46 protein-coding genes and 3 pseudogenes (1 of these 49 running past the window's edge) are annotated in these 57,671 nt (G+C 72.4%); 22 read left to right on the top strand and 27 right to left on the bottom strand.

The genetic code is table 11. The annotated features are described in order from the left end of the window. The 4 genes from yjfF to ACFV4N_RS09890 all read right to left on the bottom strand — a co-directional run. Window positions 1-564: the 5' portion of a galactofuranose ABC transporter, permease protein YjfF gene (yjfF, locus tag ACFV4N_RS09905; RefSeq protein ID WP_499672102.1), read on the bottom strand. 450 nt of this gene lie to the left of the window's left edge; only the first 564 of its 1,014 coding nucleotides appear in the window; the start codon lies at window positions 562-564; its stop codon lies off the left edge, out of view. Continuing rightward, entirely contained in the window at window positions 561-1,526 is a 966-nt protein-coding gene (locus ACFV4N_RS09900; protein WP_499672101.1) for an ABC transporter permease, read from the bottom strand. Before ACFV4N_RS09900 ends, yjfF begins: the two co-directional genes overlap by 4 nt. Continuing rightward, window positions 1,523-3,049 (bottom strand): sugar ABC transporter ATP-binding protein, encoded by a 1,527-nt coding sequence (locus ACFV4N_RS09895; RefSeq protein ID WP_499672105.1) that lies wholly within the window; start codon window positions 3,047-3,049, stop codon window positions 1,523-1,525. The genes ACFV4N_RS09900 and ACFV4N_RS09895 overlap by 4 nt, the downstream gene beginning before the upstream one ends. Before the next feature lie 583 nt (window positions 3,050-3,632). Further along, the gene (locus ACFV4N_RS09890; RefSeq protein ID WP_499672100.1) at window positions 3,633-4,604 is read right to left on the bottom strand and encodes an ABC transporter substrate-binding protein; all 972 of its coding nucleotides are present in this window, start codon (window positions 4,602-4,604) and stop codon (window positions 3,633-3,635) included. 254 nt (window positions 4,605-4,858) lie between these two features. Here ACFV4N_RS09890 and ACFV4N_RS09885 point away from each other — a divergent pair, with 254 nt between their 5' ends. The 12 genes from ACFV4N_RS09885 to ACFV4N_RS09830 all read left to right on the top strand — a co-directional run bounded on the left by ACFV4N_RS09885 (window position 4,859) and on the right by ACFV4N_RS09830 (window position 23,441). After that, window positions 4,859-7,078 (top strand): immunoglobulin-like domain-containing protein, encoded by a 2,220-nt coding sequence (locus ACFV4N_RS09885; RefSeq protein ID WP_499672099.1) that lies wholly within the window; start codon window positions 4,859-4,861, stop codon window positions 7,076-7,078. A 961-nt stretch (window positions 7,079-8,039) separates the two neighbouring features. Beyond that, the gene (locus ACFV4N_RS09880; protein ID WP_499672098.1) at window positions 8,040-10,526 is read left to right on the top strand and encodes an alpha-L-arabinofuranosidase family protein; all 2,487 of its coding nucleotides are present in this window, start codon (window positions 8,040-8,042) and stop codon (window positions 10,524-10,526) included. Between the two features lie 127 nt (window positions 10,527-10,653). Further along, window positions 10,654-12,129, top strand: a complete 1,476-nt coding sequence (locus ACFV4N_RS09875; RefSeq protein ID WP_499672097.1) for a family 43 glycosylhydrolase — start codon at window positions 10,654-10,656, stop codon at window positions 12,127-12,129. A 99-nt stretch (window positions 12,130-12,228) separates the two neighbouring features. Continuing rightward, complete coding sequence (locus ACFV4N_RS09870; protein ID WP_499672096.1) at window positions 12,229-13,263, top strand: LacI family DNA-binding transcriptional regulator; 1,035 nt, start codon at window positions 12,229-12,231, stop codon at window positions 13,261-13,263. A 198-nt stretch (window positions 13,264-13,461) separates the two neighbouring features. Beyond that, window positions 13,462-15,120, top strand: a complete 1,659-nt coding sequence (araB, locus tag ACFV4N_RS09865; RefSeq protein ID WP_499672095.1) for a ribulokinase — start codon at window positions 13,462-13,464, stop codon at window positions 15,118-15,120. After that, window positions 15,120-15,773, top strand: a complete 654-nt coding sequence (locus ACFV4N_RS09860; RefSeq protein ID WP_499672094.1) for an L-ribulose-5-phosphate 4-epimerase — start codon at window positions 15,120-15,122, stop codon at window positions 15,771-15,773. The genes araB and ACFV4N_RS09860 overlap by 1 nt, the downstream gene beginning before the upstream one ends. 20 nt (window positions 15,774-15,793) lie before the next feature. After that, complete coding sequence (gene araA, locus ACFV4N_RS09855) at window positions 15,794-17,305, top strand: L-arabinose isomerase (protein WP_499672093.1); 1,512 nt, start codon at window positions 15,794-15,796, stop codon at window positions 17,303-17,305. A 29-nt stretch (window positions 17,306-17,334) separates the two neighbouring features. Next, entirely contained in the window at window positions 17,335-18,447 is a 1,113-nt protein-coding gene (chvE, locus tag ACFV4N_RS09850; protein ID WP_499672092.1) for a multiple monosaccharide ABC transporter substrate-binding protein, read from the top strand. Window positions 18,448-18,455: 8 nt separating this feature from the next. Further along, a complete protein-coding gene (mmsA, locus tag ACFV4N_RS09845; protein ID WP_499672091.1) occupies window positions 18,456-19,982 on the top strand; it encodes a multiple monosaccharide ABC transporter ATP-binding protein in 1,527 nt (508 codons plus the stop codon). Next, the gene (gene mmsB / locus ACFV4N_RS09840) at window positions 19,979-21,193 is read left to right on the top strand and encodes a multiple monosaccharide ABC transporter permease (protein ID WP_499672090.1); all 1,215 of its coding nucleotides are present in this window, start codon (window positions 19,979-19,981) and stop codon (window positions 21,191-21,193) included. Before mmsA ends, mmsB begins: the two co-directional genes overlap by 4 nt. A 233-nt stretch (window positions 21,194-21,426) precedes the next feature. Continuing rightward, window positions 21,427-22,548 carry a hypothetical protein gene (locus tag ACFV4N_RS09835; protein ID WP_499672089.1) on the top strand — a complete coding sequence of 374 codons (1,122 nt, stop codon included), beginning with the start codon at window positions 21,427-21,429 and terminating at the stop codon, window positions 22,546-22,548. Window positions 22,549-22,655: 107 nt separating this feature from the next. Beyond that, on the top strand, window positions 22,656-23,441 hold the full coding sequence (locus ACFV4N_RS09830; protein WP_499672088.1) for a DeoR/GlpR family DNA-binding transcription regulator: 786 nt from the start codon (window positions 22,656-22,658) through the stop codon (window positions 23,439-23,441). Window positions 23,442-23,778: 337 nt separating this feature from the next. Here ACFV4N_RS09830 and ACFV4N_RS09825 read toward each other — a convergent pair whose 3' ends face one another. From ACFV4N_RS09825 to ACFV4N_RS09810, 4 genes are all read right to left on the bottom strand, one after another. Continuing rightward, entirely contained in the window at window positions 23,779-24,735 is a 957-nt protein-coding gene (locus tag ACFV4N_RS09825) for a TolB family protein (RefSeq protein WP_499672087.1), read from the bottom strand. Beyond that, window positions 24,732-25,943, bottom strand: coding sequence for an MFS transporter (locus ACFV4N_RS09820; RefSeq protein WP_499672086.1), 1,212 nt, complete (start codon window positions 25,941-25,943; stop codon window positions 24,732-24,734). The genes ACFV4N_RS09825 and ACFV4N_RS09820 overlap by 4 nt, the downstream gene beginning before the upstream one ends. A gap of 60 nt (window positions 25,944-26,003) precedes the next feature. Next, a complete protein-coding gene (locus ACFV4N_RS09815) occupies window positions 26,004-27,392 on the bottom strand; it encodes a CBM96 family carbohydrate-binding protein (protein ID WP_499672085.1) in 1,389 nt (462 codons plus the stop codon). Window positions 27,393-27,548: 156 nt separating this feature from the next. Further along, a complete protein-coding gene (locus tag ACFV4N_RS09810) occupies window positions 27,549-28,403 on the bottom strand; it encodes a LysR family transcriptional regulator ArgP (RefSeq protein WP_499672104.1) in 855 nt (284 codons plus the stop codon). A gap of 71 nt (window positions 28,404-28,474) precedes the next feature. Between ACFV4N_RS09810 and ACFV4N_RS09805 the strand changes: the two genes are divergently transcribed. Next, the gene (locus tag ACFV4N_RS09805) at window positions 28,475-29,056 is read left to right on the top strand and encodes a LysE/ArgO family amino acid transporter (protein WP_499672103.1); all 582 of its coding nucleotides are present in this window, start codon (window positions 28,475-28,477) and stop codon (window positions 29,054-29,056) included. Here the strand turns inward: ACFV4N_RS09805 and ACFV4N_RS09800 are convergent. The 4 genes from ACFV4N_RS09800 to ACFV4N_RS09785 all read right to left on the bottom strand — a co-directional run bounded on the left by ACFV4N_RS09800 (window position 29,053) and on the right by ACFV4N_RS09785 (window position 34,076). Continuing rightward, complete coding sequence (locus ACFV4N_RS09800; RefSeq protein WP_499672084.1) at window positions 29,053-29,913, bottom strand: arabinan endo-1,5-alpha-L-arabinosidase; 861 nt, start codon at window positions 29,911-29,913, stop codon at window positions 29,053-29,055. The two genes, ACFV4N_RS09805 and ACFV4N_RS09800, sit on opposite strands and share 4 nt — an antisense overlap. 251 nt (window positions 29,914-30,164) lie before the next feature. Continuing rightward, entirely contained in the window at window positions 30,165-31,241 is a 1,077-nt protein-coding gene (locus ACFV4N_RS09795) for an epoxide hydrolase family protein (protein WP_499672083.1), read from the bottom strand. A 118-nt stretch (window positions 31,242-31,359) separates the two neighbouring features. After that, entirely contained in the window at window positions 31,360-32,568 is a 1,209-nt protein-coding gene (locus tag ACFV4N_RS09790; protein WP_499672082.1) for a hypothetical protein, read from the bottom strand. Then, window positions 32,565-34,076, bottom strand: a complete 1,512-nt coding sequence (locus ACFV4N_RS09785) for an alkaline phosphatase D family protein (protein ID WP_499672081.1) — start codon at window positions 34,074-34,076, stop codon at window positions 32,565-32,567. The genes ACFV4N_RS09790 and ACFV4N_RS09785 overlap by 4 nt, the downstream gene beginning before the upstream one ends. Window positions 34,077-34,347: 271 nt before the next feature. Here ACFV4N_RS09785 and ACFV4N_RS09780 point away from each other — a divergent pair. Together ACFV4N_RS09780 and ACFV4N_RS09775 are read left to right on the top strand one after the other, a co-directional pair. Further along, window positions 34,348-34,677, top strand: a pseudogene (locus ACFV4N_RS09780) (molybdopterin dinucleotide binding domain-containing protein); the annotation flags it as partial. 121 nt (window positions 34,678-34,798) lie between these two features. Continuing rightward, a complete protein-coding gene (locus ACFV4N_RS09775; protein WP_499672080.1) occupies window positions 34,799-34,975 on the top strand; it encodes a hypothetical protein in 177 nt (58 codons plus the stop codon). On the opposite strand, the gene ACFV4N_RS09770 is transcribed toward ACFV4N_RS09775, so the two are convergent. Then, window positions 34,972-35,943: a TetR/AcrR family transcriptional regulator C-terminal domain-containing protein gene (locus ACFV4N_RS09770; protein WP_499672079.1), complete on the bottom strand. Its 972-nt coding sequence runs from the start codon at window positions 35,941-35,943 to the stop codon at window positions 34,972-34,974. The genes ACFV4N_RS09775 and ACFV4N_RS09770 overlap by 4 nt on opposite strands. A 112-nt stretch (window positions 35,944-36,055) precedes the next feature. Between ACFV4N_RS09770 and ACFV4N_RS09765 the strand changes: the two genes are divergently transcribed. Continuing rightward, entirely contained in the window at window positions 36,056-37,189 is a 1,134-nt protein-coding gene (locus ACFV4N_RS09765) for an FAD-dependent monooxygenase (protein WP_499672078.1), read from the top strand. A 41-nt stretch (window positions 37,190-37,230) separates the two neighbouring features. Here the strand turns inward: ACFV4N_RS09765 and galK are convergent, their stop codons facing one another. Further along, window positions 37,231-38,328, bottom strand: a complete 1,098-nt coding sequence (gene galK / locus ACFV4N_RS09760; protein WP_499672077.1) for a galactokinase — start codon at window positions 38,326-38,328, stop codon at window positions 37,231-37,233. After that, complete coding sequence (locus ACFV4N_RS09755) at window positions 38,318-39,316, bottom strand: LacI family DNA-binding transcriptional regulator (RefSeq protein WP_499672076.1); 999 nt, start codon at window positions 39,314-39,316, stop codon at window positions 38,318-38,320. The genes galK and ACFV4N_RS09755 overlap by 11 nt, the downstream gene beginning before the upstream one ends. A gap of 522 nt (window positions 39,317-39,838) precedes the next feature. Between ACFV4N_RS09755 and ACFV4N_RS09750 the strand changes: the two genes are divergently transcribed. Beyond that, entirely contained in the window at window positions 39,839-40,714 is an 876-nt protein-coding gene (locus ACFV4N_RS09750; protein WP_499672075.1) for an SDR family oxidoreductase, read from the top strand. Between the two features lie 227 nt (window positions 40,715-40,941). Here the strand turns inward: ACFV4N_RS09750 and ACFV4N_RS09745 are convergent, their stop codons facing one another. The 5 genes from ACFV4N_RS09745 to ACFV4N_RS09725 all read right to left on the bottom strand — a co-directional run bounded on the left by ACFV4N_RS09745 (window position 40,942) and on the right by ACFV4N_RS09725 (window position 44,327). After that, the gene (locus ACFV4N_RS09745) at window positions 40,942-41,256 is read right to left on the bottom strand and encodes a dienelactone hydrolase family protein (RefSeq protein WP_499672074.1); all 315 of its coding nucleotides are present in this window, start codon (window positions 41,254-41,256) and stop codon (window positions 40,942-40,944) included. 21 nt (window positions 41,257-41,277) lie between these two features. Continuing rightward, window positions 41,278-41,508, bottom strand: a complete 231-nt coding sequence (locus ACFV4N_RS09740) for a hypothetical protein (RefSeq protein WP_499672073.1) — start codon at window positions 41,506-41,508, stop codon at window positions 41,278-41,280. A 203-nt stretch (window positions 41,509-41,711) separates the two neighbouring features. Next, a complete protein-coding gene (locus ACFV4N_RS09735; protein ID WP_499672072.1) occupies window positions 41,712-42,605 on the bottom strand; it encodes a hypothetical protein in 894 nt (297 codons plus the stop codon). A 3-nt stretch (window positions 42,606-42,608) separates the two neighbouring features. Further along, entirely contained in the window at window positions 42,609-43,163 is a 555-nt protein-coding gene (locus ACFV4N_RS09730; protein ID WP_499672071.1) for a hypothetical protein, read from the bottom strand. Between the two features lie 96 nt (window positions 43,164-43,259). After that, window positions 43,260-44,327: a hypothetical protein gene (locus ACFV4N_RS09725; protein WP_499672070.1), complete on the bottom strand. Its 1,068-nt coding sequence runs from the start codon at window positions 44,325-44,327 to the stop codon at window positions 43,260-43,262. Window positions 44,328-44,565: 238 nt separating this feature from the next. Between ACFV4N_RS09725 and ACFV4N_RS09720 the strand changes: the two are divergent. Together ACFV4N_RS09720 and ACFV4N_RS09715 are read left to right on the top strand one after the other, a co-directional pair. Beyond that, window positions 44,566-44,742, top strand: a pseudogene (locus ACFV4N_RS09720) (helix-turn-helix domain-containing protein); the annotation flags it as partial. Window positions 44,743-44,977: 235 nt separating this feature from the next. Continuing rightward, a pseudogene (locus ACFV4N_RS09715) lies at window positions 44,978-45,373 on the top strand (Scr1 family TA system antitoxin-like transcriptional regulator); the annotation flags it as partial. 45 nt (window positions 45,374-45,418) lie between these two features. Here the strand turns inward: ACFV4N_RS09715 and ACFV4N_RS09710 are convergent. The 4 genes from ACFV4N_RS09710 to ACFV4N_RS09695 all read right to left on the bottom strand — a co-directional run bounded on the left by ACFV4N_RS09710 (window position 45,419) and on the right by ACFV4N_RS09695 (window position 50,789). After that, the gene (locus ACFV4N_RS09710; RefSeq protein WP_499672069.1) at window positions 45,419-46,690 is read right to left on the bottom strand and encodes a glycosyltransferase 87 family protein; all 1,272 of its coding nucleotides are present in this window, start codon (window positions 46,688-46,690) and stop codon (window positions 45,419-45,421) included. Next, entirely contained in the window at window positions 46,680-47,939 is a 1,260-nt protein-coding gene (locus ACFV4N_RS09705; RefSeq protein ID WP_499672068.1) for a mannosyltransferase, read from the bottom strand. Before ACFV4N_RS09705 ends, ACFV4N_RS09710 begins: the two co-directional genes overlap by 11 nt. Continuing rightward, window positions 47,932-49,656 (bottom strand): polyprenol phosphomannose-dependent alpha 1,6 mannosyltransferase MptB, encoded by a 1,725-nt coding sequence (gene mptB, locus ACFV4N_RS09700; protein ID WP_499672067.1) that lies wholly within the window; start codon window positions 49,654-49,656, stop codon window positions 47,932-47,934. The genes ACFV4N_RS09705 and mptB overlap by 8 nt, the downstream gene beginning before the upstream one ends. 560 nt (window positions 49,657-50,216) lie before the next feature. Next, window positions 50,217-50,789 (bottom strand): hypothetical protein, encoded by a 573-nt coding sequence (locus ACFV4N_RS09695; RefSeq protein ID WP_499672066.1) that lies wholly within the window; start codon window positions 50,787-50,789, stop codon window positions 50,217-50,219. Window positions 50,790-50,912: 123 nt separating this feature from the next. On the opposite strand from ACFV4N_RS09695, the gene ACFV4N_RS09690 reads away from it, so the two are divergent. Then, window positions 50,913-51,917 carry a sensor histidine kinase gene (locus ACFV4N_RS09690; RefSeq protein ID WP_499672065.1) on the top strand — a complete coding sequence of 335 codons (1,005 nt, stop codon included), beginning with the start codon at window positions 50,913-50,915 and terminating at the stop codon, window positions 51,915-51,917. Further along, complete coding sequence (locus ACFV4N_RS09685) at window positions 51,914-52,549, top strand: response regulator (protein WP_499672064.1); 636 nt, start codon at window positions 51,914-51,916, stop codon at window positions 52,547-52,549. Before ACFV4N_RS09690 ends, ACFV4N_RS09685 begins: the two co-directional genes overlap by 4 nt. A 20-nt stretch (window positions 52,550-52,569) precedes the next feature. Here the strand turns inward: ACFV4N_RS09685 and ACFV4N_RS09680 are convergent, their stop codons facing one another. Next, window positions 52,570-53,748, bottom strand: a complete 1,179-nt coding sequence (locus tag ACFV4N_RS09680) for a S8 family peptidase (RefSeq protein WP_499672063.1) — start codon at window positions 53,746-53,748, stop codon at window positions 52,570-52,572. 236 nt (window positions 53,749-53,984) lie between these two features. On the opposite strand from ACFV4N_RS09680, the gene ACFV4N_RS09675 reads away from it, so the two are divergent. Further along, complete coding sequence (locus ACFV4N_RS09675) at window positions 53,985-55,814, top strand: DNA/RNA non-specific endonuclease (protein WP_499672062.1); 1,830 nt, start codon at window positions 53,985-53,987, stop codon at window positions 55,812-55,814. A 1-nt stretch (window position 55,815) separates the two neighbouring features. Here ACFV4N_RS09675 and ACFV4N_RS09670 read toward each other — a convergent pair whose 3' ends face one another. Together ACFV4N_RS09670 and ACFV4N_RS09665 are read right to left on the bottom strand one after the other, a co-directional pair. Beyond that, entirely contained in the window at window positions 55,816-56,337 is a 522-nt protein-coding gene (locus ACFV4N_RS09670) for a hypothetical protein (protein WP_499672061.1), read from the bottom strand. A gap of 138 nt (window positions 56,338-56,475) precedes the next feature. Next, window positions 56,476-57,671 (bottom strand): FAD-dependent monooxygenase (locus ACFV4N_RS09665; protein ID WP_499672060.1); only part of this gene is annotated, 1,196 nt, incomplete at its 5' end.

Genomic DNA, 57,671 nt, shown 5'->3' with positions numbered 1-57,671 from the left:
CACGCCATAGGTGATGTTCACGCCGCCGGGCAGCTCGATCGTGCCGGTGGCCAGCGAGCGGAACGTCTTGTCCTTGATCGAGACGGACTCGACGCTGATCACGAAGCACAGGCCGCGGGCCAGGAACATGCCCGCCAGGGTCACGATGAACGGCTGCACGCCGAACCGGTGGATCACCCAGCCCATCGCCAGCCCGAGGCCGGAGCCGACCGCCAGCACCGCGACCACCACCAGCAGCGGCGGCCACCCGGCGCGCAGGCCCGCCGCCGCGACCATCGTCGACAGCGCCACCACCGAGCCGACCGACAGGTCGATGCCGCCGGTCAGGATCACGAACGTCATGCCGACCGCGAGCACGATCAGGAACGCGTTGTCGATGAACAGGTTCGCCACCACCTGACCGGACGCGAACCCCTCGTACCGCACCGAGCCGACGCCGAACGTCGCCACGAACACCACGAACGTCGCGATCACCGGCAGGAACCGCGACGGCACCCGCCGCAGGCCGCCGGCCGGGGCCGCCTTCGGGGTCGACTTCTCCCCGGCCGTCGTCGTCGCCGTCATCGCAGAGCCACCCCTTGCCTCACCCGGATCCTGATCGGCGCCTGCACCAGGCACACCGCGATCACCACGACCGCCTTGAACACCAGCGTGATCTCCGGCGCGATGCCCGCGGTGTAGACCGTCGTGGTCAGCGTCTGGATGATCAGCGCGCCCAGCAGGGTGCCGGTCAGCGAGTACCGGCCGCCCGCTAGCGACGTGCCGCCGATGACCACCGCCAGGATCGCGTCCATCTCGATCCACAGGCCGGCGTTGTTGGCGTCCGCCGCGCTCACGTTCGAGCTGATCATCAACCCGGCGATGCCCGCGCACAGCGCCGCGAACACGTACACGGTCCAGATGATCGTGCGCGACCGCACGCCCGCGAGCCTGCTGGCCTCCGGGTTCACGCCGACCGACTCGATCAGCATCCCCAGCGCCGTCTTCCGGGTCGCCAGCGCGACCAGGCCCAGCACCGCGAGGCTGATCAGGATCGCGATCGGCAGCACCAGGAAGCCCGCGCCCACCTGCCGGTAGGTGGGGGAGTCCACGGTGATGATCTGGCCCTCGGTGATCAGCATCGCCACGCCGCGCCCGGCCGTCATCAGCACCAGGGTGGCGATGATCGGCTGGATGCCCAGCACCGAGACCAGGAACCCGTTCCACAGCCCCAGCACCGCGCACAGCGCCAGCGCCAGGCCCATGCCGACCCACGCGTTGCCGCCGGAGGCGATGTGCGTGCACGTCACCGCGCCCGCGATCGCCGCCACCGCGCCCACCGACAGGTCGATGCCCCGGGTGGCGATCACCAGCGTCATGCCCAGCGCGATCAGCAGCGTCGGCGCGCCGTTGCGCAGGATGTCCACCAGGCTGCCGAACAGCGCGCCGTCCTGGATCCGCAGCGAGAAGAACGAGGGCGTGACCACCACGTTCAGCAGCAGCAGGGCGACCAGGGCCAGGATCGGCCACAGCAGTCGGTTCTTCACGAGGCCACCGCCTTGTCGATCGGCGTCGCGAGGACCTCGGACCCGGCGGGCTCGTCGACGTGACCGGCGATCAGCCCCATCACGTCGTCCACGCCGGCGTCGCCGCCCAGCTCGGCCACCATCTTCCGGTCGCGCATCACCACCACCCGGTCGGAGATGCGGACCACCTCCTCCAACTCCGCGGAGATGAACAGCACCGCCATCCCCTCGGCGGCCAGCTCGGCCACCAGCTTCTGGATCTGCGCCTTCGCGCCCACGTCGATGCCGCGCGTGGGCTCGTCCAGGATCAGCAGCCGGGGCTTGGTCACCAGCCACCGCGCCAGCAGCACCTTCTGCTGGTTGCCGCCCGACAGGTTGCCGACCAGCTTCTCCGGGTCCGCCGGACGGATGTCCAGCACCTCGATGTACTTGGCCACCAGCTCGTCGGCCAGCTTGCGCGGCACGGGCCGGGCCCAGCCGCGGGCCGCCTGCATCGCCAGGATCAGGTTGTCGCGCACGCTCAGCTCGGCCACGATGCCCTCGGCCTTGCGGTCCTCCGAGGAGAACGCGATGCCCGCCGCGATCGCCGCCCGCGGCCCGGTCAGCCGCAGCGGCTCGCCGTCCACCAGCACGCGGCCCGAGTCGGCCTTGTCCGCGCCGTAGAGCAGCCGCGCCACCTCGGTGCGGCCCGAGCCCAGCAGCCCGGCCAGGCCCACGACCTCGCCCGCGCGGATGGTCAGGTCGAACGGCTCGACGCTGCCCTTGCGCCCCAGCCCCTCGGCCACCAGCAGCGGCTCGCCGGGGGTGCCCGAGCGGTGCTCGATCTCCTCCAGCAGGCCGACCTCGCGGCCCAGCATCGCCGAGACCAGGTCGAGCCTGCTCAGGGAGGCGGTCAGGTGCTCGCCGACCAGGCGGCCGTTGCGCAGCACGGTCATCCGGTCGGAGATCTCGTAGACCTGCTCCAGGAAGTGCGTCACGAACAGCACCGCGACGCCCTCGTCGCGCAGCACCCGGATGATCCGGAACAGCTCCGCGACCTCGTCGGCGTCCAGGCTGGAGGTCGGCTCGTCCAGCACCAGCACCCGCGCGTCGACGGCCACCGCCCGCGCGATGGCCACCAGCTGCTGCACCGCGATCGGGTGACTCTCCAGCACCGACCCCGGGTCGATGTCCAACCCGATGCGCGCCAGCAGCTCCGCCGAGCGCTTGCGCATGGCCTTGCCGTCGATGCGCCCGAACTTGCGCGGCTCACGGCCGAGCAGGATGTTCTCCGCCACGGTCAGGTTCGCGCACAGGTTGACCTCCTGGTACACCGTGCTGATCCCCGCCGCCTGCGCCTGCGCGGGCCCGCCGAACGACACCGCCTCGCCCGCGTACCGGACCTCGCCGGCCGCCAGGCGGTGCACGCCGGTCAGGGCCTTGATGAGCGTGGACTTGCCCGCTCCGTTCTCGCCCATGAGAGCGTGGACCTCACCGGGGAACAGCCGGAAATCCACCTCCTGGAGGGCCTTCACACCGGGGAACTCCACCGAGATGCCCCGCATGTCCACGACCGGCTCGGTCACCGGACAACTCCCCTCACAAAGCTGGCTGTCGCCTCCGCGCCACGCTCCGGGACGGCGGGAGGCCGGCCGCCCCGTCCGGGTGATCCGGGAGCGCGGCCGGGTGCGGCCCCCGCCACCACACCCGGAGGGTGGCGGGGACCGCGGTCTGGGATCGGTACCTGCGGATGGCTGCCCGCGGGTGTGCGCCCGCGGATCGCCACCGCGGACCAGTATCCGCGGGATCGCCGCCACGGATCAGTATCCGCGGACGACGGGCGCGGACGCTCGCCCGAAGGTCGCCACCCGCGTGCGGTTCTCCGCAGCACCTGCGGGCAGGTCTCCGCCGATCGCTCTCCACGGCTCGCTTTCCGCGGCTCGCGGCCTTCGGGTTGTCGCCCGTGGATCGCCGGCCGTGGATCGCCGGCCGTGGTCGCGTCCCGCGGGTTGCCGCCTGCGGTTCGCGACCTGCGGATCACTGCCCGCCGGTGGCGACCTGCGGATCGCTACCCGCCGATGGCGACCTGCGGGTTGCCGCCCGCAGATCGCCATCCGCGAATCGCCGCCCGCGGAAGCCGTCCGCGGATCAGTACTTGCGCTCGGGGAGCGCGGCCTTGGCCTGCTCGGGCGTGAACGTGGTCTCCTCGGTCACGACCCGCGGCGGCACCTCTTCGCCGGCCACGACCTTCTTGGCCAGGTCCATCAGCTGCTTGCCCAGCAGCGGGTTGCACTCGACGATGAAGTTGATCTCGCCGGCGGCCAGCGCGGTCATGCCGTCCTTCACCGCGTCCACGGTGATGATCTTGATGTCCTTGCCCGGCACCTTGCCCGCGGCCTTGATCGCCTCGATCGCGCCCAGGCCCATGTCGTCGTTGTGCGCGTACACCACGTCGATGTCCGGCACCGACTTCAGGAAGGCCTCCATGACCTGCTTGCCACCCGAGCGGGTGAAGTCACCGGTCTGCGAGGCCACGACCTTCAGGTTCGTGCCCGCGATGGCCTTCTCGAAGCCCTCCTTGCGGTCGATCGCCGGCGCGGCGCCCGTGGTGCCCTGCAGCTCCACGACGTTGGTCGCGTCCCCGGCGTTCTCCTTCAGCCACTCGCCGGCCTTCTTGCCCTCCTCCACGAAGTCGGAGCCCAGGAAGGTCTTGTAGAGCGAGGTGTCCTCTGAATCGATCGCGCGGTCGGTCAGGATCACCGGGATGTTGGCCCGCTGGGCCTCCAGCAGCACCGTGTCCCAGCCGGTCTCCACCACCGGGCTGAACGCGATCACGTCCACCTTCTGCTGGATGAACGACCGGATCGCCTTGATCTGGTTCTCCTGCTTCTGCTGCGCGTCGGAGAACTTCAGGTCGATGCCCGCCGCGGCGGCCTCGTCCTGGACCGACTTGGTGTTGGCGGTGCGCCACCCGCTCTCCGCGCCCACCTGGGCGAAACCCATGGTGATCTTCCCGTCGTCGGCGCCCGACGACCCCGCGTTCCCGGAATCTCCGGAGCCGCACGCGGTCAGCGCGGCCAACAGGACCGCGCTGGCGGCGGTCGCGATCTTCTTGAGCACTGGTCTTCCTCCGTGTGAACCCGGGACACTTGCGGGGACGGCGAACCGCGTGACGGTGGTCACCTGGGCCACAAGAGTGAACGTTCACAATCGCCACGTCAACCCCCTCGAAACGTCAACTTTGCACGCTTGACATGTTTGGAGAGGCGGACATATGTTAGCGCTCACTTTTGTGACTCAGCGCACGTCAACACCCGGACGTCCTGTTCACGCCGCGCGGTGAACGCCGCGCTCGACGACGAGAGCGACGCCCCATGTTCTCCCTTCGCCACCGTCCACGCACCACCGCGACGGTCGTCATCGCGGCCCTGGTCGCCGCGATGACGGGCGGCACCACCGCCACCGCCGCCGACGACGGCCCGACCGACGGGCTGGTCGCGCACTACCCGCTCACCGAGACCGCGGGCGCCGTCGCCCAGGACACCTCGGGCCACGACCGCGACGCCACCGTCCTCGGCGACGCCACCCCGGCCGGCGCGGACGGCCTCCAGCTCGGCGGCACCAACGGTCACGTGAAGCTGCCCGACCACCTCCTGCGCGACCTGACCGAGGTCAGCGTCTCGCTGGAGGTCCGCATCGCACCGGACCAGGCCACGCCGTACTTCATCTGGGGCCTCGGCAACTCCTCGGGCAGCTCCGGCAACGGTTACCTGTTCACCACCGGCAACGCCTACCGCACCTCCATCGCCACCGGCAACTGGTCCACCGAGCAGACCGCGACCGCGGGCCGCGACCTCGCCCGCGGCGTGTGGAAGACGCTGACCTACACCCTCGCCGACGGCACCGCCGTGCTCTACGAGGACGGCGTGGAGGTCGCCCGCAAGACCGGCGTCACCACCACCCCGGCGATGATCGGCAACGGCAGCACCACGGCCAACTACATCGGCCGCTCCGTCTACAGCGGCGACCGGCACCTCAAGGGCGCGGTCAGGGACTTCCGCCTGTACGACCGGGGCCTCACCGCCGCCGAAGCCCACGACCTCGGCTTCGTCCCGGTCGAGGAGAAGGCCCGCCGCGACCTGGCCGCCCTCGACCTCGGCGACCTGTCCGCGGTCACCGCGAACCTCACCCTGCCCACCACCGGCCCGTACGGCTCGGTGATCACGTGGCGGTCGAGCGACCCGCGGCACGTGACCGATCAAGGCGTGGTCACCCGCCCCGCACCGGGCGCACGCCCGGCCGCGGTCACCCTCACCGCGAGCGCCGCCGACCAGACCCGCGCGTTCCAGGTCACCGTGCGCCCCGAGCTGACCGACCGCCAGAAGGTCGACGAGGCCGCCGCCGCCCTGACCGTGTGGAACCCCCGGGACATCCGCGGCAACATCACCCTGCCCACCACCGGCCTCCACGGCACCCGGGTGACGTGGAAGACGACGAAGCAGCGGGTGATCACCGAGACCGGCGAGGTCACCCGCCCCGCCCACGGCGAGCGCCCGGAGCACGTGACCCTCCTGGCGGTGGTCCAGAGCGGCAAGCGGAAGGCCGTCCGCGCCTTCCCCGTCACCGTCACGCCGCTGCCGCAGGAGCAGCCGTACGAGGGCTACCTGTTCGGCTACTTCACCGGCGAGGGCACCGCCACCGGCGAGCAGGTGTACTTCGCCGCCAGCCGCGGCAACGACGCGCTCAAGTGGGACGAGCTCAACAACGGCAAGCCGGTGCTCACCTCCTCCCTCGGGGACAAGGGCGTGCGCGACCCGTTCATCATCAGGTCGCCGGAGGGCGACAAGTTCTACCTCATCGCCACCGACCTGAAGATCCACGGCAACGGCAACTGGGACTTGGTGCAGCGCAAGGGAAGCCGCTACATCGAGGTGTGGGAGTCCACGGACCTGGTCACCTGGTCGCAGCAGCGCCACGTGCTGGTGTCACCGGAGACGGCGGGCAACACCTGGGCGCCCGAGGCGTACTACGACGAGTCCATCGGTGCGTACGTCGTCTTCTGGGCCTCCAAGCTCTACGCCGCGGACGACCCCCAGCACACCGGCAACACCTACAACAAGATGCTCTACGCGACCACCCGCGACTTCCGCACCTTCTCCGAGCCGAAGGTCTGGGTGGACCCGGGCTACTCGGTCATCGACTCGACCGTGATCAAGCACGGCGCGGAGTACTACCGCTTCACCAAGGACGAGCGGAACAACACCTCCAGCACCCCGTGCAGCAAGTTCGTCCTGGCCGAGAAGTCCACGCAGCTGCGCGACACCTCCTACGACTTCGTCGCCGACTGCATCGGCAAGGGCTCGATCAACCAGGGCGAGGGCCCGACGGTGTTCAAGTCCAACACCGAGGACAAGTGGTACCTGTTCATCGACGAGTTCGGCGGTCGCGGCTACGTCCCCTTCGAGACCACCGACCTCGCCTCCGGGAAGTGGCAGCTCGCCACCGGTTACGAGCTGCCCAGCCGCCCGCGCCACGGCACCGTCCTGCCGGTGACCAAGGCCGAACTGGACCGGGTCCGCGCCGCCTACCCCTGACATCCCTCTGGCACCACCTCCAGCCCCACCACCACTTCCACCTCCGAGACCAGCGGCCGGCCGCACCGACATCCACGACGCGGCCGGCCGCACCCCAACTCCGATCCACGTCCCGACCCAGGCCCCGACCCGGGCCCCGACCTGGATCCCCAGACCTGACACCGAGGCCCACCGCCGCACCAGACGCGGTCGGAGGGCCGGGCGACGTCCGCGAGGTGCCACCGGCGCCCCGCACGACACGACCGACGCCTCACGGGACGCGGTCAGCGAGCCACGGGGGTCGGATCACGTTCCGCAGAGGCCTGGCGGGGTCCTCACGCGGAACACGACCGAAGCCCCACAGCCGCTGACCACGCCACCGGGAGGCGTGGCCGGTACTCCGCGGGGTGCTGCCGCGCCCTGCGGAGTACGGCTCGACCGATCAACTGCTCGACTGACTGCCCGCTCGACTGACTGACCGACTGCCTGAACGACTGCCTGCCTGGCGGACCGACTGCCTGGCCGCCTGCTTGATCAACCAGCCGACCGACAACACCAACCGCACCAGGCCAGGCTGGTGGGACTGGTCGTTTGGCCTAGCTGGTTGGCCCGACTGGTTGGCCTAGCTGGGGGACCCGGCTGGTTGGGCTGACTGGTTGGCCTGGAGGTTTGACCCGGCTGGTTAGGCCGGCCGGCGCGGCTGGTGGTTTGGCCCGGATGGTCGGGCCGGATGGACCGGCTGGTCGGTAGGCCCGATCGGTAGGCATGGCCGGTCCGGTCGACCGGACCGGCCTGGCTGGTCATCCCGGCCGGTGGGCCCCGGTCATCGCGCCCCTGTCCGCCTCACGTTCCCGTTCGCCTCACGTCCCTGTCCCCGCACCTCCCTGCTCACGCCCGACCCGGTACGGCCTCACCTGGACCGTGATCGGGGGCGGGCCCGACCGAGTACGCGTTGCTTTTCCCTGATCTCACTGGAGCACGCATGTCCCGCGTAGTGATGGCCGCGGCGCTCGTCGCCGGGTTGCTCGTCGCCGTGCCCGCGTCCGGCGTGGCGGCCGACACCGACTACACCCTCACCATCGACCCGACCGGCAAGGGCGCCTCGATCGACGACACCATGTACGGCGTCTTCTTCGAGGACATCAACCGCGCCGCGGACGGCGGTCTGTACGCCGAGTTGGTGCAGAACCGGTCGTTCGAGTACAGCACCGCCGACAACACCGCCTACACCCCGTTCACCGGGTGGGCCCCGACCGGCGGCGCCCTCGACGTGGTCAACGACGACGGTCGCCTGAACGAGCGCAACCGCAACTACCTCCGGGTCGGGCTGCCCGCCGGGCTCATCAACGCCGGGTACAACTCCGGCATCAACGTGGAGAAGGGCAAGCGGTACAACTTCTCCGTCTGGGCCCGCACGGACCAGGCCGCCGGCACCCCGCTGGAGGTCGGCCTGACCGACCCGGCGGGCAAGGAACTCGCACCGAAGCTGAAGCTCCAGGTGCGCGGCGACGGCTGGACCAAGTACACCGGCGTCCTGACGGCCCGGGAGTCCTCCACCACCGGACGCCTGCTGGTGACCGGCGGGGGCACGGGCACGCTCCGGCTGGACGAGATCTCGCTCTTCCCGCAGGACACCTTCAAGGGCCGCCCGAACGGCCTGCGCAAGGACCTCGCCGAGAAGATCGCCGCCCTCGAACCCGGGTTCGTGCGCTTCCCCGGCGGCTGCCTGGTGAACACCGGCAGCCACTACGGCTACGACGCCTCCTCCAACTGGGAGCGCAAGCGCTCCTACCAGTGGAAGGACACCATCGGCCCGGTCGAGCAGCGCGCCACCAACGCGAACTTCTGGGGCTACAACCAGTCCTACGGGCTCGGCTACTACGAGTACTTCCAGTTCTCCGAGGACATCGGCGCGATGCCGCTGCCCGTGGTGCCCGCCCTGGTGACCGGCTGCGGCCAGAACCGCGCCACCAACGACCCGGCGCTGCTCCAGCGCCACATCCAGGACACGCTCGACCTGATCGAGTTCGCCAACGGCCCGGCCGACTCGACCTGGGGCCGCAAGCGCGCCGAGATGGGCCACCCGGAGCCCTTCAACCTGACCCACGTCGGGGTCGGCAACGAGGAGAACCTGCCCGACGCGTTCTTCGAGCGGTTCACGCAGTTCCGCGCCGCGATCGAGGCGAAGTACCCGGACATCACCGTCATCAGCAACTCCGGCCCCGACGACACCGGCGGCACCTTCGACCGGCTCTGGCAGCTCAACCGCGACGCCGGCGTCGAGATGGTCGACGAGCACTACTACAACAGCCCGAGCTGGTTCCTGGAGAACAACAACCGCTACGACGCCTACGACCGCAACGGCCCCAAGGTCTTCCTCGGCGAGTACGCCTCCCAGGACAACCGCTTCCACAACGCCCTGGCCGAGGCCGCCTTCATGACCGGCCTGGAGCGCAACGCCGACGTGGTCAAGCTCGCCTCCTACGCGCCGCTGCTGTCCAACGAGGACTACGTGCAGTGGCGGCCCGACATGATCTGGTTCAACAACCACGCCTCTTGGGGCTCGGCCTCCTACGAGGTGCAGAAGCTGTTCATGACCAACGTGGGCGACCACGTGGTGCCCAGCACGGCCTCCGGCACGCCCTCCACCCTCGAACCCATCACCGGCGCCATCGGCCTCTCGACCTGGGCCACCGCCGCTGCCTACGACGACGTGAAGGTGACCTCGGCGGCGGGTGAGGAGCTGTTCCGCGACGACTTCTCCGCCGGCGCGAACAGGTGGACCGGCACCGGCAGCGGCAACTGGAGCGTGGTGAACGGCGCGTACGTGCAGTCCGACGCCGCCGCCGAGAACACCCTCGTGACCGCCGGCGACCACGGCTGGCGCGACTACACGCTCAACGTCAAGGCCACCAAGCAGTCCGGCCGCGAGGGCTTCCTGGTCGCCTTCGGCGTCCGGGACACCGGCAACTACTACTGGTGGAACCTCGGCGGCTGGAACAACACCCAGTCCGCGGTGGAGAAGGCCGAGGGCGGGGCGAAGAGCACCGTCCTCACCAACGGCACCACCATCGAGACCGGTCGCGCCTACGACCTCCGGATCGAGGTGCGCGGCCGCAACGTGAAGCTCTTCCTGGACGGGCAGAAGTGGGGCGAGTTCACCGACGATAAGCGCGCCGAGCCCTTCCGCCAGGTGGTCACCCGCGACCAGAAGACCGGCGACCTCATCGTCAAGGTGGTCAACGCCCAGGCGAACGCCGCCAAGACCAAGATCGACCTCGGCAGGGGCTCCTGGGTCCTGCCCACTGCCCAGGCCACCGTGCTGGAGGGCCTGCCGGACGACGTGAACACCGAGCACACGCAGCCGATCAAGGCGCGCAAGGCGCAGGTGCGGGTGTCCGGCTCGTTCACGCACACCTTCCCCCCGCACTCCGTGACCTTCCTGCGCCTCAAGGACAAGCGGCGATGACGACCGATGGGCGAACGTCGAATTCCTCATGCCGCAACGGTATCGAACACCTGTTCGAAAAGGGTGCGAAGGCACCGATGATCACCCGATCCGGCGACCTGCCGAGCCGTCCCCGATTGGAGCTCCCGTGACCCTCGACCGCAGATCCCTCTTCCGCGCCGGCGGCGCGCTGGCCGTGGTGGGCGGCCTGCCCGCCTCCGCGGCGCTCGCCTCGGCCGAACCGGGCGCGGAGCCCCGCGGCCAGGTCCGGGAGGAAGCCGGGCTGCCCACCCGCAACCCGCTGGTCGAACAGCGCGCCGACCCGTTCATCACCCACCCCGTGGACGGCATGTACTACCTCACCGGCTCCGTGCCGGAGTACGACCGCATCGTGGTGCGCGGCGCGTCCACCCTGGACGGCCTGGCCACGGCCCGGGAGCGCACCGTCTGGCGGCGGCCCGCGTCCGGGCCGATGGGCGGCTACATCTGGGCACCGGAGCTGCACCGCATCGGCGACAAGTGGTACATCTACTTCGCCGCCGGCGACTCCGACCAGCCGTTCCGCATCCGCACCTACGTGCTGGAGTCGGCCAACGCCGACCCGCGCGAGAGCGGCTGGGTGCTGCGCGGGCAGATGGTCACCGCCTGGGACACCTTCACCCTCGACGCCACCACCTTCGAGCACCGCGGCAAGCGGTACTTCCTGTGGGCGCAGAGCGAACCGGGCATCAACACCAACAGCAACCTCTACATCGCGGAGATGGCCTCGCCGCTGGCGCTCAAGACCGCGCCGGTGCGCATCGCCACGCCGACCCTGAGCTGGGAGGTCCAGGGCTTCCGGGTCAACGAGGGCCCGGCGGTGCTCGTCCGCAACGGCCGGGTGTTCGTCACCTTCTCGGCCAGCGCCACGGACGCCCGCTACTGCATGGGCCTGCTCACCGCCGACGAGAACGCCGACCTGCTCGACGCGCGGTCGTGGACCAAGACGCCCACGCCGGTCTTCACCACGAACGACGCCACCCGCCAGTACGGCCCGGGGCACAACTCGTTCACCACGGTCGGCGACCAGGACGTGCTGGTCTACCACGCCCGCGACTACCGGGACATCACCGGCGACCCGCTGTTCGACCCCAACCGGCACACCCGCGTGCAGCGGCTGTACTGGAACGACGACGGCACGCCCGGCTTCGGCGTGCCCGTGGGCGAGGGCGGCCCGGCGGTGCGCCTCGCGCCGGTGGACTCGCCGCACCTGCGCGTCCGGCACTACGACTACCGCCTGCGGGTCGACGGCAACGTGCGCGAGCTGGGCGACTCGCAGTTCCGGTTCGTGCCCGGCTTCCTGGGCGCGGGCACGACCGCGGTGCAGTCGGTCAACTTCCCCGACCGCTACGTCCGGGTCGACGGTGCCTCGCTGCGGGTGGACCCGTACGAGGACGCCGACGCCTACGGGCGGCTCGCCTCGTTCGAGCGGGTGGAGGGGCTGGCCGACCGCGGCGGCGTGTCGCTGAGGTTGGCCGGCGACCGGTCGGCCTACCTGGCGCACGACGGCTCCGGGCGGCTGGTGGTGGCCAAGCCGGGCGGCGACCGGCGGGCGCGGGAACGGGCGACTTTCCGGCTCGACTGATCAAACCCGCCGGTAGCGACGGTCCCTGGTGGACAATGGGCAGGAAGCACCTTCACGGCGAAGAACACGTGTTATCGCTAACATCGAGGGTGCACGGCAATGAGCAGAGATGGGGCGGTAGTGGAGCAGAAGACCTCGCGCGATCCCGCGATGACGGATGTCGCCCGGCTCGCCGGGGTCTCGCACCAAACGGTGTCGAGGGTGCTCAACGGGCATCCCAACGTGCGGGAGCAGACCCGGCTGCGGGTGCGCGCGGCCATCGCCGAGCTGGGCTACCGGCCCAACAAGGCGGCCCGCGCGCTGGTCACCGGCCGTTCGCAGCTCATCGGGGTGGTGGCGCAGAACTCGACCCTGTACGGGCCCGCGTCGCTGCTCGCGGCGTTCGAGCAGGCGGCGGCGGAGGCCGGGTTCGCGGTCAGCGTGGGCCGGGTCAACGTGCTGGACCGCGCGTCGATCTCCGCGGCCGTGGAGCGGCACCGGGACCAGCGGGTGGCGGGCATCGTGGTGATCGCGCCGACCGCGTCGGCCAACGACGCGGTCGGCGACGTCTCCGCCGGCATCCCGCTGGTCACCGTGGACGGCGACCCGGAGCGGTCGACGCCGCTGGTGACGGTGGACCAGGCGGCGGGCGCGTTCGAGGCGACCCGGCACCTGCTGGAGGCCGGACACCGCACGGTGTGGCACGTCTCGGGCCCGCCGGACTGGTTCGACAGCGCGGGCCGCGTGCGCGGCTGGCGGTCGGCGCTGGAGGGCGCGGGCGCGGAGGTGCCGCCGCTGGTGCCCGCGGACTGGAGCGCGGCCTCCGGCTACCGGGCGGGGCAGATGCTGGCGCGGATGCCCGAGGTGACCGCGATCTTCGCGGCCAACGACCACCTGGCGCTGGGCATCCTGCGGGCGATGAGCGAGCGCGGTCGCAACGTGCCGCGCGACGTGAGCGTGGTCGGCTTCGACGACGTGCCCGAGGCCGCCTACTTCATCCCGCCGCTGACCACCGTCCGGCCCGACTTCGACGCGGTCGCCCGCGAGACCCTGGGCCTGCTGCTGGCGCAGGTCGGCGACGGCGAGGTGGGCGCCTCGCAGCGCACCATCGCACCGACCCTGGTGAAGCGGGACAGCGTCGCGCCACCCGCCTGACCCACCGCACGCGGGGTTGCGCGCCCGGCACTCGCCGGGCGCGTAATTCTTTCGTGCTCCGCGAACGGTGCCCGGCACCCTAGGCTGGACCGTGACCGCGTATCCGGCCCGGCCTCGTTGTGCACGTTCACCAGGCTGTTAAGAGCACGTTGCGGGCGGGTCTTGACGTGATGAATGTTAGCGATAACACTGCCCTCCATGGCGAGTGAACCGTTGGTGGTGGGTGTCGACTTCGGCACGTTGTCCGGCCGCGCGGTCGTGGTGCGGGTGCGGGACGGCGCGGAGCTGGGCACAGCGGTGCACGAATACCGGCACGGGGTGCTGGACCGGGCGTTGCCCGACGGCCGCCCGCTGCCGCCCGACTGGGCGCTCCAGGTGCCCCAGGACTACGTGGACGTGCTCAAGAACGCGGTCCCGGCGGCTATCGCGGACGCGGGCGTCGACCCGGCCGACGTGGTCGGCATCGGCACGGACTTCACCGCGTGCACCATGGTCCCCACGACGGGTGACGGCACGCCGCTCAACGAGCTGCCCGAGTTCGCGGGCAACCCGCACGCCTACGTCAAGCTGTGGAAGCACCACGCCGCGCAGGGCCAGGCCGACCGGATCAACGCCCTGGCCGAGCGGCGCAAGGAGGCCTGGCTGCCCCGCTACGGCGGCCTGATCTCCTCGGAGTGGGAGTTCGCCAAGGGCCTCCAGCTGCTGGAAGAGGCGCCCGAGGTCTACGCGGCCATGGACCACTGGGTCGAGGCCGCCGACTGGATCGTGTGGCAGCTGTGCGGCACTTACGTCCGCAACGCCTGCACGGCCGGCTACAAGGGCATCTACCAGGACGGCTACCCCTCGACGGAGTTCCTCGAGGCGCTCAACCCCGATTTCGGCGGCTTCGTCGCCGACAAGCTCGACCACCCGCTGGGCCAGCTCGGTGACAAGGCGGGCGCGCTCACCGCCGAGGCCGCCGCGTGGACGGGCCTGCGCGAGGGCATCGCGGTCGCCGTGGGCAACGTCGACGCGCACGTCACCGCCCCCGCCGCGCGGGCCGTGGAGCCCGGCCAGATGGTCGCGATCATGGGCACGTCCACGTGCCACGTGATGAACGGCGACGTGCTGCGCGAGGTGCCCGGCATGTGCGGCGTGGTCGAGGGCGGCATCGTCCCCGGCCTGTGGGGCTACGAGTCGGGCCAGAGCGGCGTCGGCGACATCTTCGCCTGGTTCGTCGAGCACAACGTGCCGGCGTCCTACCACGAGCGGGCGCGCGAGCGCGGGATCTCGGTCCACGACCTGCTCACCGAGCTGGCGGCGGAGCAGCGCATCGGCGAGCACGGCCTCATCGCGCTGGACTGGCACAGCGGCAACCGCTCGGTGCTGGTCGACCACGAGCTGTCCGGCCTGATCCTCGGCCAGACCCTGGCCACCCGCGCCGAGGACACCTACCGCGCCCTGCTGGAGGCCACCGCCTACGGCACGCGCGTGATCGTCGACTCCTACACCGACGCGGGCATCCCGGTGACCGAGCTGGTCATCGCGGGCGGCCTGGTCAAGAACCGCCTGCTGATGCAGATCTACGCCGACGTGACCAACCTGCCGCTGTCGGTGATCGGCTCCGAGCAGGGCCCGGCGCTCGGCTCGGCCATGCACGCCGCGGTCGCGGCGGGCGCCCACGCGGACATCCGGGCGGCGGCCGACGCCATGGGCTCGGTCCAGCGCGGCGTCTACCGGCCGATCCCGGAGAACGTCGAGGCCTACGAGCGGCTGTTCGTGGAGTACCAGGAGCTGCACGACCACTTCGGGCGCGGCGCCAACGAGGTCATGCACCGGCTCAAGGCCATGCGCCGCGCCGCGAAGGGTGAGAGCTGATGTCCGTCCTGGAGGACCTGCGTCGCACGGTCTCCGACCTGCACCGGGAGCTGACCCGCTACGAGCTGGTGATCTGGACGGCGGGCAACGTCTCGGCCCGCGTGCCCGAGCGGGACCTGATGGTGATCAAGCCGTCGGGGGTGTCCTACGACGACCTCGGCCCCGAGGCGATGGTCGTCACCGACCTGCACGGCAACCTCGTCGAGGGCGACCTGGCGCCGTCCTCGGACACCGCCGCGCACGCCTACGTGTACCGGCACATGCCCGAGGTGGGCGGCGTGGTGCACACCCACTCGCCTTACGCCACCGCGTGGGCGGCGAGGGGCGAGCCGATCCCGTGCGTGCTCACCATGATCGCCGACGAGTTCGGCGGCGACATCCCGGTGGGCCCGTTCGCCCTCATCGGCGACGACTCGATCGGTCGCGGCATCGTGGAGACGCTGCGCACGAGCCGCTCCAAGGCGGTGCTCATGCGCAACCACGGCCCGTTCACCGTCGGCAAGGACGCCCGCTCGGCCGTCAAGGCCGCGGTGATGCTGGAGGACGTGGCGCGCACCGTCCACTTCGCGCACCAGCTGGGCAAGCCCGAGCCGATCGAGCAGCACCACGTCGACAGCCTTTACGCGCGCTACCAGAACGTCTACGGGCAATGAGCCCACGAGGGGAGCTCCGCATGTCCTCTGCTGCTGCGAAGCCGCAGGTCTGGTTCCTGACCGGGAGCCAGCACCTCTACGGCCCGGACACGCTCGAACAGGTCGCCCAGCAGTCGCAGCAGATCCAGCGGATGCTCACGGGGTCGGGCCGGATCTCCGCCGAGATCGTGTGGCAGCCGGTGCTGACCGACACCGCCGCGATCCGCGACGTGATGCTGGCCGCCAACAGCGACCCCACGTGCATCGGCGTGATCGCCTGGATGCACACGTTCTCGCCCGCCAAGATGTGGATCACCGGGCTGGACGTGCTGCGCAAGCCGCTGCTGCACCTGCACACGCAGCTGAACGAGGCGCTGCCGTGGGCGACCATCGACATGGACTTCATGAACCTCAACCAGGCCGCCCACGGCGACCGGGAGTTCGGGTTCATCCAGACCAGGCTCGGCGTGGCGCGCAAGACCGTCGCCGGTCACGCGAGCGACCCGCGGCTGGCCGAGCGCATCGACGGCTGGGTCCGCGCGGCCACCGGTCACCACCACCTGAACGGGCTGAAGCTGGCCCGCTTCGGGGACAACATGCGGGGCGTGGCGGTCACCGAGGGTGACAAGGTGGAGGCCGAGCTGCGCTTCGGCGTCAGCGTCAACACCTACGGCGTCAACGACCTGGTCGAGGTCGTGGACGCGGTGCCCGACGACGAGGTGGACCTGCTGGTGGCCGCCTACGCGGACACCTACCGGCTCGCGCCCGCGCTGGCCAAGGGCGGGGACCGGCACGACTCCCTGCGCTACGCCGCCCGCATCGAGGCCGGCCTGCGCCGGTTCCTCACCGAGGGCGGCTTCGGCGCGTTCACCACGAACTTCGAGGACCTGGGCGGGCTGCGGCAGCTCCCGGGCCTGGCCGTGCAGCGGCTGATGGCCGACGGCTACGGCTTCGGCGGCGAGGGCGACTGGAAGACCTCGGCGCTGCTGGCCGCGGTCAAGGCGATGGGTGCGGGCACCGGCCGCGGCACCTCGTTCATGGAGGACTACACCTACCACTTCGGCCCCGGCGAGCCGAAGATCCTCGGCGCGCACATGCTGGAGGTCTGCCCGACCATCGCCGCCGACCGGCCCAGCTGCGAGATCCACCCGCTGGGCATCGGCGGCCGGGAGGACCCGGTGCGGCTGGTGTTCGACGCGTCCGCGGGCCCCGCCGTCGTGGTGGGCCTGGCGGACCTGGGCGAGCGCTTCCGCCTGGTGGCCAACGAGGTCGAGGTCGTGCCGCCGGACGAGCCGCTGCCGAACCTGCCCGTGGCGCGCGCGGTGTGGAAGCCCGCGCCGTCGCTGTCCACCTCGGCCGAGTCGTGGCTGACCGCGGGCGGCCCCCACCACACCGTGATGACGCAGGCGGTGGGCGCGGAGACGTTGAACGACTTCGCGCAGATGGTGCACACGGAGCTGGTCGTCATCGACCGCGACACCACCACCGCCTCGTTCACCGACCGCCTGCGCTGGAACCAGGCGTACTACCGGCTCGCGCAGGGCCTGCGCTAGCAGCACCGCCAAAGGGAGAGAGAGAAACGATGAGGTTTCCGCGGATCGCCGCCATCGCCGCGGCCGGTTTGATGCTCGCCGCGTGCGGGTCGGCGGAGAAGACCGTCGACCAGCAGGGCGGGTCCACCGAGGGCGCGCTGGTCGGCGTGACCATGCCGACCCGCTCCTCGGAGCGCTGGATCCACGATGGCGACAACATCAAGAAGGCGCTGGAGGAGAAGGGCTACCAGGTCGACCTCCAGTACGCCGAGAACGACATCCCCACGCAGGCCAACCAGATCGAGAACCAGATCACCAAGGGCGCGAAGCTGCTCATCGTCGCCTCGATCGACGGCACCGCGCTGACCAGCCAGCTCCAGCAGGCCGCCGACTCGAAGATCCCGGTCATCTCCTACGACCGGCTGATCCGCAACAGCCCGAACGTGGACTACTACGCCACGTTCGACAACTTCGAGGTCGGCGTCCAGCAGGCCACCTCGCTGCTGACCGGCCTGAAGGTGGTCAACGCCGACGGCAGCCCCGGCACCGCCACCGGCCCGCTGAACATCGAGCTGTTCGCGGGCTCGCCCGACGACAACAACGCCACGTTCTTCTTCAACGGCGCGATGTCGGTGCTCCAGCCGCACATCGACAAGGGCACCCTGGTGGTCAAGAGCGGCCAGACCGACTTCCGCACCGTGTCCATCCTGCGGTGGGACCCGGCGACCGCCCAGCGGCGCATGGAGGACATCCTCACCTCCACCTACCAGGGCGGCCAGCAGGTCCAGGGCGTGCTCTCGCCCTACGACGGCCTGTCCATCGGCATCCTGTCCGCGCTCAAGAGCAACGGCTACGGCACCTCCGGCAACCCGTACCCGGTCGTGACCGGCCAGGACGCCGAGGTCGCCTCGGTGAAGTCGATCATCGCCGGTGAGCAGTACTCGACCATCCAGAAGGACACCCGCGAGCTGGCCAAGGTGACCGTGGACATGGCCGACGCGGTGCTCAAGGGCAACAAGCCCCAGGTCAACAACGAGAAGGACTACGACAACGGCGACAAGGTCGTCCCCTCGTACCTGCTGGAGCCGGTGATCGTCGACAAGAACAACTACAAGCAGGTCCTCGTCGACTCGGGCTACTACACCGAAGACCAGTTGAGGTAGTCGAGGGCATGTCCGACGACATTTTGGTGATGCGCGGCATCACCAAGCGGTTCGGCGGGGTCACCGCGCTGCGCGACGTCTCGCTCTCCGTGCGGCGCGGTGAGATCCACGCCATCTGCGGCGAGAACGGCGCGGGCAAGTCCACGCTGATGAAGGTGCTCTCCGGCGTGCACCCGCACGGGTCCTACGAGGGCGAGATCGCCTTCGAGGGGCAGCCGTGCGCGTTCGGCGGCGTGCGCGACAGCGAGCGGCGCGGCATCGTGATCATCCACCAGGAGCTGGCGCTGTGCGGCCAGCTCTCCATCGCGGAGAACCTGTTCCTGGGCAACGAGCGGGCCACGCGCGGCTTCATCGACTGGAACCGCACCAACCACGCGGCGGGCGAACTGCTCGCCCGCGTGGGCCTGCACGAGAACCCCACGACGCCGGTGCACGACCTGGGCGTCGGCAAGCAGCAGCTCGTGGAGATCGCCAAGGCGCTGGCCAAGGACGTGCGGCTGCTGATCCTGGACGAGCCGACCGCGGCGCTGAACGACGACGACTCGGCGCACCTGCTGGACCTGCTCGACGGCCTGCGCGAGCAGGGCGTCACCTCGGTGATCATCTCGCACAAGCTCAACGAGGTGAAGCGGATCGCCGACAGCATCACCATCCTGCGCGACGGCCGCACGATCGAGACGCTGCCCGCCCGCGAGGTGGACGAGGAGCGGATCATCTCGGGCATGGTCGGCCGCGACCTGGAGCACCGCTTCCCGCCCCGCACCCCGAAGGTGGGGGAGGAGGTGCTGCGGATCGAGGACTGGACCGTGCACAGCCCGTCGCAGCCGGACCGCGTGGTGGTGGACCGGGCCAACCTGGTGCTGCGGCGCGGCGAGATCGTCGGCCTGGCCGGCCTGATGGGCGCGGGCCGCACCGAGCTGGCGATGAGCGTGTTCGGCCGCTCCTACGGCGTCGGCGTCTCGGGCCGGGTGGTCAAGGACGGGCGCGAGATCGACACGCGCACCGTCCGCCGGGCCATCCGCAACGGCCTGGCCTACGTCAGCGAGGACCGCAAGCGCTACGGCCTCAACCTCATCGAGGACGTCAAGCGCAACGTGTCCGCGGCCGGGCTCAACCGGCTCGCGAGCCGGGGCTGGGTGGACGAGAACGAGGAGTTCTCGGTCGCCGAGCGGTTCCGCCGGTCGATGAACATCAAGACGTCGGGCGTCGGCACGCAGGTCGGCACGCTGTCCGGCGGGAACCAGCAGAAGGTCGTGCTGGCCAAGTGGATGTTCACCGAACCGGACGTGCTCATCCTCGACGAGCCGACGCGCGGCATCGACGTGGGCGCGAAGTACGAGATCTACTCGATCATCAACGAACTGGCCGACCAGGGTCGCGCGGTGCTGGTCATCTCCTCCGAGCTGCCGGAGCTGCTCGGCCTGTGCGACCGGGTGTACGCCCTGTCCGAGGGCCGGATCACCGGTGAGCTGACCCGTGCCGAAGCCACCCAGGAACGCCTGATGCACCACATGACCCAGGGGCAGACCTCATGACCACCAAGACCGCGGCGACGCCGGTCAAGGAGCAGGCGGGGCCGCAGCGGCGGTTCACGATCAACCTGCGGCAGTCCGGCATCTACGTGGCGTTCGCGCTGATCGTGGCGCTGTTCGCGGTGCTCACCGACGGCGCGCTGCTCCAGCCGCAGAACATCTCCAACATCATCGTCCAGAACTCCTACGTGCTGATCCTGGCCATCGGCATGATGCTGGTGATCATCGGCGGCCACATCGACCTGTCGGTGGGGTCGGTGGTGGCGCTGACGGGCGCGGTCTGCGCGGTGCTCACCGTGCAGATGGGCCTGCCGTGGTGGCTCGCGGTGCTGATCACGCTCCTCACGGGCGCGGTGATCGGCGCGGCGCAGGGGTACTGGGTGGCGTTCTTCGGCATCCCGGCGTTCATCGTGACGCTGGCGGGCATGCTGGTGTTCCGCGCGCTCACCCTGACCGTGCTGGGCAACCAGGGCATCGGCCCGTTCCCGGAGCAGATCCGCACCCTGGCCAACGGCTTCACCTCCGGCTACCTGGGCAACGTCGGCCTCGGGCCGCTGGGCGGCGCGGACCTGGTGAGCCTGCTGGTCGGCGTCGCCGTGGTGGCCGGGTTCGCGTTCACCCAGTGGCGCAAGCGCAAGGCGCGGCTGGGCTACGGGCAGGTCGTGGACCCGTTCCCGGTGTTCGTGCTGAAGATCGCGCTGGCGGCGGCGGTCGTGCTGGCCGTCGTGGTGCAGCTGGCCCGGTTCCGCAACCTGCCGTGGGTGCTGGTGGTGCTCGCGGTGCTGGTGATGGGCTACTCGGTGATGGCGGACCGGTCGGTGTTCGGCCGGCACATCTACGCCATCGGCGGCAACCTCCAGGCGGCCACGCTGTCCGGCGTGAAGGTCAAGCAGGTGACCTTCTGGGTGTTCGTGAACATGGGCGTGCTGGCGGCGCTGGCGGGCATCATCTTCGCGGGCCGGCTCAACCAGGCCGGGCCGACCGCGGGCACCTCGTTCGAGCTGGACGCGATCGCGGCGGCGTTCATCGGCGGCGCGGCGGTGCAGGGCGGCGTGGGCAAGGTGGTCGGCGCGATCACCGGTGGCCTGATCATGGGCGTCATCAACAACGGCATGTCGCTGATCGGCGCGCCGAGCGAGCGGGTCATGCTGGTCAAGGGCCTGGTGCTGCTCGTCGCGGTCGCCTACGACGTGTGGACCAAGCGGCGGTCGTGACCCGGGGCGCCGTCGAGGGCCCGGCCCCTTGACGGCGCTCCGCCCATCCGCTGTACTACCCCTCTGGGAACGCTCCCAGGCGCGACCGGCGCTCCTCGCCGCCGCGTCCGCGGTCTTGGGCGGCGGCCCGTCGTCCCCCGACGGGCCGCCGCCAACCCCTTTTGCCACCGGAAACCCGAGGACCTCCGCCGCCATGTAGGAAAGCGCTTACCAGCCCGATACAGGAGATCCAGATGAAAGCTCTGCTCGCCGTGTCAGCGTTGACCGCGGCGCTCCTCCAGGTCGCCGCACCCCAGGCGCAGGCCGCCTGCGGCGACGGCTCGTACAACGCCGAGGTGACCGGCTCCGGGAGCAGCTTCACCGCCCGGAACGGCAGCCGGACCGTCTACACCGGCTCCAGCCTGCGCGCCGCCCTGCAAGCCGCCAACGACAGCCTCACCGCGAACCGCACCTACAAGGAGCGGATCGTCGTCCGGGCCTCCGGCTCCATCCCGGCGGGCGAGCGCTACTCGATGCGCAGCTACACCGCGATCGACCTGTGCGGCACCATCGACGTCACCGGTTCCGGCTCGGGCGACTACGCCCCGGTGTACGCGCGCGGCGTGCGCGACATCGAGGTCCAGAACCTCACCGTCACCGGCACGCCGGTCTACGGCATCTTCATGCGCAACGTCACCAACGTGGTCATCGGCACGGTGAACATGCGCCTGTCCCGCGGCCTCGGCGTGCGCATCGACAACCGCGGCGACACCAGCCAGTGGACCCGCAACGTCCGCATCGACCACGCCTACGTGCAGGGCGCGAGCTCGCACGCGGTGGAGACCTACGGCGTGGACGGCCTCACCATCGGCACGGTCGTGGCCCGGGGCGTCGGCGAGTCGGGCCTGCTGCTCAACCAGACGATCAACGCCACCGTCGGCACCGTCGACGCCGAGAACGCGGGCACCGGCACCGGCTACGCCGCGTTCCGCACGGCCAACCGCAACGGCCGGATCGGCTCCGGCTACCCGATCAACGTCCGGGTCGGGCAGGTCATCGCCCGCGGCGGCGGCCGGGGCATCTTCTGCGTCTCGGAGAGCGGCGGCCTCCAGATCGACCGGATCGACATCGCCAACACCGGCAACAACGCGATCCTGATCGAGAACTGCTACAACGTGAACCTCGCCGCCCAGAGCGGCACGGTCTCCGGCCCCGGCGACATCCGGCTGGCGGCGCGCAGCGAGTTCCCGGTGACCAGCGACATCCTCATCCAGAACCTGCGGGTGTCGAATTCGGCCATTCGCGAGAGCCCGTGCGGCAACAACACCACCTTCCGCAACAACACGCTGGTCAACAGCAGCCAGAGCATCTGCTGACCCGGGCCTGACCGGGACGTCGGGCGGGGCGGTTACCGCCTTCTGAACCGTTCCGCCCGGCGTCCCGGAATCGGTAATGTGCGGTGCCCGGGGTCGGGAGGTGCCGCGTGAACCGCTATGACCGGCTGAACGCACTGCTGGAGCTCGTGGCCGAGCGCGGGCGGGTCGAGGTGGACGACATCGCCGTCGAGCTGGACGTCTCCGGCGCGACCATCCGCCGCGACCTGGACCACCTGGCGGAGCAGCAGCTGCTCACCCGGACGAGGGGCGGCGCGGTCGCCCACGCCGTCGCCTACGACCTGCCGCTGCGCTACCGGACGGTGCGGCGGGCGGGGGAGAAGCAGCGCATCGGGCGCGCGGCGGCCGGGCTGGTCACCAAGGGCGCCGTGGTCGGCATGAACGGCGGCACGACCACCACCGAGGTGGCCCGCGCGCTGGCGACCAGCGCGGAGTTCGGCGGCGCGGACGGCGACGGCCTGGTCACCGTGGTCACCAACGCGCTGAACATCGCCACCGAGCTGGCCGTGCGGCCGCAGGTGAAGCTGGTGGTGACCGGCGGGGTGGCCCGGCCGCAGACCTACCAGCTGATGAGCCCCCTCGCCGGGAAGATCATCAACGGGCTGAGCCTCGACGTGGCGTTCCTCGGGGTGGACGCGATCGACCCCGACTCGGGGGCCTACTCGCACCACGAGGGCGAGGCCGACGTGAACCGGATGCTCGCCACCCGTGCCCGGCGCGTGGTCGTGGTGGCCGACTCCGCCAAGATCGGGGCGAGGGCGTTCGCCGAGGCGTGCCCGATCAGCGACGTCCACGTGCTGGTGACGGACGTGGAGGCCGCCCCGGAGGACGTGCGCCGGTTCCGCGAGCGCGGGGTCGAGGTCAGGCTGGTCTGAGGCGCGGTCCACTGTGGTCCGCACGTGAGGTCCCCTCGGCGATCGGCCCCTCCGGTTGCGTTCCGGTCACGTCGTCGCGCGAAGTGCTTGACACCGGCCTGTGGCCCGGGACACAGTTGCCGCCGATTTCGGACGTCGGTAACGGGGGAGCGTTTTCCGGGACAAGGGGGACCTGGTCATGGCACGCTCGGCGTTCACGACTTGACCGCGGTGGGAGGAGAAGTGCCACGCGGTTCTCAGGGCCGGTCGTCACGTGTTGGGAGAGCCGTGGCGACCGGCCACAAACGGCGGGGGCGCGCCGCCCCGACGCGGCGCGCTCCCCCCTCCGGGGGCGGGGTCACCCGACGGCGGCGGGCGAGGCCGCGCCCGGGACCAGCAGGACCGGCTCGCCCGTGCCGTCCGCGGGGACCGACCACACGTCGTTGACGCCGTCGTCGCGTTGCAGCCCGTAGGCGATGGTGCGGTCGTCCAGCCAGGCCGGCTGGTCGTCCACGCTCCGGGTCTCCGCGAGCGGCGTCACCGCGCCGGTGGCCAGGTCGCGCACCGACAGCCGCCACCCGCGCCCCGGGTCGCCGCCCACCGCGGCCTTGTAGGCGACGCGCGTCCCGTCCGGCGACAGCGAGGGGCACTCCACGCCGTCCGCGACCGCCCGCAGCGTCCGCGCCGCGAGGTCGCCCTCCACGAGGTAGCGGTGCCCGCCGGTGGCCATCGTCGCGTAGAAGCGGTTGTCGTCGGCGGTGAACGTGACGCCCCAGAAGTTGCGGTCCGCCGCCGCGGTCACCACCCCGTCCACCGAGGAGGTGAACTCCTCCAGGTCGCGCACCAGCCCGCCGGTGCGGGTGTCGAGGATCCCGGTGCTGGTGGAGAAGGCGCCGCCCGCGTACGAGTGGCCGTCCACGAACAGCGTCCAGGCCACCACCCGCCCGCTCGGCGACACCCGGACCCGGTTCGGGAAGCCGGTCAGCGGCACCGCCCTCAGCTCCCGCCAGGAGCCGTCGAGCACGGCCAGCCCGCCGGCTTCGAACGCGCCGACCGGCCGCAGGCAGGCCGTGGTGCCGCCCGCGCTGTAGGCCCGGTCGCACCGCTGACCGGTCACCTCCCGCGGGCCGCCGGGGTCCGACCTCGCCACGGTCGACAGCACGCCGTTGCTCAGCACCACCAGGCGGGGCCCGCTCACCGCGCCGGCCGCGGCCGCGCCCGGTCGGTCGGCGGACCTCGCCGCGTAGCCGACCGCCACCCCGGCCAGCAGCAGCGCGGCCGCCGCGGTGGTCAGCAGCTTGGCTCGGACGTTCACGGGCGCCTCCTCAGCAGGGCGAACGTGGTGGCCAGGGCGAGCGCGACCGCGACCGCCGCCGCCCTGGTGGCGGCCTCCGGCCCCCAGGCCTCCCAGGCCAGGCCGAACAGCACGGAGGAGCCCAGGTACGCCACGGCCTGTCCACTCTGGACCAGGGCGATGCCGGTGGCGCGCAGCCGCTCCGGCAGCAGCGGACCGGCCAGCGCCACCAGCACGCCGTCCGTGGCCGCGTAGAACACGCCGTGGAGCAGCACCACCGCGACCACCAGCGGCCACCCGCGCAGGGGACCCGGCACGAGCAGGTAGACCGCGCCGAGCGCGACGTACCCGCCGAGCAGCACCGGCAGCCTGCCCACGCGGTCGGCCAGCGCCCCGAGCGGCGCGGCCAGCAGCAGGTAGGCGAGGCTGGTGCCGACCGCCAGCAGCGGGAACCAGCCGATCGCCAGGTCCTCGCGCCGCTGGAGCAGCAGGTAGACGAACCCGTCGCCGATCGTGGCCAGGCCCAGCAGGGACGCCGCGAGCACGACGCGCCGCACGCCGGCGTCGCGCAGCAGCCCGCCCACCGCGGCCGGCCGCACCGGCTCGGCGGGCAGCGCCGACCGGTGGTCGCGCACGAACAGCACCAGGACCACCACCCCCATGGCGGCGACGCACGCGCTGGTCACGAACACCGAGTCGAACGAGCCGCCGGTCGCGGCCAGCACCGCCAGGGCGACCAGGGGCCCGGCGAACGCGCCCGCGCCGTCCATCGCCCGGTGCACGCCGAACGCGCGGCCCAGGGCGTCCGCCGGCGTCGACAGGGTGATCAGCGCGTCGCGGGGCGCGGTCCGCAGGCCCTTGCCCGCGCGGTCGAGGGCGATCACCGCGCCCAGCGCGGCGGTGGACGTCCCGGCGAGCACGAGCGCCGGCTTGGCCACCGCGGACAGCGCGTAGCCGAGACCGGCCACGGCCTTGCGCCTGCTGGTCCGGTCGGCCAGGTAGCCGCCCGCGAGCCGCAGCAGGGTGGTGGCGCCGGTGTAGAGGCCGTCGACGACGCCGTAGGCGGCGGGGCTGAGCTGGAGCCCGACGACGAGGTAGAGGGGCAGGACCGCGGTGACCATCTCCGACGAGACGTCGGTGATCAGGCTGACCGCGCCGAGCGCGAAGACGTTGGCGTTCACGCCCCGCCGGCCCAACTCCCGGGGACGGGGGATCGTGGACAGGTACACGGCACACCTCCGGGCGGTGCGCCGCGCCCGGCTCGGTGGCCGGGCGCGGCGCGGGCGGGCTCAGTGGCAGGCGGTGGTGCCGCTGTCGGTGAAGGTCTTGCCCGCCTCCGGCACGAACTGCCAGGTGAAGGCGTCGCTGTGCAGGGTCAGCTTCAGCACGCCGTAGGTGGTGCTGTTGCGGACCTCGCTGTTGGGCCGGATGGTGCCGAAGGAGTAGTGGCTCGCGCCGCCCATGCCCGCGACGAACGTGCGGATGCCCCGTGCGGTGTCCAGGCCGCCGCTGGGGTTCTGCGGCGCGAACCGCTCGTACTGGTGGTTGTGCCCGAAGATCACCACGTCGGCGTCGTAGTCGTAAAGGGCTTGGAACAGGGGCCGCGTCGCGGTGGACGGCGAGTGGTTGGCGCCCGAGGTGAACAGCGGGTGGTGCCAGTACGCCGCCGTGCACGGCTTGGTGCTCGCCGCCAGGTCCGCGCGCAGCCACCGCTCCTGCGCCGAGCCCGCCGCCGTGCTGATGTTGCTGTTCAGCGAGACGACGTGCCAGTTGCCCAGGTCGTAGGAGTAGTAGCCCTGGCCGGCCGGTCCGGCGAGCGAGCCGAAGTAGTTGTAGTACCCGGTGGCGCCGCTGGTGTTGTAGTCGTGGTTGCCGGGCGACGGGCGGGTGCGCGCCTTGTGCCTGCCCCACGTCGGGTTGTAGTGGTTGTTGAACTCCGAGGTGGTGCCGCTGTCGTAGACGTTGTCGCCGGTGGTGAAGACCGTGCCGGGGATGCCGTCCAGCAGGGCGGCCGTGGCGCTGTCGCCGGAGCCGGAGTTCGAGATGTCGCCCGCGCCGACCAGGACCGGGTCGGCGTCCGGCGCGGGGGTGGTCGTGCCGGCGGTGGTGGTGACCAGCAGCTGCGGCGCGGTGGCGCCGGTCTCCCGCGAGTCGTAGTCGGCGCCGTCGGAGTTCGACGACGTCACCGCGAGGGCGAACGCGCCGTTGCCGGTGACGAGGGGTGTCACGTCGACCTCGTGCCAGGCGTTGCGCGACACCGACTGCAGACCGCCCAGGGTGGGGCCGTCGACGGTCGGCTGGTCGTTCCAGGTCACGGTGGTCTCGGACCAGGAGGTGTCGCTCACGGCCCGGAACGTGCCGCCCGCGGGGCTGTTGGCGCCGGACACGTCGTCGGTGTGCAGGCGCAGCCTGGCGCTCGTGACGGCGCCGGGGAGGCCGGAGACGGAGAACCTGAGGAAGATCCGCTTGACCGGCGAGCCGTCCACGCCGAGCTGGCCGGACGTGCCGTGGTTCGTGCCGGGGGCGGAGTCGTCGACGTAGGTGTCGGCGGTCGGGGTGAAGGTGGCGGTGGCCGCCGAGGCGGCCGGGAGGTGGTCGGACGAGGCGACGGCGGTCAAGGCGGCGGCGGTGAGGACGCCGGTGGCGAGCAGCGCCGGTAAAGCCCTGCGACCTGACATGCGGAACCCTCCGCTTCGGGTGTGCCCGGACGAGGCGTTCGCCCTCGAGGGCGGGTTGCCCCCGGAGGCGTTGCAGAGAGTAGGCACCGCGGAACACGTCGTGCCGATGGGCAGGCGGACGGCAGGTGAACGCGGGGCGAAAGGAGTCGGCCGCGATCAGTGCAGCTCGGCCGCCGCCGCCCGGAAGACCGCGTCCGCCACGCGGGCCAGCGGCGGGGAGTCGAGCTTCCACTGCTGCCAGTGCAGCGGCACGTCCACCGGGCGGTCGGGGGCCAGGTGCACCAGGCCCCGGTGCCGCCGGACCTGGTGCTCGGTCAGCAGCGCCCACCCCGCGCCCGCGGCCACGGCGTCCTCGAACACGTGGCCGTCCGGCAGGTGGTGGCGGCGGGTGGCGGCGTCCCGGCCGGTCAGCTCGCGGCAGAACGCGTCCTGGAGGTCGTCCTTCGCGTCGAACACGACGACCGGCGCCTCGTGCAGCGGCCGGTCCGCCCAGCGGCGCGCGAACCGCCCGGCGGCCACCGCGTGGTAGCGGATGCTCCCCAGCGGCCGCACCCGGCACCCCTGCACCGGCCGCGGCGACGACGTCACGGCCGCCACGACCAGGCCCTGGCGCAGCAGCTCGGCGGTGTGGTCCTGGTCCTCCCGCCGCACGGTCAGCACCAGGCCGTCGTCGCCCGCCAGCTCCTTGACCACGCGGCGGAACCAGGTGGACAGGGAGTCCGCGTTGACCGCCACCGGGATCGGCGTCGGGTCCTCGACCAGGCCCAGCGCCTCGCGCGCGTCCCGGTCCAGCAGCGCCTGCTGCCTGCCGTACCGGGCGATCACCGCGCCGGAGTCGGTCAGCCTGGCCGGCTTGGACCGCACCAGCAGCACCCGGCCGGTGCGCTGCTCGAGCTGCTTGACGCGCTGGCTGACCGCGGACGGCGTGACGTGCAGCGCCTTGGCCGCGGCGTCGAACGTGCCCTCGTCCACCACGGCCAGCAGGGTGCGCACGCACTCCGGATCCAGCATCACGAGCGCTAACGATACGTAAGTAAATGTAGCTGGCCTTATGGTGAGCCGGTTCCTACCGTCGTGGCGTGATGCACGCGCTGCTCGCCGGGCTCGGCACCGGCCTCTCCCTGATCGTCGTCATCGGCGCGCAGAACGCCCTGGTGCTGCGGCAGGGCGTGCTGCGCCAACGGGTGCCGGCGGTCGTGGCCATCTGCGCGGGCTCGGACGCGCTGCTCATCGCGCTCGGCGTGGGCGGGGTCGGCGCGGCGCTGACCGCGTGGCCGGCCGCGCTGGAGGTGGTGCGCTGGGTCGGCGCGGCGTTCCTGGTGGGCTACGGCGTGCTGGCCGCGCGGCGCGTGCTGCGGCCGGCCGCGCTGGAGCTCGGCGGCGCGGCGTCGGCGGCGATCGCCACGTGCCTGGCGCTGACCTGGCTCAACCCGCACGTGTACCTGGACACCGTGCTGCTGCTCGGCACCGCGTCCACCGGCTTCGGCGACGACCGGTGGTGGTTCGCGGCGGGCGCGATGGCGGCCAGCGCGCTGTGGTTCGGCGGCCTGGGCTTCGGCGCGCGGCGGCTGTCCGGCGTGTTCACCCGCCCCTCGGCGTGGCGGGTGCTGGACGCGGCGGTCGCCGTGGTGGTCACGGCGACCGGCGTCTCACTCGTCCTCTAGTACGCGTACGGCCAGCCCTGGCCGTCGTAGGCGAGCAGGTTGATGCCGAGCAGCGCGGCCCCGCTGCTGGTGTAGTAGTGGTAGGCCAGGACGTCGGCGTCCACGTCGGTGAACACGTCCTGGTGACCCGGGCCGATCACCGAGCCGTGCGTGGCCAGGATCTCGGTGCCGCCGCCGGAGTTCAGGTCCCGGCCGTTGCGGTCCAGGTACGGGCCGGTGACGCTGGTCGAGCGGCCCACCATGACCCGGTAGGTGCTCGACGCGCCCCGGCAGCAGTAGTCGAACGACACGTACAGGTAGTAGTAGTTGCCGCGCTTGACGATGGTCGGCGCCTCGATCGGCCCGCCGTTGCGGCTCGCGATCGACCGGATGGTGCTGTCGCTGCGCTTGCCGGTGGACGGGTTGAGCGCGACCATCTTGATGCCCGACCAGAACGAGCCGAAGCTCAGCCACCAGCGGCCCTGGTCGTCGATCACCAGGTTGGGGTCGATGGCGTTGAAGTTGTCGCTGGTGCGCGACTCCACCACCAGGCCCTGGTTGGTCCAGGAGCCGGCCGCGCCGGTGGTGCTGGTGGCCAGGAAGATCGCCGACCGGTTCGAGCCGAAGGACGACGCCGAGTAGTACAGGTAGTAGCGGCCGTTCTGGTAGGACAGGTCCGGCGCCCAGAGGTTGCGGCTGCCGTTGGTGTAGGTCGTGGTCCACGACGCGCCGTTGGGGAAGACCTGGCCCGCGTTGCGGAACGCGGTGCGGTCGGTGGAGGTCTTCAGCGCGATGTTGTCGCCGGTGTGGGCGACCAGGTAGCCGCCCTCGGGGCGCTTGACGAACGTCGGGTCGTGCACGTGGACGTCGCCGGTCACCCGTCCCGGGCCTGGATAGGCGGGTGCCGCGTTAGCGCTACCAGAAGCGGTCAGCGTTGCCGACACGGTGAGGGCGGCTAAGAACCCTGCGCTCCACGCGATCGCCTTTGACCTGCGTGTACCCATGCTTCGCCTCCTTGCGAGCAGGTTTGGGAACGCTCCCAACGCCTCGAACTATCGCGAGTCCGGCGTGGCGGAGTCAAGCCCTGCGGGCGATTTATGTGAGCGTTAACAGGTCCTGGTGCGCCGGGTCAGGCGCGACCGGCGAAGAACTCCCGCACGTCGTCGGCGAACAGCTCCGGCACCTCCAGCGCCGGGAAGTGCCCGCCGCGCGGGAACTCGCTCCAGCGCTCGACCCGGTGGGACCGCTCGGCCAGCGCGCGGACCGGCAGCACGATGTCGTGCGCGAACACCGCGACGCCCAGCGGCGCCGGGCACGGGAGCCGCGCGCCGAAGCCGCTCTCCCGGGACAGCCGCGCCGAGGAGCCGGCGGTGCCGGCGAACCAGTGCAGGGCCACGTTGGTCAGCACCCGGTCCACCGGGATCGCCGACGCCGGGTCCGCCCACTCGGTGAACTTCTCCGCGATCCACGCGAGCTGCCCCACCGGGGAGTCGGTCAGCGCGTAGGCGACGGTCTGCGGCCGCGTGGCCTGGAGGACCTGGTAGCCGGGGCGCTGCCGCATCACCCCCCGGATCCGGTCGAGCCTGGCCCGGTCCTCTTCGGACAGTTCGACGCCCTCGACCGGCGGCGTGGGCAGGTAGTTCACGTGCACGCCGACGACGTGCCCCGGTGCGACCGCGGCCATCGCCCGCGCGATCGACGAGCCCCAGTCGCCGCCCTGCGCGCCGTAGCGCCGGTAGCCCAGGCGCGCCATCAGCTCGGCGAACGCGCGGGCCACGCGCTCGACGTCCCAGCCGCGCGAGGTGGTCGGGCCGGACGGGCCGAAGCCGGGGATGGACGGGACGACCACGTGGAAGTCCCGCGACAGCGGCCCGACCACGTCCAGGAACTCGACCACCGAGCCGGGCCAGCCGTGGACCAGGACCAGCGGCAGCGCGTCGGCCCGCGCCGACCGCACGTGGAGGAAGTGCACCCGCTGGCCGTCCACCTCGGTGGTGAACTGCGGCAGCGCGTTCAGCTCGGCCTCGTGCCGCCGCCAGTCGTAGGCGTCGCGCCAGTGGTCGGCCAGCTCGCGGACGCGGGCGAGGGGGTAGCCGTAGTCGAAACCGGCGTCGGGCAGCTCGTCGGGCCACCGGGTGCGGGCCAGCCGGTCGGCCAGGTCGTCGAGGTCGGCTCGCGGCACGCGCAGCTCGAAGGGCTCGATCATCGCTCACTCCGTTGGTGTCACCAATGTTGGTGACACCAACGATAAGTGATGAACGTTGGTCGTGCCAACGTTTTGTGCCCGCGGGGTCCCGGGTGCGCCCACCCGGGATCCCGCGGGGTCACCAGGTGCTGTTGACCAGCCCGGTGCCCAGGTAGACCTGGTCGAACCCGTTGCCGTCGTTGTCGTCGGTGTAGGCCACGGTGATCCGACCCCACGCGTCCACGCCCAGCGCCGGCTCGTCCTGCCGCCCGGTGGCGGTCGAGACGGTCGCCTGCCTCGGCAGCCTGCCCTCGACCGTGCCGTCCGGGTTCAGGCCCTGCGTCACCACGTCCTGCGCCCGCACCCAGGTCACCACGACGTTGAGCTGGTCGTCGACGCCGACCCGGGGGTCCGCCCCGGCCTGCCCGGCGTCGGTCAGCACGGTGTCGGCGGTCGTCCGCGCGACCCCGGCGGCGGTGAACGACCGGGCGGCCACCGCGGCGACGCCCGGGTGGTCGGTCTCCCAGACCACCGCGAAGTCGCCGTTGAAGTTCGCCGCCACGGCCGGCCGCCGCTGCTGCCCGTCGCCGGCGGCGTTGGCCGTGCCCTGGGCCAGCTTCACGCCGCCGGACGGGGTGAGGACCTTCCGGCCGATGTTGAAGAACCCGTTGCCGTCGCCGTCCTCGTCCCACACCACGATCGCGTTGCCCGCCGCGCCCATAGCCACGTCCGGCCGCTGGTGCGCGCCGCCCGCGTTGTTGACCTGCACCTCGTAGGTCTTCGACGTCACCGACGCGAACCCGGCCGCCCGCACGGTCGGCTCCGCCCCGGTCTGCCGGTCCTCCCACACCACGGCGAACCCGGCGGTGTCGGGGTCGGCGGCGACCGCGGGGTCGAGCTGCTGGCCGTCCGCGCTCGCGTTGGCCCGCGCCGAACCGGTCACCGCGCCGGTGGTCGAGAGCGTCCGCACCTGGACGTTGTAGTAGCCGTTGCCGTCCGCGTCGTCGGCCCACACCACGACCGCGGTGCCGTCTTCGTGCAGGGCCACGTCCGGTCGCACGTGCCGCCAGTCGCCGCTGCCGCCCGCCGACAGCTTCTTCTCGTAGCGCGACGCGCCGTCCTGGAACAGCCGCACCCACACGTCGCTGTGCGCGTCGTCGGCGGGCGTCGCGGAGTCGCGGTCGTCCTCCCACACGACGGCGGTCCAGCCGTTGCGCACCGCGGCCACCGCGGCGTTGTCCTGGTCACCGGTCGCGGTGCTGTTGGCCGTGGTCCACGTGGCCGCCGCCGACGCGGTGCCCGCGCCCAGCAGGAGGAGTCCGCACACCAGGGTGATGATCTTCTTCATGGCGCCTGCAATCCCGGGTTGCCCGCTTCGACGACGTAGCTCTGGAGGGTCCTGACGGGGTAGTCGCGGGTGGTGACCCGGTCCACGAAGCGGAAGTCCACGTTCACCTGGGAGGGCGTGGTCCGGGTGCGGACGTAGCCCCGGAGGTTCTTGTAGAACTTGACGTGCGGGTTCAGGGAGGACAGGCCGTTGTCCGCCGCGTTGCCGTCGCCGCCCGAGGTGATCGAGGTGGTGACCAGCTCGGTGCCGATCACCCGGTCCTGGGCGTCGTAGTCGGACATCAGGTCCGCCGCCCACGACCGGTGCACGTCGCCGGTCAGCACGACGGTGTTGCGCAGGCCCGCCGAGTCCCAGCCGCGCTGGAGCCGGTCCCGGTTGGCGCTGTAGCCGTCCCAGGAGTCCATGGACTTCGCGCCGTCCGCCGAGGCGAGCTTCTGCGCGAAGAACACCTGCTGCCCCAGGAAGTCCCAGGTGCCCAGGCGCTGCCGCATCCCGTCGAGCAGCCACGCCTCCTGCGCCGCGCCGGTGAGCGTGCGCGCCGGGTCGTCGGCGTCCGCGCACACCTTGGTGCCGTCGCCGCACGCCTGGTCGTCGCGGTGCTGGCGGGTGTCGAGCATGTGGAACGTGGCCAGGCCGCCCCAGCGCACCCGGCGGTAGAGCTGCATGTCCTCCGCCACCGGCCGCTGCGCCGCACGCAGCGGCATGTGCTCGTAGTAGGCCTTGTACGCCGCCGCGCGGCGCGCCCGGAAGTCGCCGGCGGGGGAGGTGTTGGCGCGCACCAGGTCGGCGTAGTTGTTCTCCACCTCGTGGTCGTCCCACACGACCAGCCACGGCGCGGCGGCGTGCGCGGCCTGGAGGTCCACGTCGGTCTTGTACTGCGCGTGCCGCACCCGGTAGTCGGCCAGGCCCGCGATCTCCGCCGACGGCGCGAACCGGCGCACCCTGGTGGTGGTCGCGGCGCCCTCGTAGATGTAGTCGCCCAGGTGCAGCACCAGGTGCGGGTTCTCCTCGGCCATCCGCCGGTACGCGGTGAAGTACCCCTCCTCGTAGTGCGAGCAGGAGGCGAACACCATGGTCAGCTCGGGGCTGGTGCCGGGCGCGGGCGCGGTCACGCCGCGGCCGACCGGCGAGATGTGGCCGGCGGCGCGGAACCGGTAGTGGTACTCGCGGCCGGGTTGCAGGCCGGTCACCTCGACGTGGACGCTGTGCGCCCACTCGCGCACCGCGGTGTGCGAGCCGCTGCGCACGACCTGCGTGAACCGGTTGTCGGTGGCGACCTGCCACTCGACGGTCACCGGGTCGGCCGCCATGCCGCCCAGGCCGTCGGCGGCGAGCGGGGCGGGCGCGAGGCGCGTCCAGATCACGAAGCCGTCCGGCGCGGGCTCGCCGGAGGCGACGCCCAGGGTGAACGGGTAGGCCAGGGCGTTCGCGGGTGCGGGCGCGAGGATCGTCGCGCCCGCACCCACCACGCCACCGGCGATGAGCGTTCGTCGGGTCAGCGGGGACATCGGCACTCCTTCGGTGCAGGGCCGGGAAGCACGCTGCCGGAACTCTTGCGCCCCCCTGCCTACACCGGGGAGGTGATCGGCACGTGTACGCGCGGTGGATCCGGGTAGGCCGCAGGGCATGGCAAGACGGGATGCCGTAGCGGACCCGTGGGGCGAGCGCACGCCTTACGGTCCCGGCGAGCAGTGGCCGCAGCGGTGCGACGGGTTCGTCACGGAGGAACCGGACAGGTAGGTCCAAACCGCCTCGACCCTGCACTCCAACGGCGACGCCATGGACATCGGCGTCCGGGACGGGCGGATCGTCGGGGTCCGCGGCCGGGTCCGGGCCCGGGTGAACCGCGGCCGGCTCGGCCCGAAGGACCTCTACGGCCGGCAGGCCAACAACTCCGCCGACCGCTTCACCACCCCGCTGGTGCGGGAGGGAGGCGAGCTGGTGCCGTCCACGTGGGACGAGGCCATGGGCCGCGTCGTGGCCCGGTCGCCGTCGAGGCCGCCGCGCCCCTGCCCGTGGGTGGAGGTGCACCCCGACGACGCCGCCGGGTTGGGCCTGGCGAACGGCGACGTGGCCCGGGTGACGTCGCCGCGCGGCGAGGTCCGCGTGCCCGTGCGCGTCGGCGGGCCGCGGCGGGGCGTGGTGTTCATGCCGTTCCACTGCGGCTGCTGGGACCCGGGCTCCGCCGGGCCCGCGCCGGCGGCCTCGGCTGCTCCGCGACCTGTACCCGATGGCAACCGAGTGCGACCTGTGCTGGACGGTGGTCGGGCAGGCCGCGCGAGGCGCGCGGGACGCCGGGCTGCTGGACGTGGTGCGGCGGTGCGAGGCCGAGACGGCGGTCCAGGTGAAGTGGCTGCGCACCCGGATCGAGCAGGCCGCGCCGCAGGCGCTGGTGGTGGCCGACTAGCGACTGGTGGCCGACTGGCGACCGGTGGCCGACCGGCGGCCGGTGGACCGGCGGTGGCCCGCCTCCAGCCCGTCGAGGATCGACCGGAGCCCCAGCTCGAACAGCGCGTCCAGGTCCAGGTCGTAGCCGGTCTCCGCGAACGAGCCCACCACGCGGGCGAACGCGGGGTGGGCCGACGTGGCGGAGGTGAGGCGGTCCAGGGCGCGGGACTGGCCGGCCATCCACTGCTCGCTCGACAGCCCGGTCACGCCCTCGGCCTGCGCCTCCCGCTCCAGGTGGACCGCCAGCCCCAGGACGTGGCTGTAGATCAGCACGTGCAGGTCGAACGTGGCCTTCGGGCCGAGGCCCAGCTCTTCGAGCGCGCCGAGCACCCACTCCGAGTACGCCATCAGGTTGGGGGTCATCAGCGGCCTGGTCAGCGGCCCGAGCTGCGCCAGCCACGGGTGCGCGCGGTGCAGCCCCCACAGCGACCGGGCGCCCACCTCGACCCGGGTCCGCCAGTGGGCCGGCGGCCGCGCGGGCAGCACCGCCTCGCCGAAGACCGCGTCGGCCATCAGCAGCACCAGGTCTCCCTTGCCCGCCACGTGGCGGTAGGGCGACATGGCCGCGACCCCCAGCCGGGCCGCGACACCGCGCATCGACACCGCGGCCAGCCCTTCCGCGTCCGCGATCCCGATCGCCGCGCGCACCACCCGGTCCCGCGTCAGCTCGCCCTCGGGCGCGGGGGCGGCACGCCGGCGCCGACCGTCGCCCGGCACGGCGCCGGCCACCACCGTGCCGACCCGGGGCCGCGCCTCCACCAGCCCTTCCCGGCTCAGCGAGGTCAGGGCCTTGGTGGCGGTGGCCAGCGCGACGCCCCACTCGCGGGCGACCTGCCGGGCCGACGGCACGCGGTCGCCGGGCGCCAGCTCGCCGTCGGCGACGCGACGCCTGATCTCGGCGGCGATGCGTTGGTAGGGCGGGATCATGCCGTCCTCCTCCTGTACTAGTGCAGAACCTAGCAGCAGCTAGGCTCTGAACAGTGGTTATTGAGCTAGTACAGGCTTGGTCGCCCCTGCGTGTACGCCGTACGTTCAGCGCGTGGAACACAGCGGGAAGGACTCCTCCGTGAAGACCGTGCTGATCTCCGGCGCCGGTGTCGCCGGCCTCGCCACCGCCCACCGGCTGAGCCGCCTGGGCTGGGCGCCGACCGTCGTCGAGCGGGCGCCCGCGGTGCGCCCCGGCGGCCAGGCCGTCGACGTGCGGGGCGTGGCCCTCGACGTGCTCGACCGGATGGACCTGCTCGAACCGGCCCGGCGGCTGCGCACCCGGATGCGCGGCATGGTGATGCTCGACGCCGAGGGCGGCGAGCTGTGGCGCTCCACCGAGATGACCCTCAGCGCGGGCCGGCTCGACGGCGACGACGTCGAGGTGCTGCGCGACGACCTGGTGACCCTGCTGCACGACCGGGCCCGCGACGGCGTCGAGTACCTGTTCGGCGACGCGATCACCGCGCTGGACCAGGACGACCGCGGCGCGCACGTCACCTTCCGGCACGCCGAGCCGCGCGCGTTCGACCTGGTGGTCGGCGCGGACGGCCTGCACTCCGCCGTGCGCCGCCTGGTCTTCGGCCCCGAGGAGCGGTTCGTGCGCCACCTCGGTTCCTACGTCGGCGTCTTCAGCACCCGGAACTTCCTCGACCTGGACGACTGGCAGGTGTGGTTGCACGGCGACGGCGCGAGCTACTGCGTCTACCCGGTGCGCGGCAACACCGAGCTGCGCGCGACCCTCGGCTTCGCCGCCGACCGGCTCGACCACGACCGCCACGACGTCGAGGGGCAGAAGGCGCTGCTCGCGGAGCGCCTGGCCGGCCTGGGCTGGGAGACGCCGAGGCTGCTCGACGCCATGCGGGCCGCGCCGGACTTCTACTTCGACGCCATGGCCCAGGTCCACCTGGACCGCTGGTCGCACGGCCGGGTCGTGCTGGTCGGCGACGCCGCGCACTGCCCGTCGCCGCTGTCCGGCCAGGGCACCAGCCTCGCCCTGGTGGGCGCCCACGTGCTGGCCGACGAGCTCGCCGCGACCGACGACCACCGCGCCGCACTGGCCCGCTACGAGCGGCGCCTGCGGCCGTTCGCCGAGGCGAACCAGGCGCTGGCGACGGAGGACCCGGGCCGGGGCGCGTCCGAGGAGTCCCTGGCGCGGGCCAAGGACATGATCAGCCTGGACGCCTGACACCCGGGTCGGGAACCGGGCGACCGGCCCCGAACCCCGGGCTACCCGACCAGTTCCCCGACCCGGCGCGCGCCGGCCGCCGCCGCGGCGGTCCAGCTCTCCGGCTCGGTGTAGCCGTGGCCCGCGAAGGCCGCGCGCACGGCCGCCGCGCAGGCGTCGGCCGCCGACTCCTCGACCAGGGCGATGACGCAGCCGCCGAACCCGCCGCCGGTCATCCGGGCGCCCAGCGCGCCCTCGTGCAGCAGCACGTCCACCGCCACGTCCAGCTCGGGCACCGTCACCTCGTAGTCGTCGCGCAGCGACTCGTGCGACGCGGTCAGCAGCGGCCCGATCTCGTGGATCCGACCCGCCCGCAGCAGGTCCGCCACCTCCAGCACGCGCGCGTTCTCGCCCACCACGTGCCGCACCCTCGGCACCAGCTTCTCGGGCAGGTCGTGGGGCTCGCCGACCAGGTCGCGCAGCGCGGGCACGCCCAGCAGCCCGGCCGCGCGGTGGCAGTCGCGGCGGCGGGCCGCGTACTCGCCGTCCACCAGCCGGTGCGGTGCCCTGGTGTCCACGACCAGCAGCGCCAGCCCGGCGGCGGCCGGGTCGAACGGGATGTGCTCGACCGCCAGCGTCCGCGTGTCCAGCAGCAGCGCGTGCCGCTCCCACGCCAGCAGCGACGCCGACTGGTCCATGATCCCGCACGGCATCCCGACGAACTCGTTCTCCGCGCGCTGCGCGAGCCGCGCCAGTTCCCGGCGGTCCAGCTCCACCCCGGACAGCTCGGTCACCGCGAGCGCGGTCGCGCTCTCCAGCGCCGCCGACGAGGACAGGCCCGCGCCCAGCGGCACGTTGCCGTCCACCAGCAGGTCGAACCCGCCGATCGGGTGCCCCGCCTCGCGCAGCGCCCACACCACGCCCGCCACGTACCTGGCCCACCCGGTCACCGCGCCCGGCCGCAGGTCCGCCACGCTCAGCTCGGCGGTGCCGTTCGCCTGTCGGGAGACCATCCGCAGCACGTCGTCGTCGCGCCGGTGGGCCCGCACCCGCACCGAGTGGGACAGGGCGATGGGCAGCACGAACCCGTCGTTGTAATCGGTGTGCTCGCCGATGAGGTTGATCCTGCCCGGAGCCTCGAACACCCCGTCACGCGCCACCCGTGCTCTCCCTCACCCGCAACGTGAACGGCGTCCGCACGTGCTCCGTCGGCCGGTCGGTGTCCTCCACGCGCCGGCGCAGCAGGTCCACCGCGGCGTGCGCGATGGCGGCCTTGTCCGGGGCGATCGTGGTCAGCGAGGGGAGGCTGTAGGCGCCTTCCTCGGTGTTGTCGAAGCCTACGACAGCGAGGTCGTCCGGCACCCGCACACCCCGCTCGGCGGCGGACCGCACCGCGCCGACGGCGAGCAGGTCGTTGAAGCAGAACACGGCGTCCGGCGGCTCGGGCAGCGCCAGCAGCCGCGCCATGGCCTCCGCGCCGTCGCGGCGGTGGTAGTTGAGCGCGGTCGCCACCAGCTCGTCGCGCACCGGCAGGCCCGCCTCGGCGAGCGCGAGCCGGTAGCCGGCCAGGCGCTGCGCGGCGGTGCCGCGGCGGGGGTGCGCGCCGATGGCGGCGACCCGGGTGCGGCCGAGGGAGACCAGGTGCGCCACGGCCTCGCGCGCGGCGGCCACGTTGTCGATGCCGACGCGGTCGAACGGCACGTCCACGTGGTGCTCGCCCAGCAGCACCACCGGGACGCCGGGGTCCAGCTCGCCGAAGTCGTGCGTCTCCAGCGCCTCGGGGCTCACGATCGCGGCGTCGACCAGGTGCGGGCCGAGGGAGGCGAGCGTGTCGCGCTCGCCCTCGCGGGTGCCCTCGGTCTGCTCGATCAGCACGTTCCACTCGTGCTCGTGGGCCGCCCCGAGCACGAGGTCCGCCAGCTCGGCGAAGTAGGGCACCACCAGCTCCGGCAGCACCAGGGCCAGGAAACCGGTCCGGCCCCGGCGCAGGTTGCGCGCGCCCAGGTTGGGCCGGTAGCCCGTGACGAGCAGGGCCTCCTCGACCCGGCGGCGGTTCTCGGGCTTCACGAACGCGTAGCCGTTGACCACGTTCGACACCGTCTTCACCGACACGCCGGCCAGCGCGGCGACGTCCTTGAGCGTGGCCAACCGGCGCCTCCGCGAGCTGTCGATCCCGGTAACGACCGGGATCGTAGCCGGCCCCCGCATCCCCTACAACGTTGTAAGCGGCTGTTTCCGAGCTACTGGGGTTGGGTGGGTCGGCGGCTGGTGATGCGGATCATGGACCAGCGGGCCATGGCCTCGTGACAGTGGGGTGGGCGTTCGCGGTCGCGGACGCAGCGGCGGTGTCCGGTGATCCGGGCCAGGCTTCGACGGCCACCGGCAGCCCTGTGGTGTCCACCACGACAGGGCGCTTGCGGCCTCGGGCCTTCTTGCCGCCGTCCCAGCCTCGGGTGGCCCGGTCGACGGTCGCGGCAGCGCGCACCGACTGCGACCACGCACGCCGGATCGGGCAGCAGCGGGTCGAGTCGGACCCGCCGGCGGACTCCCCGCCTTGATCCGGCTACGGCCCTCGCGACTGCTTCCCATGCGGTGGCAATAGCGGTCAGGAAGTGACCTGGATTCGGTCTACCTTGGGTTGACCAGCACGAACAGCGAGGAGCGGAAGTCGTGACGATCTTGGTAACCGGTGCGACGGGTCTGGTCGGGCGGCACGTCGTCGACCGGCTCCTCCAGGCGGGCGCGTCGGTACGGGTGCTCACCCGCACGCCCGCGAAGGCCGTGTTTCCCGAGGACGTCGAGGTCTTCGAGGGCGACCTGCTCCAGCCCCCGTCGCTCGTGGCCGCGCTCGAGGGCGTGGAGAAGCTGTTGCTGTTCCCGCAACCGGAGACCGCGACCGAGGTGGTCGACCTGGCCAGGGAGGCGGGTGTGCGGCGCGTCGTCGTGCTCTCCGCCGCGGCCGTGACGCTCGGCTTCGACACCGCCTACCACGCCCGGGTCGAGCGTGCGGTCGAGGAGGCCGGGCTTGAGTGGACGCACGTGCGGCCCGGCGAGTTCATGACGAACATGCTGCCGATCTGGGGGCCGATGATCAAGGAGTCGCGAATGGTGCGTTATCCGTTCGGCGACGACCTCGGCGCCGCCCCGATCCACGAAGCGGACATCGCGGACGTCGCCGCGGTGGCACTGTTGGAGGACAGGCACATCGGCAAGGCGTACACGCTGAGCGGTCCCGAGCAGCTCTCCGTGCGCCGGCAGGTCGGGGCCGTCGCCGATGTGCTCGGTGAGGAGGTGCGCTACGAGGAGGTCTCCCGCGAGGAGGCGCGTGACATCCTCCGGGCGATGGGAGGCTTTGCCGCCCAGAGCGCCGACCTGCTGCTCGGGTTCGTCGACTACGAGGGCGGCGCGGGCGGCGGTGACAACGGCTATTCCGACCAGGACTACTCGGGTCTGATGAAGCCGCTGCCGGGCTATGGGGCGGCCACCGGCAAGGACGGTCGCACCTATGCGCAGTGGGCGCGCGATCACGTGGAAGACTTCCGTTGACCCTCGACCTGCCGTCGAGATCGCCGGTCCGGCCATTCCGCCGAACCCCCAGTGCCCGCTCGACACACTGGGCGTCGGTGACGTCGGTGGGACACCGGCTCGTCCGTCGGGCGGGCTGGTGAGAGGTCGCCGGACGGCAGCAGAGGGCACCCGCGGTGGAACCACCCGCGGGCATCGGACTCGAGCTCGGAAACGGGCACTGAGAACGGAGTGGCCCACGTCACCGGTCAGCTCAGGCGGGCGAGCAGGGAGAGGCTGCGCCCCATGACCAGGTCGGTGGCGGCGGCGTCGTGCGCGTCCAGGCTGCTGTCGGTGAACAGGTGACTCGAACCGCGATAGGTGAACAGCTCGGAGTCGGGGACCAGCCCGACCAGCTCCCGCATCACGTCGAGGTCGCCCCACGCGTCCTCGTCGTTGACGTGCGCCTGCACCGCCACGCCGTCGGGCCAGGAGGGCGCGAACGCCGTGGCGGGCACCGCGCCGTGGTACAGCAGGACGGCCAACGCGCCGGGCCGGGTCTGGGCGAGCCGCTGCGCCGGCACGGCCCCGAGGGAGAACCCCGCCTAGACGACCCGGTCCGGCAGCCCGGCCACCGCCTCGGCGCCGCGCCGGGCCACCGCGTCGAAGCCGACCTGCTCGACGTGGGCCGTGCCCTCCTCCAGGGTGGCGAACGTCCTGCCCCCGAAGAGGTCGGGGGAGGTGACCCGGTGACCGGCGGCGCGCAACCGGTCGGCGAAGGCGTGGACGCCCGGGGTGAGACCTTGGGCGTGGTGGAACAGGACGACATCGGTCATGGCGGTCCCCGGGAGCGGTCGGTGGTCGGTGGTGGGCGGTCGATGGTCGGCGGTGGTCGGTCGGCGGTCGGCGGCGTGGAACGGGGGTCCCCCTGCCGGAGGGGACCCCCGTTCTTGATCCTGCCGGCGGGGTACGACAATTCCGGGGCGCCGGATGCGGCTATCCACACCCCGGCACTCCAACACCCCGGTGCCTCGGTGCCTCAGCAGGAGCGGTCGAGTTCGGCGCCCGCCGGCGCGAACTCCAGCCGCACGTCGTTCGACCTCGGCAGCACCAGCGCGACCCCGTCGCGGCGGTTCCACCCCTTCGGCAGCAGGAAGCTCTGCCCGGCCGACTGCAGCACCAGCACGAGGCCGTCGTAGCGGAAGCGGTACATCGCGTCGGGAGCGGTGCACCGCGTCACGTGCACCCCGGGTCCCCGCACCTCGATGTCGTTGGTGCTGAACAGGACCGTCTCGGGCATGGTGGCGAGCTTCGTCTCGTACTCGTACGCCCGCGCCTGCCCGACCGCCGCCGAGTAGTCGTTGACGGCCCAGAACAGGCCGATGGTGGCGAGCACGAACGTGAACGTCCACTGCAGCACCGGCACGACCCCCGTGACACGCCCGCCCACGCGGTCCTGGTGCAGCCGATCGGCCACCGGGAACAGCACGACGCCCACCGCGACGCACAGGCCCGGCAACCCCGCCACCTCGTAGAGCAGCGAGGGCACCGCGACCCCGGTGAGGCCGAGCAGCACCAATCCCGACCCCAGTGCGACCAGCGTCGGGACGGCTCGCCGCACCAGCGCCCGCCACGTCCTCGGCGCGAGCAGGGACCGCAGCAGGCGGTACGCCCACAACGCGGTGAGCCCCGCGGCCGACACGGCCGTCAGCGGCACGAACATGCCGTCCGCGCTGCGGATCAGGAAGTCCGGCGCGGCCAGGCCCAGCACGGAGTAGTGCACGCCGAACCACTCGCAGAAGAACGTCGCGTGCCGGGTGCCGAAGTAGAACAGCAGCGCGGTCAGCACGGTGGTCGGCGCGAGCAGGGAACCGAAGACCTTCAGCGCCCGGGAGGGCGCGTCGTCCCGCGGTGCGGAGGTCGTGGCGCGCACGGCTCACACCTCGGGGCACCGGTCGTTGTTGACGACGAAGGTGATCGTGCCGCCCTCGCGCAGCGGGTCGGGGACGATGATGCCCTTGGGCGCGACGACGCAGTCCTGCTCGCTGACGAAGCTCTCGTCGACCTGCAGGTGGTACCCCACGCACAGCGTGCCGCCGGGGCACTCCGCGACCAAGAGGCTCTTCACGCCCGGCCAGACATCGGCGAACGGTTGACCGGTCCGTTGCTCGATCGACTTGCGCAGGTCGTCAGGCAGCACCCAGCGGTCCGGCGGCTTGGGCGGTGGTGGTGGCGGCTTGGGTGGCGGTGGCGGTGGCGGTGGAGGTGGGGGCGGTGCCGCGGTCGTCGTGGTGCGGTGCGGCTCCGGCGCGATCACGGTGGTCGGTGGCGGGGCGCTCGTGGTCGTCTCGTCGGCGGTGGTCGTGGGGGCGGTGGTCGAGGTCGGGGTGGTGGTGCGCGGTGCGACTGCGGGGCTTTCCGGCGACGGGGGCCTGCCGCACGCGGCGACCAGCCCCACGGCCAGGAGCCACACGGCGGTACGACTGTTCATGGCTGCACCTCCTGTACGGGGGAGGAGGTGCTGAACGGAGTAGCTGATACACCCGATCGGTACGCCCATTCGGGTGATTCGAGCACGCTCGGTAGATCAGGCCGCCACGCCGACGAAGTCCGCGAGCCTGCGCAGGTCGCCTTTCACCGAACGTCGTTCGCGCCGGAGCATCCCGCGCAGCATCGAGTGGACCCGACCGGTGTAGAGCAGTTGTTCCGGGGCGAACGCCCTGGCCGCGTTCAGCGCGTCAAGGGCTTCGCGGTCGTGTCGTCGCAAGTAGTGGGCCCAGGCGATGGTGATCAGATGTGAGGTCTTCCGCCCGGACAGCACCTCCGGGAGGCTGTCGTAAGGAACGCCGTCCGCCAGCTTGATCGCCGCTGTCGGGTCGCCCAGTTCGAGTGCGAGCCACACGCGGTGGATGGCGATGTTGGTGGGTCCGAAGGCGAGCCAGAAGTCGTTCCGGTCGCCGGTCCTCTCCGCTACCCGGGAGGCTTCGTCGAGGTAGTCGCGCACTGCTCGGTGGTCGCTGAGCGTGGCAGCGCCTATGGCGCCCCGGAGCATGAGTGCCCCGTACATGCTGTGGGACTGGGGAGAGTCGAGGCGGGAGCGCAGGGCGTCGGCCGCGGCAATCGGAGCGTCGGTCGATTCGGTGAGGCGACCGGTGTGGCGCAGGATGATCGACAGCGGCCAGGCCCCGTTCGCGATCAGGAGCGGGTCGCCGGATTCCTCGGCGGCGCGCATTGAACGCTCAGCGGCAATCCAGGCCAGGTGCGGTTCGCCCATTTGATCCAGCAGACTGGAGGTTGTCCGGTATACCAGCGCTTGCAGTCCGGCTGCCTCCCGCTTCTGCTCTTCGCCCTCGGCCAGGTGCTTCAAGTGCCACGAATCCGCGATCATGCCGGGGATGAGCGGAGCTTTGTCGGACAACCGCGACATCATCGTGTACCGGTAAGCCCTCTCGATGCGGGTCCGGAGGTGCTCCGGCGCAACGGGTTCCCTGTCCGGCACGCCGACCAGTGAAGCGATCCCGTTGTAGCGCATCATCGCCGCTTCGACGGCCGGGATGACGGTGGGAGCGGTGCCGAGCGAGTCCCTGCGCCTCGCCGTCGTCCGGAAAGGGCCTGGCAGCAGTGCTGATGGGGGAATTCGCAGGGCATCGGCCACCGCGACGATGGTGGACAGCTGTCCACCTCTCGTTTACCGTTCTCGATCTGTCGGAGCCACTCGGTCGTGCGTCCCCCGACCAGGCCGCACAACACCTCTTGGGCCATGCCTTGTCGCTTGCGGTAGTAGGCAATGCGATCGCCTACTGTGGCTTCGTTGTCTGGCCGCATAAACCGAGAGTACCCATCTCGACCTGGCAAGTTGGACCCCCAAAAGGGTTTTGGGGTTGACCGCGGAAGTGGATCTAGCGTCCCCGCTGCGGGAAATCCGGCGCAAGTCGGATTGGCAGGCGAAGGAACTGCTGAAAGAACTGGGCTGGTCCGCGGGCAAGCTGTCCAAGCTCGAATCGGGCATGCGCGGCACCGGGGAGCGGGACATCGTCTACCTGCTGGGCGTCCTCCACGCGAGCAAAGAGGACCGCGAACGCGTGTACGACGTCCTCTCGACGGGTGCCCGGCACGCCTTCGTCCGCCGCCACGACGCCGACGGCAGCACGCGGTGCATGAGGGTCCACGAGGAAACGGCGGTCTCGGTCACCACCTACGAACCCTTCACGATCCCGTCGCTCGCCCAGACCTGGGACTACGCGCTGGCCCTGACCGGCAGCGAGGGCGCCGCCGACTCCCGGACCCGTCGCAAGGACGCGGCGCGGGCGCGGGCGATGGGTTCCGGGGGGGCAGCGGTGGCGCTTCTACGTCCACGAGTTCGCCCTGCGCACGGTCGTCGGCGGCAAGGACGTGATGCGCGACCAGGTGCTGGACCTCACGCCGGCCACCGGCATGCCGAACACCTCGGTCAACGTCATCCCGCTGGCCGCGGCGGTGGACGCGCACGTGCTGCGACCGGCGACCCTCATGGACATGGGGCACTTCGCCAGGGCGGTCGCCTGCGTCGAGGCGGACTCCGCCACCGCCTTCTACGACGATGACGCGATCGTGCGGGAGTTCCGGGACAAGGTGCGGGCGCTCGCGGAAGTGGCCCTGGGCGACGACGAATCGCGGACCCTGCTCGCCCGGTGGGCCGACTTCCACGACCGGAACCCGTGAAGTCCCCGACCCGGAGACCGCATCACCAAGAGGTGACAGGACCCCTTACGCGGCCTTCGCGCCGTCCAAGCCGTCCGGCTCGGCGGTGGCGGCGGCGGGACCGCGACCCCCGCCGGTCCGGTCCTTCAGCGCGAACGCGATCGCGGCCAGCGTCAGCAGGGCGAACGCCGGGTAGGCCCAGCCGATCAGCGACAGCCACCCGGGCCGGGTGATCGTCCAGATCGTCGGCTGCCGGTCGAGCTGGAAGGCGATCAGGTCCCAGAACATGATCGGGCACCACAGCACCAGCAGCGTCCACCGCGCCCACGGCACCACCCGCGAGTGCGCCAGCCAGATCAGCAGCGGACCGACCCACACCCAGTGGTGGTCCCACGAGATCGGCGACAGCAGCAGCCCGAGGAACTGCACCACCAGCACGCCGAGCAGCGCGTCGCGCGCCCGCACCGCCGACCGCAGCGCGAACCCGGCCAGCACGACCGACACCACCGCGGCCAGGACCCACGGCCACGTCATCCCGACGTCGTGGCCGAGGGTCCGCGACAGCGCCCCGCGCAGCGACTGGTTGTGCGCGGTGGCGATCGGGCCCACCCGGTCGGCCGCGCCGAGCAGCTCGAACCAGTAGCGCCTCGCCTGCTCCGCGTCCACCAGGAAGCTCAGGCCGACGCTCACCGCGAACGCCACCACCGACCACGCCGCGGCCGCGAACCTGCGCGTGGCCAGGAAGTACAGCCCGGAGATGGCGGGCACCAGCTTCACGCCCGCGGTCAGCCCGATGCCCGCGCCCGCGACCCGCGGGTCCCGCGCCACCATGGCCGCCAGCACCACGGCCGCCAGCACCAGGTTGATCTGCCCGAACTCGAAGGTGTGGTAGACGGGCTGCATCCACAGCAGCACCGCGGTCCACAGGATCGCCCGCCGCCGCCACAGCCGGGGCTCCTCGGTCCACCCCGCGCCCGCCACCAGGCGCAGCGACACGCGCACGAGCCAGTACAGGCACAGCCCGGACAGCAGCCGGAACGCCCACTGCGCCACCACCCACGGCAGCCACGTCATGGGCAGGAACACCAGCGCGCCGAACGGCGGGTAGGTGAACGGCAGCGGGAAGTCGGGCGGCGAGTGCGGCGAGGTGACCTGGTAGAGGTCGCCCTCCAGCACGTGCGGCGCGAGCGCCCAGTACACGTACAGGTCGATCGTCTCGTTGCCGAACCCGGTGACGATGGTCCAGGCGCGGACGACCGCGGAGGCGATCAGCAGCCACGGCGCGACGGTCAGCAGCCGCCTCTCCAGGGTGACCAGGGCGGACGGTTCAGAGGGCACTGCGCTCGGCCTTCGAGGTCGTCGGTGTCGTCGAGGTCGTCGGGTTCGGGGGGACGGTCCCGCCGCGGAGCAGCCGGGGCATCACCGCGAGGGTGAGCAGCCCGAGCGCCGGGTAGGCCCAACCGAGCGCGGCGAGCGGCCACGGCCGGGGGATCTCCCAGATGGACGGCTGCCGGTCGATCAGGAACGTGATCAGGTCCGCGCCGGTCACGACGACCCACGCCGCGGCGACCGACAGGGCCGGCCACCCCCGCCGCGCCACGCCGTGCACCAGCCACAGCACCAGCGGGATGACCCACAGCCAGTGGTGGCTCCACGAGATCGGCGAGAGCAGCAGCCCGAACAGCTGCACGGCCACCACGGCGGCCAGGGTGTCGCCGGCCCGCACCGCGGCGCGCAGCGCGAACCCGGTCAGCACCGCCGACACCGCCACCGCCAGCAGCCACGGCCAGGACGTGCCCACGTCGTACCCGAAGGTCCGCGACAGCGCGCCGCGCAGCGACTGGTTGATCGCCGAGCCCACCGGGCCCACCCGGTCGGCCGCGCCGAGCAGCTCGAACCAGTAGCGCCACGAGTCGCCGGCCGAGGCGACGAAGCCCAGCGCCACCGTGACCGCGAAGCCCGCCACCGACCACGCCGCGGCCGCGAACCTGCGCGTGACCAGGAAGTACAGCCCCGAGATCGCGGGGGTCAGCTTCAGCCCGGCGGCGACGCCGACGCCGAGGCCGGCCACCGCCTGGCGGGTCGCCACCATCGCCGCGAACGTGCCCGCGACCAGCACCAGGTTGATCTGCCCGAAGTCGAGCGTCTTGCGCACCGGCTCGCACCACAGCGCCAGGCCGGTCCACAGCAGCGCCCGGCGCGACCAGGTGGCGTCGTAGGGCTGCCCGGCCCGGGAGGCGAGCAGCCGGAGCGCCGTGCGGACCAGCCACCACAGGCACACCAGGGACAGCACCTGCCACAGGACGCGCGCGGCGAGCCACGGCAGCGACGAGATCGGCAGGAACACCAGCGCCGCGAACGGCGGGTAGGTGAACGGCAGCGGGAAGTCCGCCGTGAACGGCATGTTGATCGAGTAGAGCTGGTCGGTCAGCAGGTTCGGCGCGAGGCTCCAGTAGACCTTGAGGTCGATCATGCCCCAGTCCGCCGGGTTGCCCAGCCGCCACGCGTACCAGCCCAGCGACAGGCACAGCACCAGCGGCGCGAACCTGAGCAGCTTCTCCTCGGCCGCGTGCGCCCGGTCAGCCACCCGTGCCCCCGCGCCGCCGGCTCTCGGCCACGTCCGCCCCCTCGTCGACGCCGGTGAGGTCGACGTCCTCGAAATCCATCTTCTCCAGGTCGGCCAGGTCCTTGAGGTCGGCGGCCGAGAGGTCCACGCCCGGCAGGGCGACGCCGTTCGGCAGGGCGACCCCGCCCGGGGCGGCGCCGGCGGCCGGACCCGCGAGCGGGTCGGGGTCGCTCCGGAGCAGCGCCCGGCCCACCCACACGCCGACCAGGACGGTCAGGGCCAGGTAGGGCCACCACACCCAGGGGTTCATCGAGCCGTAGGTCCACCGGGCGACGATCGTGCCGTCGGGCAGGGTGACCAGCACCATCCACACCGAGACGCCGGCCACGACCGCGAGCCACCTGTCCTGCCACGCGAACACCGCGGCCAGCGCCAGCGCCCAGGTGAAGTACCAGGGGAGCACCGACGGGGCGAGCACGGAGGCGGCGAGCAGGGCGATCGCGGCGCGCCGGACCGCTTCCGCGCCGCCCTCCCGGGCCAGCCACCACTGGCGGACGAGCACGGCGGCCAGCACGTACATGCCCGCCGACCGGAAGAAGCCGAGGAAGCCCTCGTAGGTGAACGCGCCGAAGTGGCGGCCGACCGCGTGGTAGGTGAGCTCCGCCACCGCGCAGGGCAGCGACATCCAGGTCAGCAGCGGCGTCTGCGAGCGCAGCACGTCGATCCAGCCCAGGTCGACGCCCGCCACCAGGGTGGACAGGGCGAACACGACCGCGAAGGCCCCGCCGCCCGCGACCGCGCCCTTGACGAAGCGGTGCCGCGCGGGGCCGGACATCCGCGCCACCCACACCCACACCAGGAACGGGGCGACCAGCAGCGCCGTGGCCTTCACCGCGGCGGCCAGGGCGAGCACCGCGAACCCGAGCACGTGCCTGCGGTCGAGCACCAGCAGCACGCCGACGGCCATCAGGCCGACCATCAGGATGTCGTTGTGCGCGCCGCCGATGCCCACGGCCACCACCAGCGGGTTGGCCACGGTCAGCCACAGGGCCACCGGGGCGCGCCCGCCGAGGTGGCGGGTGAGGCCCGGGATCGCCCAGGCCAGCAGCACCAGCCCGGCGAGCACGGCCAGGCGCATGAGGATGGCGCCGAGGATGACGTTGTCGCCGAACACGGCGACCGTGGACTTGGCCAGCAGCAGGAACAGCGGCCCGTAGGGCGACGGCGTGTCCTGCCACAGCCCGGCCACGTTGCCGCTCAGCGGCAGGTCCAGCGCCGACGCGCCGGTCGTGTAGGGGTCGAAACCGCGCAGCGCGACCGCGCCCTGGGCCAGGTAGCTGTAGACGTCCCGGCTGTAGAGGGGCGGGGCGATGACCAGCGGCGCGGTCCAGGCCGCGGCGGTCAGCGCCACCGCGCGACCGCCGATCCGCCCGGTGCGCACCAGGCGGCCGAGCCGGACCCACGACACCACCATGAGCGCCAGCCCCGCGTACAGGACGGCGAAGGCGAGGTCGTGCCCGTGGCCGTAGCGCATCGCGTTGAGGAACGTGCCGCTCAGCAGCGGGTCCCGCCGGACGACCGCGCCCGCGCCCAGGCCGCCGAAGGTGATCAGCACAGCGCCGAGCACGCCCGGTCGCAGCACCCTCGAAGGGACCTGCCGGAACAGCGTCAGCCACGCATTCAGCCGGGGAGGGAGCAGTTCCGCCCGCTCGGCACTTCCGCTCAGATCAGCGGTCACAACCGGATCCACCTCGTTGATCCCGGGATCGGTCCGCGTACACGCCGACGGGGCCGGGTGTGCGCGGCACCGTCGCTGAGATCAGGGACGTGTGGGGCCATAACCAGGAATCTTGGCACGACAGTCCACCGTAGATGACACGGACCGGCCTTTTATCCTTGTCGTTACAAAGCGGTGTGACGATCCCCACTGGAACGCAACCTCGGTGGGAGGTGCGTCAGGGGGCCCGCCCGGGTCCCGCGCGGGGGCTCCCGCGCTCCGGCGGCGGTGGGGTCGGACCGGCGCGCCCGAGACCGGAAGGGCAGGTCACGGGCTGTTCCACCACTGCGGCGCACGACGCGGTCCAGGTCACCAGAGTGCCTTACCCCGGTTCGGGCGGCGCCAAACCCGGGCGTGGTCGGACGGGCCGGGTCCTTCCGTGACCGACGAATTGGCCCCTTCGCGAGGGTGTTTGACGTCATGGCTGTGACGAACGGGGCCGCCCTCGCGGGCGCGGTGTCACACCGTTGCCCGCGAGGGCGCATTTACGCGGATTCACCTGTCGCGCGGGATTGCACGATTCACCTGATCGTGTAATAACTTTCGTGTTGCGGGTGTCGTGTGCCATGAGCCAGGACGGATCGCGCGAGCCACACCAGCGCCGCCCCGACCACCACGTGCAGCGCGCTGGTCAGCGGGGTGTCCGGCAGGCCGGCGGCGAGCGTGAACACCGGCAGCGCCGCCGTGTAGGCCCACGCGGGCACGCGCGGGTGCGCGCCCGCCCGCAGCATGGCCGCGCCGAACAGCGCGCTGCCGACCGCGAAGACCAGGGCGCTGCCCAGCAGGACGACCCGGGTCGGCGCGGCGAGCACCGGGTCGTCCAGGTGGAAGACCACCACGTTCAGCGCGTAGGCCGCCGCGCCGTACAGCCCCAGCCCGACGGTGTTGACCGCGTAGCCGACGACGCCGAGCGCCGTGCGGGGCTGGGTCAGGTGCAGCGCGGTCACCAGGGGGGCGGCGAGCGCCGGCGACACGCCGACGAGGAGGCTCGTCGCGGCCGTCTCGCCGGTGAACGCCTCCACCGCGCCGGGCAGCGCGATCAGCAGGCCGGACAGGGCGCCGCACCAGGCGCCGAACCGCAGCAGGAAGCTCATGCGGCGGACGCTATGGCCGCGGGCGGCGCCGGGGTCAGTGCCGACCGGCCGGACCGGGGGTGCCGATCGGCACGTGCCCCTCGGCACGTCCCCGGACCCGGGCCCGGCACGTAGCCTGCCCCCGTGCGCCGTGTGCCGTGGTTGACGCCCCTGCTGTGCGGGGTGGTGCTGGCGGCCGGCGCCTACGCCGGGGTCGCCGGGCTCGGCGAGACCCGCTGGGCGCCGTTCGCGCTGGGGCTGGCCGCCCTGGTCCTGGTGGACCGGGCGCGGTGGGCGCCGGGGCTCGTGCTGGCCCTCCAGGCCGGGCTGGTGGTGCTCGTCGCGTCCGCCGACGGCTCGGGGATGGCGCGCGTGTTGTTCCTGCTACTGCCGTTCGGGGCGTACTTCGCGTTCGGCCGCGCGGTCGCGGTCGCGGTGGGCCTCGGGTGCGGCGCGTGCCAGGTCGTCGCGTTCCAGCTCACCGCGCCCGGCTGGGCCCGGTCCGCCGAGCACGTGTCCGACCTGCTGATGTTCGGCATCGGGGTGGTCTTCGCCGTGGTCACCGCGGAGCTGTCGGCCGCCGCCGAGCGCAACCGGGTGGCGCGCGAGGTGCACGACGGCCTCGGCCACCACCTGACCGCGGTCGCCGTGCTGCTGGAGCGGGCGGAGGTCTTCCGGGAGCTGGACCCCGGCCAGGCCGACCGGGCCGTGGGCGACGCCCGCGAGTCCGCGCGCCGGGCCCTGGCCGACGTCCGCGCCTCGGTCCGCGCGCTGCGGGGGCCGTTCCGGCTGGCGGACGCGCTGCGGCAGCTCGGGGGCGGTCCGGGCGTGACCGTGGAGTGCTCCGGCGACGAGAGCCGCTACCCCGCCCCGACCCTGCTGGCGCTGTACCGGGCGGCGCAGGAGGGCGTCACCAACGCGCTGCGGCACGCCGCCGGCTCGCCCGTCGCGGTGCGCGTCCACTGCGGGCCGAACCGGGCGGAGCTGACCGTGGTCGACGGCGGGCCGGGGTTCGCCGGGCCGGAGGGGTTCGGGCTGCGCGGGCTGCGGGAGCGCGTCGCCGAGGTCGGCGGCTCGGTCGAGGTCGGCGGTTCGGTCGAGGTGGCGGGCGCCGCGGGCACCACGCTGACCGTGGTGGTGCCCAGGTGAGCGACGTACGCGTGGTCGTGGTGGACGACCAGCGGCTGGTCCGGGAGAGCATCGCCGCCGTGCTCGACCTCCAGCCGGGGATCGCCGTCGTCGGCACCGCGGGGGACGGCCGGGAGGCGGTGGAGGCGACCGGGGCGCACGACCCGGACGTGGTGCTGATGGACGTGCGGATGCCGGTGCTCGACGGCCTCGACGCGCTGGGCGTGCTGCGCGCCCGGGGCTGCCGCGCCCGCGTCGTCGTGCTGACCACGTTCGACGACGAGGAGTACGTGGTCCGCGCGCTCAAGGCGGGCGCGAGCGGCTACCTGCTCAAGGACCGCCCGGCCGCGGAGCTGGCGGCGGCGGTCCGGCTCGCGCACGCCGGCGTGGTCCAGTTCGACCCGGCCGCCGCCGCGCGCCTGGCGTCCGCGCTCGCGCCCGCCGCGCCCGGACCCGGCGACCACGACCTGACCGGGCGGGAGGCGGACGTCCTGCGCCTGGTCGCCACCGGGGCCACCAACCGCGAGATCGCCCGCCGCCTGCACCTGAGCGAGGGCACGGTCAAGAACCACGTGTCCCGCATCCTGACCCGGCTGGGCCTGCGCGACCGCACGCAGGCCGCCGTCTACGCGCGCGACCACGGCCTGGGCTGAAGCGCCGCGGTCGCGCGCCGTCACGCCGGGACCATGCCGGTGAACAGCAGCAGGTTCGGCGAGTCCGCGCCGAGGCCGTTGACCACGCCGGGCGTGGCGTTGGCGCCCAGCGCGGCCGCCACCTGCACGGCCGAGTCGCCGGGGAACCGGTGCCGCCACAGCGCCGCCGCGCCCGCCGCGTGCGCGGACGCCGCCGAGCCGCTGATGGTCGAGTACGCGGTGTCCGACGTGCCCCACGCCGAGGTGATGGCCACGCCCGGCGCCCACACGTCGATGCAGGCGCCCTGGTTGGAGAAGCCCGCCTTGTTGTCGTTCGCGTCGGTCGCGCCCACGGTGGTGGCCAGTGGCGTGCTGCCGGGCGAGAAGCCGCACGCGTCGGCGTTCGAGCTGCCGGACACCACCGAGTAGTGCACGTTCGCGTTGATCGACGCGGTGATGGCGTCGTTGAACGCCTGGTGCTTCGGCCCGCCGGGGGTCATCAGCGCGACCGCGCGCCTGCCGCTCGCCGCCGCGTCCCTGGTCACCCAGTCGATGCCCTGGATGATCTGCGAGTAGGTGCCGGAGCCCTGGCAGTTGAGCACGCGCACGGACACCAGCGCCACGTCCTTGGCCACGCCGGTGGTCCGGCCGCCGACGATGCCGGCCATGTGCGTGCCGTGCCCGTTGCAGTCGTCGCCCGGCGGGGTGACGCCGCCGACGGTGTCCAGGCCCGGCACGGCCGCGCCGTCGAACTCCTGGTGGGTGTAGCGGATGCCGGTGCCGAAGACGTACGCCCGGACGTCCGCGGCGGTGTTGGCGTGGTGGTACTTGGCGTCCAGCGGCAGGGAGCGCTGGTCGATCCGGTCCAGCCCCCACGACGGCGGGGCGGGCTGGACTTCGAGCGCCCGCGCCGAGACGCCGAGGTCGACCTCCAGGTCCTGCGCGACGTAGGCCACGCGCGGGTCGGCGGCCAGGCGGCGGGCGGTCGCGGCGTCGGCGCGCAGGGCGAAGCCCGCCAGGGCGGAGGTGTAGGTGCGGGTGACGCCCCGGACGGCGCCGCGCGTCGCCGCGAGGTCCTGGTGCCGCTCGAGCACCACGATGTAGCTGTCCGCGACGGCGTCGGGGTGCCCGCTGTAGAGCACCGGCGCGGCCGCGTGCGCGGGCGGTGCGACGAGCCCGGCTAAGAGCGCTCCGGCCACCGCGACGTGTCTGGTCCTCATGGCTCCTCCTAGAGCAGGGGTCGGCGGGTGCGCCGACGTCAGGGGAACTCGCCCTTGCACCTCAACACGCGGGGTGTTCCGCGCGGCAGGGCCGATCAGCCGCCGATCACCCATCCGTCGTGTCCGGGTGCGCTCGTTGGGCTGAATGGCTGAACACGTTAGGTTCGGGCTAACGCTCATTCGGGGGACTTCGACAGCAAGGCCACCGACGCGCGCACACAGGGGGAATTGCGCTCATGGCCAGGAAGAAGAACGAGACGCCGAAGTCGCTGCGGCAGTTCGTGCGCACGAAAGGCGCCGGTTACCTGAGCGACCCGAACGTGTCATCCATCGGCATCGGCCACAAGGTGTCCGGCGGTCGGGTGACCGACGAGGTCGCCGTCCAGTTCACCGTGCGGCGGAAGGCCGCGCCCGAGGAGCTGGCCGCGCTCGGCACCGCGCCGCTGCCCGAGGTGATCGAGGTCGACGGCGTGGCCGTGCCCACCGACGTGCTGCAACGCGACTACCGCGTGGAGTTCCGGGTGCTGGGGGACGCGGCCGTCGACCCGCGCAAGACGCGCGTCGACCCCGTGGTCCCCGGCGTCAGCGTGGGGCACGTGCGGGTGTCCGCGGGCACCGTCGGCTGCATCGTGCACGACCGCGAGGACGGCACCCCGTACGTGCTGAGCAACTGGCACGTCCTGCACGGACCGCAGGGCGCGCTGGGCGACGACGTGGTGCAGCCGGGCGTGCACGACGACAACCGCACCGGGCGCAACCGCCTCGGCCGGCTCGTCCGGTCGCACCTGGGCGCGGCGGGCGACTGCGCGATCGCCACCGTCGAGGACCGCGGGTTCGACGCCCGGGTCCACGAGCTGGGTGTCGCCGTGGACAAGCTCGGCGAGCCGGACCTCGGCGACAAGGTCGTCAAGAGCGGCCGCACCACCGGCGTGACGCACGGCGTGGTGCGGCGCGTGGACGTGCTCGCCAAGATCGACTACGGGCCGGGCGTCGGGCAGCGCGAGATCGGGTGCTTCGAGATCGGCCCCGACCGCGCCAAGCCCGCGCCCGACGGCGAGCTCAGCCGGGGCGGCGACTCGGGCGCGGCGTGGGTGTTCAAGTCCGCCAACGGCAAACCGGGCCGCACCCTCGCCGGCCTGCACTTCGCCGGCGAGGCGGCGGGCGACGCGGACGAGCACGCGCTCGCGTGCCTGCCCGGCTCGGTGTTCGAGAAGCTCGGCATCTCGCTCGCGCCGCCGAAGGGCGCGCGGGTGGGGCGCGCGAAGCCGCGCCTCGGCTTCGACCCCGACTTCCTGGGCACGCCGGCGGGCCTGCCGGTGCTGGGCGAGCGGACGCGCGCCGACGCGGTCGAGCTGGACGGCGGGCCGGTCATCGACTACACCCACTTCTCGCTCGCCCAGTCCAAGTCCCGGCGCTTCGCCTTCTGGGTGGCGTGGAACATCGACGGCGCCGGGCTGAAGAAGATCAACCGCACCGGCATCCCGTTCGTCCTCGACCCGCGCGTGCCCGCCGAGCACCAGGTCGGCGACGAGCTGTACCGGGGCAACCGGCTCGACCGGGGCCACCTGGCGCGGCGCGCGGACCTGCTGTGGGGCCCGGACGCCGAGCAGGCCAACGTGGACTCGTTCTACTTCACCAACATCACGCCGCAGATGGACGACTTCAACCAGAGCGCGCGGCGGGGCCTGTGGGGCAGGCTGGAGGACGCGGTGCTCGCCGACGCCGAGGTGGACCGCCTGCGCGTCAGCGCCTACGGCGGCCCGGTGTTCCACGCGGACGACCGGGTCTTCCGCGGCGTGGCCCTGCCGCGCGAGTACTGGAAGGTGATCGTGTTCGCCTCGGGCGGCGCGCTCACCGCGCGGGCGTTCCTGCTGACGCAGAACCTGGACCAGTTGGAGTCGCTGGAGTTGGACGAGTTCCGGGTGTTCCAGGTCAAGGTGGCCGAGGTGGAGGAGCGGTGCGGGTTCGCCTTCCCGGACGAGGTGCGGGCGGCGGACGCGCTCGTCCTGCCGTCGTCGACCGACGAGCGCGCGCCGCTGGGAGCCCTGACCGACATCGCGTGGTAGCTCAGGCGCCGTGGACGGTGAGGGTGGTCGGCCCGGTCACCGAGGCCACCCCGCCGGCCAGGCACCGGAGTGCGTTCGGCGTCACCAGCGTGATCACCTGCTCCGCCCCGGCCGGCGCGAACCCGCCCGCCGTGATCACGCCCGTGTTGACCACCACGACCTGACCGGCCACGGCGCTGGAGGTGACGTTGTACCGGAAGTCGCTCGGCGTCGTGCTCCCGCCCCAGGTGAACGTGCGGAAGGCCGACCCGGAGTCGAACAGCACCAGGCAGGACGCGTCGAGCGTGAACGTCTCCTCGTAGGTGGCGGTGACCGCGTCCGGGTGGGTGCAGGTGGTGTAGACCCCGCTGACGGTGACGGTCGTCGGCCGCGTGGCCAGGGTCAGCGGCGGGTCGTAGGTGGTGACCTCCGTGCCCAGGCACACCTGCTCGACCCCGGCCGCGTGGGCGGGCACGGCGACCAGCGCACCCGCCGCGGCGAGGAGGAGCGCCGCGGCGAGGCGGAGCGGTCGTGACGTCATCATGGTTTCGTCCTCCTCGGCGCGACGGGTGGCACCGGTGAGTTCGCCCCGCCGGCCCGGCCGTTAGCGGACCCGGGGCCGCACCACCCGGTCGGCGGTGCGGTTCCCCGCACCGGCCGGGGACGACGCCGGACGCGGCGTTCAGCGCACCGGCAGCGGGTAGTCGGGCAGCTCGACCGAGTCGTGCAGCCGGGCGCCCGCCCGGTTGAGGCGGACCAGCGCCCGGCTCAGCGGCCGGGGCAGGTAGCCCATGGCCCGGAAGCCCTGCCGCAGCAGCCACAGGTCGCGGGGCGTGGCGGGCACCAGGCGCTTCGCCGCGTCCACCGCGAACGCCCGGCTGCCCCGGACGTAGTCGGCGATCCGCGCCTCGTAGGCGGGGAACGCGCGCGTGTGGTCGCCGCCGGCCGCCGCGAGTTCGCCGGCCAGCGCGTACGCGCCGACGACCGCCAGGCTCGTGCTGCCGCCGACCGCCGGACCCGGGCAGTAGCCCGCGTCGCCGACCAGGGCGACCCGGCCGCGCGTCCACGTGTCCAGCCGCAGCTGGGTGACCGAGTCGAAGTAGAAGGCGCCGTCGGGGTGGTCGAGCCACCGGTCCACCTCGTCGTCCACCCCGGCGAACGCGGCGCGCAGCACTTCCCGCTGCCCCGGGACGTCGCGGTGGTGGAGGTCCAGCGGGCCGGGCGTGCGGAACAGGAACACCGCCCGCGCGTCCGGCAGGTGGCGGGCGCTGTAGGCGGCGGCGATCCGGCCGACCTCGGCGTGGGCGACGGCCCGGTCCGCCGGCGCGAAGTGCTTCGGCAGCGACCGCACGGCCACGTGCGCGCCGATGAAGTGCTCGGGCACCTCGCCGAACACCAGCCGCCGGACGGCGGAGTGCAGGCCGTCCGCGCCGACGACCAGGTCGAACCGGCGCGGCGCGCCGCGCTCGAACGCCACCTCGCCGTCCGCGGAGACCGAGGTGACCGAATCGCCGAACACGTACTCCACGTCGTCCCGCGTGGCGCCGTGGAAGATCTCGGCCAGGTCGTCGCGCATGACCTCCACGTGCCGGTCGGCCAGCGCGCCGAACAGGCGGCCCAGGTCGACCTCGACCGGGCGCTTCCCCCGGCTGCGCAGGGACATCCACCCGGTCCCGGTCGCCCTCTCCAGGACCTGCGGCAGCACGCCCATGCGCTCCACGACGTCCATCGCGGGCCGGAACAGGTCCACCGCGTGACCGCCGGTCTTGCGCAGCGCCGGCGCGCGCTCCACCACGGTCACCTCGTACCCGTGCCTGGCCAGCCACCACGCCAGCACCGGCCCCGCCACGCTCGCGCCGGAGATGAGCACCCCCATGC

This window comes from Actinosynnema sp. NPDC059797, from assembly GCF_042732085.1.
GTDB lineage: Bacteria > Actinomycetota > Actinomycetes > Mycobacteriales > Pseudonocardiaceae > Actinosynnema.
The sequence above is the reverse complement of the archived record's forward strand: the minus strand, read 5'-3'. Positions and strand labels throughout refer to the sequence as shown.

Excerpts from the sequence above, each read along its gene's own strand:
- ACFV4N_RS09895 (WP_499672105.1), bottom strand. The coding sequence starts at position 3,049 with ATGCGGGGCATCTCGGTGGAGTTCCCCGGTGTGAAGGCCCTCCAGGAG.
- ACFV4N_RS09885 (WP_499672099.1), top strand. The coding sequence starts at position 4,859 with ATGTTCTCCCTTCGCCACCGTCCACGCACCACCGCGACGGTCGTCATC.
- ACFV4N_RS09880 (WP_499672098.1), top strand. The coding sequence starts at position 8,040 with ATGTCCCGCGTAGTGATGGCCGCGGCGCTCGTCGCCGGGTTGCTCGTC.
- ACFV4N_RS09870 (WP_499672096.1), top strand. The coding sequence starts at position 12,229 with ATGAGCAGAGATGGGGCGGTAGTGGAGCAGAAGACCTCGCGCGATCCC.
- araB (WP_499672095.1), top strand. The coding sequence starts at position 13,462 with ATGGCGAGTGAACCGTTGGTGGTGGGTGTCGACTTCGGCACGTTGTCC.
- ACFV4N_RS09860 (WP_499672094.1), top strand. The coding sequence starts at position 15,120 with ATGTCCGTCCTGGAGGACCTGCGTCGCACGGTCTCCGACCTGCACCGG.
- araA (WP_499672093.1), top strand. The coding sequence starts at position 15,794 with ATGTCCTCTGCTGCTGCGAAGCCGCAGGTCTGGTTCCTGACCGGGAGC.
- chvE (WP_499672092.1), top strand. The coding sequence starts at position 17,335 with ATGAGGTTTCCGCGGATCGCCGCCATCGCCGCGGCCGGTTTGATGCTC.
- mmsA (WP_499672091.1), top strand. The coding sequence starts at position 18,456 with ATGTCCGACGACATTTTGGTGATGCGCGGCATCACCAAGCGGTTCGGC.
- mmsB (WP_499672090.1), top strand. The coding sequence starts at position 19,979 with ATGACCACCAAGACCGCGGCGACGCCGGTCAAGGAGCAGGCGGGGCCG.
- ACFV4N_RS09835 (WP_499672089.1), top strand. The coding sequence starts at position 21,427 with ATGAAAGCTCTGCTCGCCGTGTCAGCGTTGACCGCGGCGCTCCTCCAG.
- ACFV4N_RS09815 (WP_499672085.1), bottom strand. The coding sequence starts at position 27,392 with ATGTCAGGTCGCAGGGCTTTACCGGCGCTGCTCGCCACCGGCGTCCTC.
- ACFV4N_RS09810 (WP_499672104.1), bottom strand. The coding sequence starts at position 28,403 with ATGCTGGATCCGGAGTGCGTGCGCACCCTGCTGGCCGTGGTGGACGAG.
- ACFV4N_RS09805 (WP_499672103.1), top strand. The coding sequence starts at position 28,475 with ATGCACGCGCTGCTCGCCGGGCTCGGCACCGGCCTCTCCCTGATCGTC.
- ACFV4N_RS09795 (WP_499672083.1), bottom strand. The coding sequence starts at position 31,241 with ATGATCGAGCCCTTCGAGCTGCGCGTGCCGCGAGCCGACCTCGACGAC.
- ACFV4N_RS09790 (WP_499672082.1), bottom strand. The coding sequence starts at position 32,568 with ATGAAGAAGATCATCACCCTGGTGTGCGGACTCCTCCTGCTGGGCGCG.
- ACFV4N_RS09785 (WP_499672081.1), bottom strand. The coding sequence starts at position 34,076 with ATGTCCCCGCTGACCCGACGAACGCTCATCGCCGGTGGCGTGGTGGGT.
- ACFV4N_RS09775 (WP_499672080.1), top strand. The coding sequence starts at position 34,799 with ATGGCAACCGAGTGCGACCTGTGCTGGACGGTGGTCGGGCAGGCCGCG.
- ACFV4N_RS09770 (WP_499672079.1), bottom strand. The coding sequence starts at position 35,943 with ATGATCCCGCCCTACCAACGCATCGCCGCCGAGATCAGGCGTCGCGTC.
- ACFV4N_RS09740 (WP_499672073.1), bottom strand. The coding sequence starts at position 41,508 with ATGACCGATGTCGTCCTGTTCCACCACGCCCAAGGTCTCACCCCGGGC.
- ACFV4N_RS09730 (WP_499672071.1), bottom strand. The coding sequence starts at position 43,163 with ATGAACAGTCGTACCGCCGTGTGGCTCCTGGCCGTGGGGCTGGTCGCC.
- ACFV4N_RS09695 (WP_499672066.1), bottom strand. The coding sequence starts at position 50,789 with ATGAGCTTCCTGCTGCGGTTCGGCGCCTGGTGCGGCGCCCTGTCCGGC.
- ACFV4N_RS09680 (WP_499672063.1), bottom strand. The coding sequence starts at position 53,748 with ATGAGGACCAGACACGTCGCGGTGGCCGGAGCGCTCTTAGCCGGGCTC.
- ACFV4N_RS09675 (WP_499672062.1), top strand. The coding sequence starts at position 53,985 with ATGGCCAGGAAGAAGAACGAGACGCCGAAGTCGCTGCGGCAGTTCGTG.
- ACFV4N_RS09670 (WP_499672061.1), bottom strand. The coding sequence starts at position 56,337 with ATGATGACGTCACGACCGCTCCGCCTCGCCGCGGCGCTCCTCCTCGCC.